Source organism: Wujia sp. (assembly GCF_056872695.1).
Map to the genome: position 1 here is coordinate 57,672 of NZ_DBMFCD010000006.1, position 57,671 is coordinate 115,342.

Genomic DNA, 57,671 nt, shown 5'->3' on the forward strand with positions numbered 1-57,671 from the left:
TGTCCCTCTGTCATGCAAAATTTTATCACATATTTGACATTTGCTCTACATATTTTAATATGACAGGAGGACTTTTATCCATCTCCAACGTAAAAAGCCCGAAAGTATCTACTTCCGAGCCCTACCCTTTCATATGTTTTACCAATTTTTTTCTACAAATGCTTCCGCTTCTTCCTTCGTCATGTGGCAGTTGTCCATCAATTTCCCATCTGACTGCCTCTGATCATCTTTATTAAACAATCCGTCGCTTCGCCTATGGATACCTTCATCTTCATGAATCAACAGTTGCTCGTTCGTATACTGATGTACATTCACAAGCCTGTATGTAAAGCTTGGGATATACGATGCAAATATCTCATTCATAAAAATCCGTTCACTCACATTCATCGCCGCCGTCCACATTCCGGTTCCCTCATAATACACGACCGGAAATATCGGTGGATATCGAAAATCCCTGCTTGAACATGTGATACCGGTCGGTCACATCCTCAATGTCCTCCGGCTGCACATTTGCCAGGATATCCAATCCTGCATAATCCCGCAGAAACTTGGCACAAAGTACATGATTCTTAAACACCTCTTTGTTGTTCACATCCCGTACCTGCCCAATGTGAATCTCTTCCGTCTGGTTATTCAATTTTTCTGCCATAACGTCTCCTGTTTTCAAATGTCCTGCACCATCCACACGACTCATCAGCAACATGGTTGTGCCTTGTTATTCTCTCCGGGATCTTCATATTGATATTTCAGAATTTTGTAATAGTATACAGGAGGGACGTTTCTTTTGTCTCGATATTGGAGGCAGCGCTCTAATATCGTGACAGATACTACGTCCCTACTTGTTATTACAACCAGCCGTGTGCTCGTAAATATTTATCCGGGATACGAAATTCTAACTCTTTTTGTAATTCTTTAAAAAAAACACCAAAATCTGCTTCATCCCACCATTCTTGTGAATTATTCAATGCAATCATTCTATCGCCAGATATAATATTACACCCGAATCTTCCTTGGTCATAGTTTAATCTTATAACGAAGTAATTATAAGCTTCAAAATCTATACTAAATGCTCTATGATTAACATCATCATTTACATTAAAAATACGAAATTTATCCACTTTGTCTCCCATTTTTTCCCTTGCAATTTTATTAAATCGAATTGCCATCTGATCTGTATCATTTAATTGAAATTGCATACCAATATCCTCCCTTTTCTATCAATTTCCTGTATCCATGATTCTGTTGTAAATAACTCCACTCATCGCCCAATACAGTTCCACTCCAATCTAATGGATTTTGCGAATGAGTTTCTCTATTCAATCTTTAAAGTTACTTTCTGCGTACTCATACAATGGTGTCTTTATGTAGAAATATAATTAAGATTACAACCAGCCGTGCGCTTGTAAATATTTAGCTGGGATACGCAATTCTAACTCTTTTTGTAATTCTATTAAAAAAACGTCAAAATCTGCTTCATCCCACCATCCTTGTGAATTATTCAATGCAATCATTCTTTCGCCAGATATAATATTACACCCGAATCTTCCTTGGTCATAGTTTAATCTTATAACGAAGTAATTATAAGCTTCAAAATCTATACTAAATGCTCTATGATTAACATCATCATTTACATTAAAAATACGAAATTTATCCACTTTGTCTCCCATTTTTTCCTCTACAATTGTACTAAATCGAATTGCCATCTGATCTGTGTCATTTAATTGTAATTGCATACCAATATCCTCCCTTTTCTATCAAATTCCTGTATCCATGATTCTGTTGTAAATAACTCCACTCATCGCCCAATGCAGTTCCACTCCAATCTAATGGATTTTGCGAATGAGTTTCTCTATTCAATCTTTAAAGTTACTTTCTGCTTACTCATACAATGGTGTCTTTATGTAGAAATATAATTAAGATTACAACCAGCCGTGTGCTCGTAAATATTCATCCGGGATACGCAATTCTAACTCTTTTTGTAATTCTTTAAAAAATACGTCAAAATCTGCTTCATCCCACCATTCTTGTGAATTATTCAATGCAATCATTCTATCGCCAGCTATAATATTACACCCGAATCCTCCTTGGTCATAGTTCAATCTTATAGTGAAGTAATTATAAGCTTCAAAATCTATACTAAATGCTCTATGATTAACATCATCATATACATTAAAAATACAAAATTTATCCACTTTGTCTCCCATTTTTTCCCTTGCAATCGTATTAAATCGAATTGCCATCTGATGTGTATCATTTAATTTCTTACCAATATCCTCCCCATTTCTATCAAATTCCTGTGTCCGTGATTCTGTATATGAACCCGATTCAATTGTTCCATCAAAATATTTATCCAATGTCATATTTTTACTGTTCTTTACTGTTTTTTTCTTCCACATAAGTTTCATGTGGATCTCATTTCCCAAAAGCGCACCTGATACCAGAACAATCACACCTCCAATCATAAAGAACTTAAATGGATCCCACTCCATATCCTCTGCCACATAAATCTTCGCCGGATTCTTCGGATCATATGTAACTGTCACCTTTGCTCCTACGCCCTGATTTGTAGCAGTTGTTCCATTATAGCCTTCATACCACACACCATCAACCTGATATTTCACATGCACATCATAATATCCCTGTGCATACCTTTTCCCCTGCAGTCTTGCAGTTGTATAACTGGTCACTTCACCCTCGGTTGAAACCACTCTTTGTGCAAGATTCTTCTTGTACTGCACGCGCCAGAAACCGATTCCTAACAGCACGATACCGATCAGAAATACCCCACTCAAGATCACAGTTGCATTTACACCACGACGTTCCCCACGGATATTTCCGAACTCCTTCCGCTGCTTCTGCAATCTCTCTACCCATGCTGATATTTTTTCCTCCGGGTTTATTATATCTATGAAATTCTCTTTCTGCAATCTGATTGTCTTTCCACGCATGGCACTTTTGAATTCGCGTTCGGAAATATAATATCCCTCATATTGTTTTGCATTCCGATCGTTCTTGAAATACAAATATACCTCTTTTACTCCAATCATCAGATGATATATCTTGTCCTCACCTAGATGTTTTTCCTCTTGTACTTTAACCACAATCTTACCCATTTAATAACCTCCTTATGTCTTTAACCCTTACATAGGGGACGCTTCTTCCGTCTCGAAGAGTGTCCCTCTGTCTTATTAGCAGGACGCAGGGACGCTCCTCATGACAGATGCTACGTCCCTACTCACTTCTGAGCAGCTATTTCCGTAAGTGTTATTCCTGTTATACTTTCTTCCTCCATTAGGCTCTTAAATTTTTCAGAAACAAACAATGGTACCTGTTGTCTGTTTCCTAATTTGAACACATCCGAATTCTCCGTTTTGTCAGAATATATACCATACTTGCTTACTGTATACACTGTTCCAATACCCGAAATTTCGGTCTCAAAATACTTTGATTTTTCTAAACAGAGTGCATCTACGACCCGTAATACATTTGCGAAGTAATATTTTCGGGATAATCGTAAACCATTATATTCTTCAACAGTAACTTTCAAGAACTGAATATCTGTATCTACGGATTCAAGGATTTTTTTCAATTTCTCGGACACCAAAAACCATCCTTTGTCATTTGCCAAATAATCGGTCCAAACACTTCCTTCCTCGATTGAAAAACGAATAACCGTTTTATCATCCCATTGATTAAAGTACTTACCCATAGTCAATGCGTTCTGCGGAATTGTAAACTTGTCATCAAAATGACAGATTATATCATTTTTCCTATTCATATCCATTGACAATTTATAATATTTCATTTTGCTATTCTCTCCAATAATCCTTATACAGCATATTAGGATTATTTCTGGTCATACAGTAGGGACGCTTACATCTACACTGCCTCTATCTCTATTGGTAATCCTAACTCCTGACTATCCTCTAAGGCATGTTTGAAGACTGTTAAGAAATTGTCTCCATCATCCAACATAGCATTGTATTTCAATTCCATACTGAGCAACCTGACTTTGAACTGCCTGCAAAAAATTTTCCGCATTATCCGTTAAATTGTGTTGGAAATGAATTTCTATAATTCCATACGTAATTGTCTCTTCTTTATACATTTCTTCATACTGCTTTTCTTCTAGAAACCCGAGATATGTATTAATTTTCTCCTGTAGAATCATTAAATGCTGATACTTCACATGCCATATTAGCCAGCGACTTTATTCCTTCCATCCCACATTTTTTATCATTGTATTCTCAAATTCTATAATATTATCTAATTGTTCCTTTGTATATGGCGCTTCTTAATCGCTTTCTACCATTTTACTTATCCTGTTCTTCTATTCTATCCAGATTTACAAAAAATGAAATTTCACTTATTTTTCCAGAAGTGTCTTCAAAGCCAAAAATTATTTTATCGATATAATAGGAATCTTCAAATTCCCCATCACAATAAATAATTGACCTATTTCCACTGAAGCTTGGTTCCCCCCACATTTCCTGAATTTTCTCTCTAGTCATATCTTCAGTTACCCCAGATATGTCAACAGAAAATGATTGTTCCTTTGCCATAGAATATTCATCTACATTTATTGCATAAATATAATCCGTATCATGCACCTTTCCTTCTTCACAATAAACAAAGATAACACCCGCCGGCTCTCCGTCAATTAAATAGGAACAACAAATTGTATTAGGCAAATCAGGCATAGGGAAACTATATTCTAATTCAAAATGCTCTATGAAATCACCTATTGTACAGGGTAAGCCCATTTCATAGCCATCTACCGAAAAAGCATCCATTCTAACTGCTATTTCATTATTAGATATGTCTGTTTTTACACTATCTTCCTCTACTGTTCTGCTATCAGCCTGTTTGTCACAAGCTGTTATACTACATACTAGTATCAACGATGCCAACGCCAACAATAATTTTTTCATAAAACCCCTCCTACTATTAATCAAGTTTTTTTATTGAAAATTCAAGTTTTTTCAACCTTTTATATCTCAGTGAATAAGCCGAAGCTATCATACAGTAGGGACGCTTACCTGCTCGCTTATTTATTTTTCTCCCTTTCCTTTTTTTCTTTGATTTTCTGCAATATTTCTAGATATCTTTCTTGAGATAAGATAGGTTTATCATCCATTAATTTTATTATTTCCTTAAGAACACATGCAAAATCATTAATCTCCGTTGTTTTCCCTTCAAATACCCGTACAAAAATGCCTTCATTCTTTGAAAAGCACACCACTTCTCCATCACCATTAATTTCCCCAATTACAACCAATCCTTCTGGTACATATTCAGAATGGAATTCATTTGGTCCCCAAAATGTTGCTGTGTTACCTGCTATACGACATTTTCCCGAAAATCTAAGCCACTCCTTATATGTTTCTGGTATTTTCGCGCTGTTTCTCTCCTCCCAATTTATCATCTCTTCTTCAGTAATAGGGGCATTGAAATAATTTCTTTTCTCTCCATTATCTTTTTCATCTTTTTTACATAATTCTAATAGTTTCCTAATTTCCTTTTTTAAACTATTGTTTTCTGGTACTTTTCTCATTCCGACTTCCTTTCCGTGCTGTTAAATTCAATCCTCCACTGGCTTACAGATTGGTAATCCCCGTACGCATACGCCGATCTTATACTTTCTTAAACTTCTATTCTTTTCCCAGAAAACAACTGTATAGCTATACTCCGGACCATCATTTGTGAGCAACTCTCGAAGATAGCCAAGCCCCTTGCTTCTTGATTCTATGGAGATTAGGCCATCTTTTTCCATTTCAAGTAAGTTCTCATATATAGAATTATACAATCTACAATATCTGTCGTAGCTAGTATAATTATAATTCGCGCGTAAATCTATCCTGTTCAGTTGTTCTATTTCTTTCTCGAGAGTATTAAAATCCATTTTTCTTCTCCATAAAACACATCATCCCGACAAATAGAAGTTATCAGTCTGTTTCATCTTTTTTATATATTACGCCGTCCCATGCATAATATCCCGCGATATATTCATAATCAGGATATTCTTCTATCTCATATAATTTTCTCCCACTGTCAGATGTACAAATTACCGCATTTGATATTTTATAATTTTCCAGTTTCGATGTTTGAGAATATCTTACTCCATTAAGATATATATAATCTCCTTTTTCAATTGCCTCATTTTTATAACTTTTATTGTGTGCAAAATAATATCGACCACAAATAAAAATAACAACAATTGTAAGTAAAATAATAATTAATGCTATTGATTTCTTTTTTTCTACCATCATTCTCATTAGCTTCCTCTTAACATTTCATGAAATCCCGATTTGTCCCACCCCCATTTCATTCATGCGGAATTTCCAGCATATCAAGTAATTTCACAAAAGTGTCCTGCCCATCCAGACACGTATCCACAAGCCAGCCATTTTCCCTTCTCCACTCGGAAAGTCCTCTGTAATAAAAACTTTTTTTGCTATCCTCAATAATAAAAGGAATGACGTTATTTTTTAGGCATTCCTTTAGGGCTATCAGCCTCCCGACTCTTCCGTTCCCGTCTTGAAAAGGATGAATGTATTCAAATTCTGCGTGAAATTCAATAATATCGTCTATCGTAACATTATCCTTGGCATTATATCTTTCCAGAAGTGCCCGCATATCTCTGGCAACTTCTGAAGGTTTTGAGGTTTCTCTTCCCCCAACTACATTCGCACGTTTTTTATAATCTCCTACTGCAAACCAGGGAAGTGCTGCGTCCTTTGTATCATGCTTAAGCATGAAATGCAGTTTTTTTATGATTTCTTCTGTCAGTTTCTTCTCTGCAATATCAATGCAATAATCAATCGCTCTGAAATGATGAACCGTTTCCAGAATATCATCCACGAGGATACCGTCTCCCATGTTAATCGTGTTCGTTTCAAAAATAAGTCTGGTCTGATCCTCCGAAAGTTTACTGCCTTCCATATGATTGGAATTGTAGGTCATTCTAACTTGAAGTTCATGATACAGACCTCCGGAAAGCTGTATTTCTTTTTCGTCCCTTAATAACTGAAGAATTTTGTTGTCGGATTCCTGGCGGCAAAGAAGCTCGGGCGCAACATTTAAATACCCGGCAATTCTGTTTAGGCTGCGCGTGGATAATTTCTCACCTTTTGCAATTTTGGCAACGGTACGCGTGGATAAACCCGCTTCCGTACTGAGTTTTGTTTTTCCAATTCCTTTTTCTTTTAGAATTTTTTCAAGTCCGGCATATGAAATCACTTCCGTAACCTCCTTTTATATCTTTACTTATTATATCATTATTTTACCCAAAAAGTAAAGATTTTAGTCGGCATCAGAATAAAAAGGTAAAGATCACCCCGTAAGTTTCCTTTACATTCCGCACTTTTCTTTCAAAAAAGCAAAACTCCGGCAATATCTGACAGCATGCCCTTTTGCAGGGATGCAAACATTACGGAGAACAACAGTCCCAGGGAAATGCCCCATCCCAGCCAGCATTGTTTTTCATAATGGTCTCCAATCTTTTCATGATTACCGGTCGAAAGCATCATAAGGTGCTTTATCATCAAATGGCTTTCTTTTACTAAATTGCGCTGATTCATCAATGTGTGCAAATATAACGTCTGAATATTTTCTGATACCACTATGCCCTGTGCAGACATATTCCAATTGAATGTGTTGGGTATTATCAATCAATGCCTTCAATTTCACCAGAGACTTTTTGTTCATATCCGGATATTGCTTCCTCCTTACGTGGGCCAACTCTACGTCCTTACCAGATTCCTGCCAAATCCTACAACGAAATTCTCATATTATGATACTTGGTTGCAACATCTTCAAACCCAACAGATTGGTATAAGGAATATCCATCCTCTGTTGCCTTTAATTCAATATTGCTCACGTTTTCTGCTTTTGCGTCCTCCAACATCATGTTCATTAATTTCTTAGCATATCCTTTTTTCCTATACTCTGGCTTCGTATAAACATTCAAAACAGTCCCCGTCTTCCCGGTAATAAATGATGGACTCATAGGTTTTTCCACGATCAGCAAGAATGCACAGGAAACGATATTCCTCTCATTACGTGCAACATAGACCATTAGATCCTTATTAAGGTGTTTTTCATAATAACCTGGCAATAATGACTCTATCAATTTTAAATCCGCAGCCTCAATTTCTCCTAAATCCTCTTGCAAATATGCGATTCTAAGTTCTGTCAACATACCTGTATCTTGAGCAGTTGCTTTTTCAAATGTCATTGTCATTCCTCCGAATGCTTTTCTCTTTCCTCAGCATTTTTCATAAATTTCATAAATAAGTCTTCCGCTTCTTTTGAAATTTTGCTTTCTTCTTTAAGCATTCGAATTATTTCTTTCAACATATCTCCGAAATTTTCAAACTCATCATTTACTTCTCCCTCAAACCATCGTATAAAATTCCCATTTTCTTTTGAAAAACAAAGTAATTCTCCATCCCCAATCAACCATCCGATAATAACCAAATCTGACGGAACAATTTCCGAAAATCGCGGAAAATAAAAACCTGCCAAATTCTGTCTTATTTGACAATCAGCGGAAAACCTTAACCACTCTTTATAAGACTCAGGTATCCTTATTTGATTATTTTCTTCCCATTGTTTCATTTCTTCTTCTGATGCACCTGCATTAAAAAACGATGCTTTTTCACCATATTCAGGTATCGCTTTCTCACATAACTTTACAATTTCTTCAATTTCCTTTTTGTAACTATTGTTTTCTGGTACTTTTCTCACTTTGTATCCTCCTTCATACAACATAGCATTCGCTTCTCATACATTACAGGAAACGATATTTTCCTTTTCCATGCCCTTGAACTTTCTCGATTATATTATTTCTTAGCAGGAGTTGCAGCACTTCTGAAGCCCGTGTTGACTTTAATCCTGTAACCAATTCTACAACTGTACGTCCAAAAAATGTTTCTTTTCCACAATACTGATATAATGCTAAAATATTACTGCGCGTTTTGCTATTTATCGCTTCATCAATATTCGCTATCTTTATTGCAATGTCCGCTTTTTCTTCCCCAATGTCCCCTTTTTCTTCCCCAATGTCCGCTTTTTGCAAATTATTAAATTTACCACTCACGTGCATCGTTCTGTTATGCAGCTCATTTTTTTCATCCAGCAACAAATTTTTAAGGAACAATTCCAAATATTCTGTTGTTTCATGCACCCCATTTTTCAAATCTGTATAATTTGCCCGCACCAGTGCATTTCTAAAATACCATGCATGTTCCGCGAAAATATCATTCGCAGCATCAAACCCAAGTGTTCTTAAATACTTTATAAAATTTTCCTTATAATAGCTATTTAATAATTCTCCTGCTTCATCAATCGAGATATCACCTTCAATATTCTTGATTGCTGTGTCAATCAGGTATTTGGATGGTCGAAGCCCATCTACAGCTTGCAGTCCTATTGCGGTATGCCACGCATATCCCTTATCTCTTTTTTCAGGCTCTGTTTCCTTTATATATTCCTTGAATGGATCCTGTTCCATACAATACTTCTCCTTTTCCCAAAATCATAACTTCCTAAAAACACTTATCCAGAATATCCGCATCCAATCCTTTGCGTCCGGTGATTGCACCGATCACGAAATACAATACCGCACCGACAAGCAGTCCCCACACAACTGCATTGATGCCTCCGATATGGATCTTGTACGTGGCGAAAATATACATGCCAACGGCACCGATACTGCTGCATACCGCAGCCTGTTTGGTTCCTTTTCTCCAGAACAGTCCACCGACGAGCGGCCAGAAGAAGGTACATTCCAAACCACCAAATGCGAACATATTCAAAAGGAAAATAATATCCGGCGGATCGATTGTCAGAACCATCACGACGACACCAAGCACCATCGTAAGGATCGTGCTGACAAGCTTTACATGCTTCTGGTAAGATTCATTTTTTACCGGATCATCCTTCACCACATAGTTCTTCCATAAATCCTTGACAATCGCAGCCGTCGCGAGAATGAGAAGGGAATCCGCAGTCGACATAACAGCAGCCATCGGCGCTGCCAGGAAGATTGCTGCAACTCCCGGCGGCATGATCTTCTGCACGATATATGGGATAAAATAATCGGACGTCGGAAGGTTGTCTGTATCGACCAGCGCGCCTGCCCATGTTCCAGCCAGATGCATGCCAATGATTACGAAGCTGCAGGTCAGTACACCGATCCACATCGCTTTGTGCATGCTCTTTGTATCCTTAAAGCCCATCGCGCGCACCGCCGTCTGCGGCAGTCCCAGCGTTCCAAATCCAACTAAAATCCAATAGCTGAGCAGACCGCCCGGCGTATATTTCGAGAAGATATCGTCATACACATCCGGCAGATTTGCCGCAAGTCCCGCATCGATTGACGCAAGTCCGCCTCCCGCTCTTAGAACAAAGAGAATAAACAGGAACGTTCCGATGCACATCACGATTCCCTGAATCGTATCTGTGATTACAACCGCGCTGAATCCACCGATTGCCGTATACAGGATTACGACGGTTCCGAAAATCAACAACGATGTCACATGATCAAGTCCCGTTATAGATGCAATCAGCGTCGCACCACCTGTAAACTGGCTGATCATCTGTGCGATAAAAAATGCGATCAGTCCGAGACTGGTAAAGATCACAAGCACATCACTTTTGTATCTCGCTTTGAAATAACCAACGACCGTCACAGCACCGGTTCTGCGTGAAACGAGCGCCAGCTTATTTCCAAGCACACCGAGCACCAGAAATGTAACCGGCACCTGAATCGCAGCGATCCATGCCTGCGCATATCCATAGGTAAGTCCTGCCGCACCCGGTCCGGAGATAAAGGAACTGGCAGACGTATAGGTTGCCATGATCGTCATTGCCAGCACGATACCGTTCATATTTCTGCCGCCGATAAAATATTTGTTCTCCGCAGATGTATGCAAACTTTTCTCTGCTTTTTTGCTGTACGCAAAACTCACTACAACATTGAATAAAAGATATCCTAGAAACACGGATAAAATGATAATCTGATTACTGCTCATCCTCTGCATCCTCCTCATACGAAAAATCTACAAACACGAATCTGAGCAACCAGAATACCCCTATGATTGCAATCACAACTGTCCCTAACACAGAAACCACAAACCACGCCGGCATATGGAACAATGTCCAATCCACCGAGTTCAGCAAGAGCGCTGTCAGCACATGCCACAGAAAGCAGATTCCGACAACGATCAGTGTGGCTCTGATCTCTTTCACACACTGCTTATGCTTCTCTTCCTTCGTTAATTTCTTCATTCTCCACGCTCCCTCTCTTCCGATCTCATATATAAAAGCGGGTACGGATTTCCTTCCTCATCCAGATCCGTTCTTTTATACGTCGCAAATCCCAGATGCTCGTAAAATCCTACCGCGTCCGGATTTTGTTCATTAACCGTAACCTCTCGTACACCATACAGCTCCAATCCATATTGTACGAGTTTCCAGCCGAACATTTTCCACTCCCATAAATGCCACGATCTGACCTGTTTCTTTTTCGGCTACGATCAGATGCGCCACCTCTCTCACATTCGACGTTGAACTTATAATGCTTCGGTTTGTATTCATATTCCAGTCCAAACACACACATCTGTACCGGACCATAATACAATACCAGCTTCACGCTTCGTCCAAATGTGCTCCGCATGATTGAATTGAAAATATACATTCCCGGGAATTTTTGTGCTTCACCTTTTAATTTCATCATTTTCCCTTTCGCTTTTGCCCTTTTTCAGATGTTCTTTCAACAAAAATACCGGCAAGTATGTAAGGCTAAAATCAAGCAGTGCAATAAGCATCAACCATTTATCCGGTGAGAAAAAACCTGCCAGCAAAAAGAATACGAACGCAACTCCCGGCACTCCGGAAACATGATATCCCCGCTTCTTGCTTTCGAGCGGTGCCCCAATATAAGTAGCGATCCAGCACAACAAACCAATCGCCCAGAGAACTCCGTCGATTATCCACATTGCTATTGGATAATGTTCATACAAACTGCTCATGTACTCCTCCCATTCTATTACCGAACCCCATAGGAATCTGTCCACAATAATTTGTATCCACTTCGAACCGCAACACTCTGTGATGCCAGATTCGTGACAGATGCACTGTAAAACGGAATTTTATTACGTTTCAATATTTCTACAGATAAATTATGAACAAGTAATTTCGCCAAACCTTGCCCACGATATGATTTCTTTACGTCAATCCCAACTTCCATAATCTCATTTGTCTCACGTGCTGCTCCAGCAACCGCAATGATTTCTCCATCTTTTTCGGCATATAAAACAATACCTGTGTTCGTATTTCCTTCTTCATCAAAAAATAACGAATTATCAAACCCCTTAAGCCCCCGAATTTTTTTTATATCCAAGCTTTCCAATATTTCAAACGCATATTCCTTGGGGTAGGTAAATGGAATCATCTGTTTTATATCTGGGACATACCGCAACGTTTGTCCATAAATCAGTTCACTTTCAAACAGCTCATCCCGATTTTTCCCTGCAAGCAATTTTTTCACATGCGCACACACATCTTCTGATAATGATATAATATTTGCATCGCCAATCCCCAATATTTTAATATATTTTTCTTTTTTAATCGGATTCATCACAAAGATTGTTTCGTCAGACTTTAATTGGCTAACCGTACATCCAACCGTCTCTGCAATATATTCATAAACGCAAGTTAATAGTTTATTCTGGCTAATCATTTTCATTCCTACATCCATCCCCCTATCGGCAATATATCTCAACGATATCGACCTTGTTTTTCAATTATATTTTGCCGATAATTCCTCTGCATTTTTCCGCAACCACTTATAATCCGATTGCTTCGCCCGCTCCAGATACGCTTCTAATCTCGGTGAGTTGAGCTTCGCCAATACATGCAACGCCATGATTTTTTGATATTCATCTTCCGAAGAACCTGCCGGATATTTCCCACGATCCCAAAATTCAAACGCATAGCGTTCCGCACATTCCGGCTTTAATTCTGCTATCGTCTGAAGTGCCATTCTAGAAGTATATTCATACTCCGATTTAATAAATGAAAATATAAGTTCCGGATCACAACCCTCGCAATCTCCAAGATGCTTCGCAAACTGCCACTCTGCATTCACATATTTTGATCCAATGCTCTTTTTTGCAAGCAATTCAAACCAGTCCCTGCGCAACACCAGTTTCTCTTCTACAAGCTCCTCACACTCATTATCTCTGGCTATAACAAACAGCAATGCATGGATCAGTGTCTCGTCGGCTTCACTGCATGGATATTCATTTACAACGTCCTCCGCTGCACCACATAATTCTTCAAAATGCGGATACCCAAGCTCCCATTCTCCATTATCGCGTTCCTCCGACCATGTTGGTTGACATTGATCCGCCCATTTTGTGAACTTTTTAATTTCTCGATATAGTTTTTCTTTATGATTCATAATTTCCTAATTCCACCATATTATCCGCCATTTTTAATTCAGACGCAGCCACTTGTGCATTCTCCCTCTGCACCTTATCCATATATTTTGTTGTCGTCACCGCCTGAATACATGCAACTGCACAGACGATCGCCCAGAAGATTGCGAATACAATAATATTCTCAAGATTCAGGCGCTCTTTGCGCGTTTTATCACATTCCACATCATCCCGGTACTTCTCTGTATTTCTCTGCCGCCACATAATTACCGCAAGAATAAGCCAAACGCTGTCCAGAACCAGACACACGGTGAACAGAAATGTACAGATATCCTTCATAAAATGCCATTTGATCAGATACATCACATCCACCACCAGAAACAGGACAAAGCATGCGAAATACATCCACATCCCAATCCGGCTGTGCTTTGCAAAAAGCGAGCTTCCTGCCCCGCGCGTCTTCGGAAGATTGTTCAGATTATTCCCATATGTTTTTTTATTTTCCGGAATTTCGTAACCATATGCCTGCAGACGGGCAAAATACAGCTTTGCAGCGAAAAGCACAACATAACACGGAAGTCCTACAAGCACACCTGTATAAACAGCCATGATATAGAACACCTCTGTACCGGGGATTTCGAGAAATGAAAAAACCAGACCGATAAGCAAAAGCACTGTAAATATAAGTGCACAATATTTCGCAGTTTTTGCAGTTACGTTGTCGAATTTTATTTTCATAGATCCGCACCTCTCTTCCTTGACACGATTATATGATTTCCCCCATTATTCAAGATCATTCGCGTCTTCCTTTTCTCGTTCCCACATCTCCCGCTCGACCTTTCCACTCCGGGCATTCATTACGCACACGCAAAGCTTCTTCTCATCCTTCCATGTCGCATATACACCGATTGGCTCATGGCAGCCCGCTTCCATCTCCCGGACAACCGCACGCTCGGCACGCAGGCAGCCCTCTGTCTCCACATCGCTGATTGTCTCTGCCATATGATACGGAAGAGTCCCCTCACACGCTTCCATCGCAATAATCCCCTGTCCGGCTGCCGGAAGCATCACATCCACATCGAGATATTCATAGACGAGATCCGGTTCCTTCTCGATACCTAACCGTTCGATTCCCGCCGCCGCAAGGATGATTGCATCGTACATACCATCCCGCAATTTCTGTATCCGCGTCGTGACATTTCCACGAAGCTCCATACACTCTGCCTGTGGATATATCTCTTTAATCTGGCAACGTCTGCGCAGACTTCCGGTTCCCACGGTAAATGCATCCTTCGACCGGATATCCGTATCCACACGATAGATCAGCACATCCTGCACGCAGGCACGCGGTAGAACGCCCGCGATGCCAAGTCCCTTCTTGCATGGATTCGGCATATCCTTCGCACTGTGAACCGCCAGATCAATCGTACCAGAAAGCAGCGCTTCCTCGATTTCCTCTACGAACACCGCCTTGCCACCAAAGGAGCTGATTGCCGCGTCTTTCTGCTTGTCCCCCTTCGTTGTCATGATTACTTTTTCAAACCGCACATCCGGGTAATTCTTCTTTAATTGTTCGATTACCATATCTGTCTGAACCTGCGCAAGTCTGCTCCCCCGCGTCCCAATCCGGATTCTCTGTTCCTGCATTTTTGCCTCCACGATTGCTGCAAATTTTTGTTTTCTTGCCTGTTCATCCGGCTCCTTCATCAAAATTTCTTCCCGGATAGCTCCAAGCTCTTCCGCAATCTGACCATAATCTGTCCGTAAATTCTGCCGGATCTCCTTTTTGATCTTCGAAGCAAGCATCGGACTACTGCCACCGGTCGACACCGAAACAACGACCTCGCCCTGCTTGATGATCGCCGGAAAATAAAAATCACAGTCTTTCTTCACATCCACGACATTGACCAGTATATGATTGTTTCTGCAAAGCATGGCATACCGAGAATTAAGCTCCGCATCATCGGTTGCCATGATCACAACATCCATGCCGGAAATGTCAGACTCTGCGACATTCCGCTGCAAAAGCCGTATTTTTTCCAGCTTCTCCAAACAGTCACCTTCCGTTTTTTCTACCATAGCTGCTTTATCACTCGATTTCCCACCAGCCATCGTCCGCAATTCCTCACAGATTTCCGGTGCCACCACAGTCACACATGCGCCAAACTCATGCATCTGCGCCGCCTTCCGCGCTGCGACCGCACCGCCGCCCACGATCAGGCACTGCTTATCATCCAGTTGTATCATAAATGGAAAATACGCCATCGTTTCTTCCTTTCATCCGTGCTTGGATTCCATGTTATTTTACTTATCTAAATTCCTTTATCCATTATAATTGACTATTCGTATTCATTCAACCTTACAATGCAGATTTTCGTGTAAGCACGAATCTGCGCTCGGCTCATTGTATACACAAACCGGGCAGATGCACTTTCATGCACCTGCCCGGTTTGTCTCTCATCTATTTCATTTTATTTATGCATTACTTCTTTACGTTGAATGCCTTCATTCCCGGATAGACGGCTGCAGCACCAAGTTCCTCTTCGATACGAAGTAACTGGTTGTACTTTGCAACACGCTCAGATCTTGAAGGTGCACCTGTCTTGATCTGGCAGGTATTCAATGCAACTGCAAGGTCTGCAATCGTTGTATCGGCAGTCTCACCGGAACGATGGGAAGAAATCGCTGTATATCCAGCCTTATGTGCCATCTTGATTGCTTCGAGCGTCTCGGAAACAGATCCTATCTGATTCAGCTTAATCAGGATTGAATTTGCTGCACCCATGGCAATTCCCTTGGAAAGTCTCTCTGTATTTGTTACGAACAGGTCATCTCCAACAAGCTGAACCTTGTGTCCGATCTTTGCAGTCATCTTCTTCCAGCCTTCCCAGTCCTCTTCATCGAGACCATCCTCGATAGAAATGATTGGGTACTTGTCAACCAATGACTCCCAATGTGCGATCAGCTCATCGGATGTATATTCTTTGCCGGACTTTGGCTGCTTGTAATATCCGATTCCCTTCTCAGACTTCCACTCAGACGATGCGGCATCCATAGCAATCATGAAATCCTTACCCGGCTCATAACCGGCTGCACGGATTGCCTCGAGAATCTTCTCGATTGCTTCCTCATCAGACGTAAGCTTATTCGGCGCGAATCCGCCCTCATCGCCAACGGCTGTTACATCTCCCATATCCTTGATGAGACCTCTCAATGCATGGAACACTTCGGCACACCAGCGAAGAGCTTCCTTGAAGGAAGGAGCGCCAACCGGCATGATCATGAATTCCTGTGTATCAACAGCAGAATCTGCATGTGCACCACCATTTAAAATATTCATCATTGGAACCGGCAGTGTTGTGCCCTGAATACCGCCAAGGAACTTATAAAGCGGAATATCAAGTGCGATAGATGCGGCTCTTGCTGTTGCAATCGATACGGCAAGAATTGCATTTGCACCAAGATTAGACTTATCCTTTGTGCCATCGAGTGTAAGCATCGCTGCATCTACTGCATAAATATCAGAAGCATCCATACCTACAAGCACATCTGCAATCTTTGTATTGATATTATCCACTGCCTTTGTGGTTCCCTTGCCAAGATATCTTGACTTGTCACCGTCACGAAGCTCCAACGCTTCAAATTCACCGGTCGATGCACCGGATGGAGCTGTACCACGTCCGACGGTTCCGTCGATCAATGTTACCTCTGCTTCTACGGTTGGATTTCCTCTGGAATCCAGAATCTCTCTTCCATATACTTTTTCAATTTCCAAATACATGTTACTACTTCCTTTCATACTTGTTTCTGTCTGATAAATAATCCCCACATACGCCATATAGATTCACTCATTTCCCTATAATAATGGGCGGATGCACATTCTCAATTTTATGCACTGACCGTCATGTCATATATGTTTCTGCCATCCTCGTATACCCGCGCATACACATCCTTGCACTTCTTCAATTTGCAGAAGAATGACACTGCAGCCGGGACGTCGTGATAGACTTTCCATTCGCCGCAATATGCACAGCCCTCGCCCTTCCGCTCGATAAACTCCCGCACGTCGTCAATCGGATATCCGAGAAATACGCCGATTTCATGTGGGAAGCACGGTTCCGTATTGATCCGCTCTTTCAGCCGGACTATGTAAGACCAGACATCCGTTGCGTCGTCATAGCCATATTCGAGCAAAAAAGTTCGAACTTTTGGATCTGTGATCGTTTCTTTCAGCTTCGATTTGCGGTAGACGTAAAGCAGATAGAAATCCTTCACATTTTTCATCAAATGAATATACAACCCTTTCTTGTTGAGCTGTCTGTTCATGCGGTCAATGGATTCCTGACATTCCCGCAGATTCCGAAACCGGAAATTATACAGATTTGCTATTTTGATGCCCGCCAGCGTCGGTGCGGCGTTCCGGATCAAACTCTCTTCAAATCCCATACCATCACGCTCTAGATTACTGCAAGTTTCTTTCCGAGTTCGTTGCAGGCTGCGACTGCTTCCTCATCCGGTGCTTCATGTGCGATCAGGCCTTCCCCGTCAATGATCGTAGCACCGGCTGCTGTCATACGGTCTGCCCAGTCACGCATCCATTCGCCATCGCCCCATCCATAAGAACCAAAAAGAGCGATCTGCTTGCCGGATACGATACCTTCTACTTCTGCAACAAATGGTTCCATCTCCGTCTCTTCGAGCACCTCAGCTCCCATAGCCGGGCATCCCATTGCAAAGCCCGGAAGCTCCTTTAACTCGTTAATATCTGCCTCCGAAGGAGAAAGGAACACCGGCTCCTTGCCTGCTGCCTGTACGCCATCGCCGATTGCCTGCGCCATGGCTCCCGTATTGCCGCCCTGTGTCCAGAAAATGATATAAACCTTATCCATTCGATATACCTCCATTTTTTATTGCTCCTTCGAAATATGGGAGATAGCCAGCCTTCCATTTGCAATATTTCAAAGGAGCTCCTAATGATTTACACATGGTTAGTTTTTCCTAACCTTATGTATAAGTTAGTATATCCTAACTATTTTGTCAAGTGTTTTTTCCTGTTAATTTTTAACAAGATTTAAAACGGTCTTCTATCCCCTTTAGTACATGCTCTAAGTCCTGCGCATCCAAAGCATCCTTCAATTGGTACAAAAACCACATCGCGGATTTCCCTTCCAGCTTCTCCGTGATATCCTTCCGCGTCGTGGCAAATGCGCGGAAAGCAAGCAGCTTCTGCATCTCATCTACATGCTCCTCGATAAGCAGTTCGATTTTCTTCGCCTCGGACAGCTTCTTCCGATTGTTCTCTGTCGCAAGCGACTTGATGTAATCCAGATCTTTCACTTCGCAGCCGGAAAGTGTCCCGATCTCTGCATCGATATCCCGTGGAATCGCAAGATCTAAGAACAACTGCGGTTTCGATTCTTTTCGTACTTCTGTTACCCTGTCTGCAAGAAATGTATAATGCGGGCTATCCGTCACACTGATGATCACGTCCGCCCAATCCAGATATTCGTAACGTCTGTCGTAATGTACCCACTGTACCCGTTCATGCGAAAGGATCTTCGTAAGTGCCTGCTTATGCTTCCGGCTTGTTCCAACGATCTGTACTGTTTCGTCCGCGTCAAGCAGGTCCCTCATCACGATGCTTCCCATCTGCCCTGCCGCTCCGATGATGAGGACATGTTTTTCTTCTGAATCTTCACGTTGCCGATTACTATCTGCTATCGTATCCATTTCATTTGAAGTTATGTTTTCCGTCGCATCTGTATCTTCATTCATATTCGTGTCTGCACGAAACTCCAACGCTGCCGTACATGCAAGCGTGCCAACCGATACCGGCAGATGCGTCATCTGCGATGTCTCTGCAACCTCCTTTGCAAGCCGAAGTGCCCCCTGAAAAACCATATTCATCTCCGCGTCGGTCTGCCCGCGTTCTTTCGCTGCAAGATATGCCTGCTTGACCTGCCGGATGATTTCAACCTCTCCGAGCACAGCAGAATCCAGCCCGCAGACTACGCGGCACAGATGTGTCAGGCAGCTTCTTCCTTCATACCGCATAGCGGCACCTTTCAACTCCTCTACCGGAAATTTCTTTGTATCCGCAAACTGCTGTTCCAGCCATACAAAATCCGTGTCTGTGCCACTCATATAGATCTCGCTTCGATTACATGTCATAAGTAAAACCAACCCGGATTCCGGATATGCCTTTGCCACGGTGTCTACCAGTTTTATCTGTTCCTCATCATTGCAGGCAAAGCACTCCCGCTTCGCCGCTGTTAAATTCTTATGTGTGATACTGATGCATATCATAGGTGCTTCTTCCTGTTAACTGTTTTTATTCATATACATAATGCATATTATAATTGACATTCTTCATTCATTCAACCTTAGAAATTGCTCTTGCTTCCGGTTCTGGGTCTTCTGCTTGGTTTTCTGTCTCCGAAACCCACGTCGTGGGTTTTTCATCCCGTTTCCCGCTCGCTACGCCCACATCCTGTCAGCTTACCACGCAGAAACGACAGGAATCATCTTCCTGCCGTTTTCTGCATCTGTCTTATTTGATAACCAGTTCTTCCTTGGTTACATTTTTTTCTTCGCCGATATTAAATGCATTCAATACCGGGTTTTCTAAATCCATCAAAGAAAGGATCAGATAATTCACCTTGGAATCATATGCCAGACGCTTGTCCTCCTCGGACGGGCGTGATGGGGATTCCGGATGAGAATGGAAGTTGCCAAGCAGCTGGTATCCATTTGCACGCATATCCTTGACTGCGGCAAGTTGCTCCTTCGGATCCATAGAGAAATGCTCGTTGCTCGCATCGATATTCGTGAGCAGATACACCTTCTTGATATATCTCTTTCCATCTTCAACGACACCGCCGATCAATCCACAGGATTCATTTGGCAGCCCCTTCTTGCAATGCTCCAGAATCTTCTCATAATCTGCTTTTGTCATCACTAACATGGCTCTACCTACTTTCCGTCACACTCGACCTGTTCATAATCAATCAGCTTGTGAATCGTCGGATGGTCGCCACAGATTGCACATGTCTTATGGTTATCCGGAAGCTTGATCGTATGGAATTCCATCTTCAATGCATCAAAAGTCAGAAGCTTGCCTGTGAGCAGATCGCCGACGCCGATCAGGTACTTGATTGCTTCCATCGCCTGTAAGCTTCCGATGACACCGCCCATCGCACCGATGACGCCAGCCTGCTTGCAGGTTGGAACCGCATCCTTTGGTGGCGGATTCTTGAATACACAACGATAGCAAGGACCTTCTCCCGGCACATACGTCATAAGCTGACCCTTGAAACGGATGATACCTGCATGGGAAAATGGCTTCTTCGCCATAACACAGGCATCGTTTATAAGGAACTTCGCCGGGAAGTTATCGGTTCCATCAATGATGAAATCGTAATCCTTGATCAGATCCATGATATTTTCTGAGGTTACAAATTCACGGTATGTATTGACTGTGACGTCCGGGTTCATCGCATTCATTGTCTCTTTTGCGGATTTTACCTTCGCTTTGCCTACATCTGCAGTTCCATGAATGATCTGTCTCTGCAGATTTGAAAGGTCAACCTCATCGGCATCGACAATACCGATCGTACCAACGCCGGCTGCTGCCAGATACATTGCTGCAGGTGCGCCGAGACCTCCGGCACCGATGATTAAAACCTTGCCGTTCATCAGCTTCTTCTGTCCCTTTACACCGACTTCCTGCAGAATGATATGACGGCTGTAACGTTCCATCTGTTCATTCGTAAATGCCATTAAAATGCGCCTCCTCCCATGAAGTACAGGAACTCTACCGTATCTCCGTCCTTCAGTTCTGTCTTGTCAAATGCGTCGCTGTCAACGAAGTCATCGTTGACGGTAACTGTTACATAATCCGGATTCTCCACCTTCTCATCTACGATGAGCTTTGCGATGGTTGTTCCTGCTTCTACTTCCTTCTTAACGCCTGCCACTACAACTGTCATTTATTTATCCTCCTTTGTTCCAAACAATTATGAAACATATACTTATTTAATGAGTTACACATAATTACTATTTCTACGCAGACGCGCTCTCGCTCACTTCATCACGCAATGGTACTAAACTCACGTCAAACAAGTTTGCCGTTCGTTAAGTGCCAGCGTGCTTCAATGGTCTGCTTTAGAATTAGTAATTATGTGCAACTCTATTCAGTTAAGTCCAGTTTCATAATTGTTTGTAATTAACTGTTCTACCTTATTCCAGTATACTCTTGACCTTACTTTCCAGCTCCGGACGCTTTACCAGTCCGCGGATACGGTCAACTTCCCTGCCATCCTTGAAGAAGAGTATCGTTGGGGATGCCATTACCTGATATTCCCCGGCAAGGTCTGCGTCGAAATTCACATTGACCTTGACAACCTTGACCTGATCCTCGTAATCATCCTCGATCCCGCCAAGAATCGGTGATAACTGCTTACACGGGATGCAACTGTCAGAATAAAACTCTACGATCACCGGAAGCTTCTCTTTCAGCACTTCCACTTCAAACTCTGCGGTTCCTACTCGTTTTGCCATCGCTGCCTCCTACTCTTCGATCTTCTTCACGATCAGATCGTATGTGCCGTTCTCGTTGTCAATCAGCTTTAAGATCTGCTGTCCTTCTTCCTTGAAGCTTCGTGGTACATTCTGCACCGGTTCACCGTCGTTCATGGTAACTGCAAGCACCTGACCGATTTCCAGCTCTTCCATTGCTACCTTTGCCTTTACAAATGTCATCGGGCAGACAACATCTGTGATATCAACTCTCTCATCAATCTCAAAATCACCCATTATAAGCCTCCTTTATAACTTCCTTAAATTTATCGATTCCAACACGCTCCAGTGTAAAACGGAAACGCTCACTTGAATTTGCGTAATCATCAAAAAACTGAATGGCTGCATCTGTCACACGGAATAACTGTTCTTCCGATGTGATAACCGGAAGGAAAGATTCTCCCTTGCAGATCTGATTTCCAAACAATCCACCGAAGGATACGAGATATCCGCTCTCACCCTTCCATGCATCTGTCGGACACGCCTTGGCACATCTGCCACAGTAGTTACATTTGCTTGTATCGAGTGTCAGCTTGCCGTCTTCGATCGTGATCGCATTCTCACGGCATGCCTTCACACAGACACCACACATGATACAGCTTGGCTCATCGTAGGAAACGATACATGCGCCCTTGATTCCGACATCATTTTCCTCTGCCTTTAAGCAGTTGTTCTGACATCCGGTCACACCGAACTTGAACTTGTGCGGCAATTCTCTCGCATAATACCGTGCGTCTAATTTCTTCGCGATATCATAAGTATCGATGTTTCCGCTTGGACAGATCTGATTACCCTGACACGCCGTTACGGTACGAACACGTGGTCCACACACACCCGGTTTACAGCCGCCCTTTGCAAGCTCTGCCTTTACTTCCTCCACATCATCAAGCTTGACAAATGGAATCTCCACACTTTGTCTCGATGTCAGATGGACATGTCCATCCCCATATTTTTCTGCTACCTCGGCGATCTTCTTCAGATTTTCCGCCGTCAGATTTCCTCCGACTACCTGTAAACGAAGCGAGAAGTTGTTCTTCTGCTTCTGTCTCATAAATCCACCTTTTTTTAATGCTGCATAATCAACTGCCATCTCTTTTCATCCTCCTGTTGGTAATGCATGCCCTAACGTCTAAGCGAGTGCCGCTTTGAAATCTTCGATCAGATCCTCGATATCCTCTATGCCCACACTGATTCGGATCAGATCGTCGAAGACGCCTGCATCTTCTTTTTCTTTCTCTGTACTATGTGCATTCAGCGTTGACTCCGGATGAATGATCAACGTCTTCGTATCTCCGATATTCGATACGATCTTTGGAATACTCAGGTTGTTGATAACGGAAAATGCACGTTCCTTTGATCCTACACGGATCGTTAAGATTGCACCATATCCATTTGCAAGCACCTTATCTGCCACATCATGCCAAGGACTACAGGCTAACCCCGGATAGTTCACCGTGATATCCGGGTATGTATTCAAAAACTCTGCAAGCACCTTTGCATTACTGCAGGCACGCTCCATCCTAAGTCCCAGCGTCTCCATTCCAATCAGATTGTAAAATGCCGTCTGCGGTGCCATGCAGGCTCCCGTATTACGGAACAACCCATTCCGAAGCTTTGCCGTATAAGCCATTTTACCAAATCGCGCGTATTCTGCAACCCCCGGATATTTCTCTTTGTTCCATTTGAACCGTCCGCTTTCTGTGATCACACCGCTGATCGCGTTGCTGTTACCATTGATATATTTTGATGTGGAATTGACAACGATGTCTGCGCCCTTCTCAATCGGCTTTACCAGATATGCCGTTGCCACAGTATTATCCATTACAAGCGGCAAATCGTGCTGATGTGCCAGTTCGGCAAGTGCCTCGATATCCACGACATCGAGCTTCGGATTGCCGATCGTCTCTGCGAATATCACACGTGTATTCTCGTTGATGGCTGCCTCGACCGCATTCACATCGCTGATATCCACGAACACCGTCTTGATTCCAAATGCTTCGAAATCATGGAACACATCAATCGAACCGCCATACAGACTGGTCGATGCAACGATTTCCTGTCCGCATGTCACGATATTCAAAAGGGCATTCGTGATGGCTGCCATACCGGATGCACAGGCAACCGATGCAATCCCGCCTTCGAGTGCCGTCATGCGTTCCTCAAAGGCAAAGATCGTCGGGTTGTTGATCCGCGTATACGAAAATCCGGTTGCCTTATTGTGAAACAGCTTCTCGTGCTGTTCCGCAGATGGCTGGTAAAAGGCACTTGACTGATACACAGGTGTGAGTGTCGCGCCGGTATTGGCATCGCCCATTTTATTTCCATGTAAAAGTTTTGTATTAAACTTCATGATGTGGCGCCTCCTAAATATAATCTCTTCCTGCAACGATCGTACCCTCATATGCGGATGCGGATCTTATCTGCCGGCTTACCTCTTCCTCATTTGCATCGCCTGTAAATACGAGATCATAGGTTCCGGTAAGTGTCTTGTCCTGCTTTTCCGTCACAAGCAGCAATACGACAAGTCCGGCACGGTGCAGATGCTTCACAACGGTTTCAATCGCCTCGCCATCGGCCGGTGCGTACAGGTATGTATGACGTCCTTCGATGCTCAGTGCCTTCTCCACTTCCTCGACATACGCACGGTTGATCGTCTTTCCTTCCACGAACTTCACAGTAATTGCCTTCTGGCTCTTTAATGCGGCTCTTGTATTTCTGTCGACTCTGCCCTCGTACAATCCGGTTTCTTCGGTATGTACCTGCTCTACGACACCACAGGCAGAAGTCATATTTGTAACACGGTCGATCAGGATGAACTCGCCCAGTGTCTTATGATTCTTAAATTCGTCGACCACGATCTTATCTGCCAAAGAGATCTTGCAGACCGCAATCTCATTTTTGCTTAAGCTGTTAACCTTCTTTTTCTCGCCGGTGTTGACATCGATCGCATATTCGATATCGGTCACGGCTCCAAGGATCATCTTCGTGCCAAGCTTGAAGAAGAAGTTCTTGCCGTTTTGCAGTTCCTCATCATCCATCCAAAGCAGTGTTGCTGTGATCGAAGAAGCAACCTTCGCGCCGGATGCAACGGACAAAACGCATCCTCTTGATACGTCCACCTCTCGATCAAGCTGGATGGTAACCGGCTGTCCCTTCGCTGCGGATTCGCTGTCCTTGTCACCGATGTAAATGCTCTTTACCTTCGCTGTCTCGTTGCTTGGAAGCGTTGTGATCTCGTCACCCACATGAATGCTTCCATGCTCGATCTGTCCCTGGAATCCACGGAACGTATGATCCGGACGGCACACACGCTGTACCGGCATATAAAAGCCCTGCTCACTGTCGTCCTCCGCAATATCGATATCCTCGAGATATGCAAGCAATGCCTTGCCTGTGTACCATGGAATATTTTCTGACTTTGTTGTAACGTTGTCGCCCTCGGTTGCGGAAACCGGAATGATCGTTACATTTGGAAGTGACAGCTCTTTTGTAAGCTCCGCAATCTGCTTCTCAATCTCACGGAAACGTGTCTCATCGTAACCGACAAGATCCATCTTATTGACTGCAAAGACGAAGTACCGGATACCCATCAATGCACAGATTCTTGCATGCCGTCTTGTCTGGACGAGCACGCCCTGCTTGGCATCCACCAAGATTACGGCAAGATCTGCAAAGGATGCTCCGACTGCCATGTTTCTTGTGTACTCCTCATGTCCCGGTGTATCTGCCACGATAAAGCTTCGCTTGTCTGTTGTAAAATACCGGTAGGCAACGTCGATCGTGATACCCTGCTCACGCTCTGCCATCAGTCCATCTAACAGAAGGGAGTAATCGATTGCTCCGCCGCGGCTTCCGACCTTACTGTCTAATTCAAGTGCCTTTTCCTGATCTGCGTAAAGCAGCTTGGAATCATATAAGATATGTCCGATCAATGTGGATTTTCCATCGTCCACACTACCGCAAGTGATAAATTTTAATAATCCGCTCATCTTAGAAATATCCCTCCCGTTTTCTTCGTTCCATGCTTCCGGCTGCCTCGTTGTCGATAACACGCGTTGTACGCTCGGAAGAGACTGCTGAAAGTGTTTCCTCTATAATTGCATCCAGTGTATCTGCGGTTGACTCGCATCCACCGGTCAGTGGGTAACATCCAAGGGTACGGAAACGCACGCTCTTGTATTCAATCTTCTCGCCAGGCAAAAGCTTCATACGGTCATCATCTACCATGATAATATTTCCATCCCGGTATACGACCTGTCTTACCTTTGCAAAATACAGCGATGGGATCTCGATGTTCTCACGTTTGATATACTGCCAGATGTCTTTCTCTGTCCAGTTCGAAAGCGGAAATACCCGGACTTCCTCTTTCTTCTTGATCTTGGAATTGTAAAGCTTCCACATCTCCGGTCTCTGGTTCTTCGGATCCCATGCGTGATGCTCATTTCTAAAGGAGAAGATACGCTCTTTCGCTCTCGATTTCTCCTCGTCTCTTCTGCCACCACCAAATGCTGCGGTAAATCCATATTTGTCGAGTGCCTGCTTCAATGCCTGTGTCTTCATAATGTCTGTATATGCACTACCGTGGTCAAATGGATTGATGCCCTGCTTTACGCCTTCCTCGTTGATATACTCAATCATCTCAATGCCAAGCTTCTTTGCCATGTAATCACGGAACTCGATCATCTCCTTGAACTTCCATGTCGTGTTGACATGTAGGAACGGAAATGGCGGTTTCTCCGGGTAAAATGCTTTCATCGCCAGATGCAGCATAACGGAGCTGTCCTTTCCGATGGAATAAAGCATAACCGGCTTCTCACACTCGGCTGCCACTTCTCTGATAATGTAAATCGCTTCTGCTTCCAATTCATCCAGATGTGATAACTGTCCCATCCTCTTGTACCTTCCTTTCGATCTAATACTTGTTCGATTCTTTCTGGTTGATCACAACCTGTTCGGTCGTGCCGTCCCGTTTCTCGATGTTCCAATAAAGCTTGCCGTCCTCTGCATTCACGGTCATCTTACTTCCCATGCCGCCGATGTCTGCGCCAAGGTATAAGGCGATCGCACCGAACTTGCATTCCTTGATGCACGAAGAACAGCCCCAGCAGTCTTTCGGGTAACGCATGCATGCGGTTCCATCCGGATTTTTGCCGATCAGGCTGCCCGGACAGACGACTGCACATTTGCCACATTTCTTACATTTTTCTTTATCAATGAAGATGCTCATAGACGTCCTCCCTTCCCACGAGATCCCGGAAGATAATTTTAATCTCGCCGTCCTCGTATCTGGAGTTTACATATTTTAACCACGCATCGCTCTTCTCCGGATAATCCAGATTCTCTGCGAAGCTGTGCCAGCGTGTCTCTTTTCTTGCCTCAAGATGCGCGATTACGGATAAGCATACAACCAATCGCTCCCGCAGTTCATAGACAAACATCAGCTCGTGCATGTCGTCCGCCTTCACATCGGATAAAAGCTCCTGCAGCTGCTTGATCTTCTGCTTTGCCAGCTCTAACTGCTTCGCGTTGAACTGGTAATGGGTGGAGATTCCGCCTGCGTAATTATCCATGACCTTCTGCATTGCTTCCTCAAGTGCCTCTGCCACAAACATCCCGGATGGATTGTTCAGGTAATGGCTGTATTCGGTGATCTTATCATCCACAACCGTCTGAAGCTCTGCATCGAGTGCCACATCTGCAAATCTCTCATCCAATGTAGCCGCCTGCGCATCAAGCATCTGCACGATATGCTTCGCCGCGATCTCGCCCTCGACCATCGCGCCTGTCACATATTTCTGTGGACAGCCACCTGCCACATCCCCGGCTGCATATAATCCGGAGATCGTCGTCTGACGATTCGTGTCCACCCAGTAACCACTCGCAGTATGTCCGCCTACGATATACGGCTCGGTTCCTTCGATCTCGACATTCTGCTCACTCGGCTTCCTGCCGGATTCGAGCCATTTCAATGTCTGGCTCGGCGCCATGTTCAGATATGCCTTCTTGAGTGATTCGTTCTGTTCCTCGGAGATTCCTTCCGTACGGAGATAGCAAGGACCTCTGCCCTGTAAGTTCTCCATCACCGTGCCATACACACGCTCGGAAGTTGTCAGTCCGTATTTTGTCTCATAGACCTCGCCAAGGGAATTTACCTGTTTCGCGCCAACGCCCTGGGCGATCGTTCCGGTTGGTGCGATCGTATCCTTACAACGAAGGGCGATAAACCGCATCTCGAACGTTGTCATCTCGGCACCGCCGAGGATCCCCATTGCGAATCCCGCTCCGGTATTAAATGGCGGATACCACATCTTATGTCTCGAAAAGCCCGGATTGTTCGGTCGGTACAGACCAGCCGCACCTCCGGTTGCACAAAGCACTTTCTTCGCCCGGATCACATAGACTTTCTGTTCCTCGATGGAAAAACCGATTGCACCCTTGATCTCATTATCTTCGATCAGATAATCGGTGATATTCACCCGGTTTAAGATCGTGACATCCGGAAGTGCTTCCACCGCCGACGCGAGAAGCGGTTTCATATTCTCGCCGTTGATCTTGATGTTCCGGTTGCCTCTGGCGACATACTCTCCATTCTCATCCTTTAAGATGACCAGCCCAAGCTGTTCCATCTTCGCTGTCACACGGTTCAAGCCCTCGGACATTGTGAGAAGCAGATCCTCCCGCACGATATTGTCCGCGTCCTTCTTCGCGTAGTCCACATAATCTTCCGGCTTTCTGCCCTTCACGATATAAGCATTGATTGCATTGACACCGGCAGCTAAGCAACCGCTCCGCTTGATGTTCGCCTTTTCCGCTATGATGATCTTGTAATCGGAATTCTCCCTTACGGTAAGTGCCGCATAGCATCCGGCGGTTCCGCCACCGATGATCAGCACGTCCGTATGAAGAATCTCTTTGTTCTCGATATTCATAAGCGACTCCCTTCCAGTTTTCCTTTGCACTAGATGTAGAATACATCCTGCTCCTGCATCTCTTTATTCTCTAACAAATACGTCTTTTCTTCATCAAATACATATAACCGGTAGATCAGCACATGTACCGTCTCTCCGACCGATACAAGATCTTTTTCGAGCGACCGCTCGCCGGTTAACTCAATTCCGTTGATATCGACAACGACATCCATGCGGTTTCCTTTGAAGATCACTTCCTTGACCGTTCCAAGCTCGGCAGCACTGATATACCGGTCAAGCTTTCCGCTTTTCGAGATCTTCACGAATTCCGGCCGGATCACCGCCTTGTCTGCATGTGGGATTCGTTCAAATCCTTTCAGCCGGTCGTAATCTTCCACCACCGACGACCGTCCGATAAACTGTGCCACAAACGGGGTATCCGGAGATTTGTAGATTGCAAGCGGTGTTCCCATCTGCTCGACCACGCCGTGGTTCGTGATGATAATCTCATCCGCAACCTCGACCGCCTCATCCTGATCGTGCGTGACGAAGATACTTGTGATACCAAGCTTTGTGACCATCTCTTTTAACCATGTCCGAAGCTCGGTCCGCACCTTCGCGTCAATCGCTGCAAATGGTTCGTCCAACAGCAGTACCTGCGGATTCGGAGCTAACGCTCTGGCGAATGCCACACGCTGCCGCTGTCCACCGGATAACTGATTCGGATACCGCTTCTCCATGCCGGAAAGTCCGGTCAGCGATAACAGCTCGGTCACACGTTCCTTGATCTGTTTCTTCGACATCTTCTGAAGCTCCAATCCAAATGCGACATTCTCATACACTGTCATATACCGGAACAGTGCGTAGCTTTGAAATACGAATCCGATTCCACGTTTTGATGCCGGGATATCATTGACGCGTTTGCCGTCAATAAATATATCTCCCTCATTTGGATTTTCCAGTCCTGCGATCATCCGAAGAAGTGTTGTCTTTCCGCTTCCGGATGGTCCAAGCAGAGCGACCAGCTTTCCTTTCTCGACGCCGAAGCTCACATTGTCCGATGCAAGGAAATCACCATATTTTTTATAGATATTTTTCATCTCCACATACATAGTCTCTACCTTGTTCCTTTCGGCTCCTTCTCTTTTCCTCTATGCTCGATAATATTTCTTGCAATCAGTAAGATGATCGCTAAGATCACAAGAATCGAAGATACCGCAAATGCCGCGGTGATTGAGGTCTTCGTGCCCGACATATACAGGGCATCGATCTCAAGCGGCAAGGTGAATGTCTCGCCTCGCGTCTTCGAGAGCGCATTCACCGCACCGAACTCTCCCAGTGCCCGCGCCGTACAGAGGATGATGCCGTAGATCAGTCCCCATTTCATATGTGGGAATGTGATCTTCCGAAATATCGTGAATCCCTTTGCACCCATCAGCGCAGCGGCTTCTTCCTCATCCTTTCCCTGTACATTTAATACCGGGATGATCTCTCTTGAGACAAACGGAAATGTGACAAACACCGTAGCAAGCACTACGCCCGGAATCGCAAATGCGATTCGCACATCCGTTCCAAAATGCTGGTTAAACGCCCGGATCACCGGGTAGAACCATCCGAGTCTGCCGAATGTCATCAGGTAGGCAAGTCCTACGATGACAGGCGAGATTGAAAATGGTATATCAATCAACGTTGCAAGAATCTGCTTGCCACGGAAAGAAAACTTCGTGAGCAGCCATGCGGCGCAGATTCCAAATATCGTATTCACAACAACTGCGATACCGGTTGCAAGCAGCGTCACAAGCAGCGAGTGTCGCACATACTCCGTCGAGATCGACTCGATGTAAAATGCGAATCCCTCCCGCAGGGAATTGACGATCACAGAGAGTAGTGGCACGACCAGCATCAACACGATAAACAGTACCGTAATCGTGATTAATATAATTTTTGTCCGGCGTCTGCTTCGCTCTAATTTCTCATTTTCACTCATACCGACGCCTCCTAAAGCAGATTCGTTCTGGCAGATTGTCTCGCCTGAACGATATTGATAAATAACAACAATACAAACGATATAATTAACATCAGCAGTGCAATCGCTGTGGCGCTCTCATAATCGATCATTCCAAGCTTCTGCATGATCACATACGAGATGACCTGCGTCTTGTCCTTCGCGCTGTTTCCCGATATGTAGATGACACTTCCGTACTCTCCGATGCCTCTGGCGAATGCCAGCCCGAATCCGGTCAACAGTGCCGGTCGTAACTCCGGAAGGATCACGGCAAGAAATGTTTTCCTGCGGCTTGCGCCAAGCATGAACGCCGCTTCCTCATACTGTCCATCCATCTTCTCTAATACCGGCTGTACCGCCCGCACAACAAACGGGATTCCGACAAAGATCAGTGCGATCACAAGTCCGGTCTTCGTGTAAGCAATCTGGATTCCAAGCTTCGCGAATATCTTCCCGTAAAATCCACTGTCCGAAAAAAGCTTTGAAAGCGTGATACCTGCAACCGCAGTCGGAAGCGCAAACGGCAGCTCGATGAATCCATCTAACAGCTTCTTCCCCGGAAACTCATATTTGATAAGTGTCCATGCAAGAATCAGTCCAAACACGGTATTGATCACAGCTGCCAGGAAGGAACATCCGATACTTGTCAGAAATGCATTTCTCACATTTTCCTTCATAATAAGCCGGAACCACTCCCCCGGCGAAAGCTTCAGTGCATAGACAAGCACCGATGCAAGCGGGATCAGTACGATCAGGGATAATAATGTAATTACGATTCCAAATGTCAGATGATATCCCGGAATCACACGCGTCTTTTTTGCTTTCTTCATCACTTTGTACTCTTTCCTCTACGAATGGTTATAGATCTGATCGAACAATGCACCATCATCGAAATACGTTTCATAGGCGTTGTCCCATCCTCCAAAATCATCGATACTCCACAAATCGATAGTCAGATCAAATTTATCTGCATATTCTTTCAGGATTTCTGCATCGGCCGGACGATATCCATAGGTTCCGATCAACCGTTGTGCCTCGTCACTGTACAGATATTCAAGATACTGCCTGCTTACTTCCTGGGTGCCGTTGGCATCCGCGTTATCATCGACGATTGCCACACTCGGCTGTGCCAGTATACTGACGGAAGGATTGATAATCTCATATTCACCGGCATAAGAATTCTGGATTGTGATTGCCTCATTCTCCCATGCCACAAGCACATCGCCCTTTTTGTTCTCTACAAAGGTCGTTGTAGCGCCTCTGGCACCGGAATCCATCACAGAAACCCGGCTGTATAACTTCCGCATGAAATCCTCCTGCCCGGATTCTTCCTTATATACCGTCTTCGCATAGCTTAAAGCGGCTAAGAAATTCCAACAGGCGCCACCACTGCTTTTCGGATCCGGTGTAATAACCTCCACATCCTCGCGGATCAGATCATCCCAATCCTGAATCTGCTTCGGATTTCCCTTTCTTACAAGAAATACAATCGTCGATGTATATGGGGATGAATCATCGGCAAACTCAGCCTTCCATCCCACATCAATCAGACCGGTATTCTGAATCAGTGTAATATCATGTTCGAGTGCGAGCGTTACGACATCCGCATTACAGCCCTCCACCACAGATCGTGCCTGTGCCCCGGAACCGCCATGTGACTGGATCACCTCTACAGTCTCACCATATGTATCCTGATAATGTTCCTCGAACATCTGATTATACGCTTCATAGAATTCCCGAGTCGGATCATACGATACATTTGTAATTTGGATTGTCCCATCCGCCTGCTTTCCGCATCCGGTAAGAAGCAGCGCAAATGCAAGTAGAACGGGAATTGTCTTTTTTTTCATAATGTTCCTTTTATTTATACAAACAGAGAAGTCGATAAGTATCTCTCCCCGGTATCCGGAAGCAATACAACAATCATCTTACCCTCATTCTCCGGGCGTTTTGCAAGCTCTGTTGCAGCGGAAAGTGCAGCTCCGGAAGAAATACCAACAAGCACGCCATCCGTTCTTGCCACATCTCTGGATGTCTCAAATGCTGCATCGTTTTCTACCGGGATGATCTCATCTAAGATATCCATACGAAGCACATCCGGCACGAACCCGGCACCGATCCCCTGAATCTTATGTGGACCAGGCTTTCCTCCGGAAAGAACCGGAGAACTTGCAGGCTCTACCGCAACCACCTTGACATCCGGATTTTTCTCTTTCAAGCCAAGTCCGGTTCCTGTTACCGTTCCGCCTGTACCTACAGCCGATACGAAGATGTCGACCTGTCCGTCTGTATCATTCCAGATCTCCTGTGCTGTCGTTGCCTTATGGATGGCTGGATTTGCAGCATTCTCAAACTGCTGTGGAATAAATGCATTTCCATATTCCTCCTTCAGATTCTCTGCCTTGGCGATCGCGCCCTTCATGCCATCACGTCCAGGTGTCAGGACGATTTCTGCGCCAAGTGCACCTACGATCTTCCGACGCTCCACACTCATCGTATCCGGCATCGTCAGAATCAGATGCAGTCCCTTTGCCGCACATACAAATGCAAGACCGATTCCGGTGTTACCGCTTGTCGGCTCAATGATGATCGTATCCTGATTGATCTTGCCATCCTTGATCCCCTGCTCGATCATCGCATTTGCGACACGATCCTTCACACTTCCAAGTGGGTTGAAGTACTCAAGCTTGACTACGATCTTTGCCTTTAAGTCCTGCTCCTTCTCGTAATTCGTGAGCTCCAGAAGTGGAGTATTTCCAATCAATTCAGTTAACTGTTTTACAATCTTCATCTTTGTTTTCTCCTTTTCTTTTTCATTTATATGTTTCTATTTCCTACATTTCATACCTATTTAATAGGAATAGTATGTATTCATTGAGAAGATATTACTACTCAATTCCTACAAAGTCAATAGGTTTTCAAATAAATTTGGAAAAAAATAGAAAAAAGACGCGCAATTACATGCACGCCTATTTTCTGTTTGCCCACCATAGCTTCTTCAGATACCCTTGCGTCTTTTTATAGACAGATTCGTCTACAGACTGATTTGAAAATCCAGCAATATTTAAAATTTTAATTATCTGCCCTGCTTGCGATTCAAGCTCCTCCCTTGCCTGCTCTCGTTCCATATGAGCAATGATATACTTTATCTGATCCTCATAATTTTTACATATCATAAATTCTGCGTGCCGCTTCCCGTACCATTGAACCATCCGGCTGTAAAACAAAATCAGTTTATCATTATAAGAAGCTTTTACAAACCGGATATAAAATAACAGCCACAGAAAAAACCGGCGACCGAACAAAAATACAACAACGCCTGCCACTATTATGATCAAGCCATATAAAACCGCACGAAGCACAGAATCAGATATCGTAAATGCATTTGTCTGCTGCGTGGTCACATCACCCTGTTCTTCGCCGCCATCCATAAAATCAGCAAACTCATCCCAGAAATTCGTGACATCTTCCGTTTCTGTCGATGAAGGTGTCACATCCACCGGATACCAGCCAATCACAGGATCATACACTTCCACCCATGCATGTGCATCTGCATCTGTTACATTTACACATACATACGCAGTTTCACCTATTTCAGAGTATCCATCATAATAATCGGCATAGTCTGCGCCCTCGACCAGCTCACCGCCTAGGATCTGATCGTAATCGATTGCATACCCTTCCACATATCTCGCAGGAATTCCCATATATCGGAAAATAAGCACTGCCGCACTTGCAAAATAAGAACAATATCCCTTCTTATTCTCCATCAGGAAATAATTCACAAAATCTTTTCGTTTCGGGGTTTTTCCCGGGCGAACTGTATATGGATAATTCTCCTGATAATAGTTCTTCAGTTCCTCGATCACATGATCTGTCGTTCCGATCGTTCCAATCTCGGATGCGACCTGTGACACCGCTTCCATATTCTCCTCCGGCACATATAAATCCATATCATTATACGCCAGCGACTTTGGTGTTACCGGAGCACGATTGCCTGCCACACGTGGATAATAGGTAATTGTATATCCATTCCGTATCATTTCCGCGTCTTCTGTGTAATAAGGCTGATACAACTGAGGATATACACCTACACATTGAATCTCCATCGTTGCTTTGGCACTGCCCTCACATTTCCCATCGTATTGCTCTTTCAGTGATCTCGCCTCTGCATCGACATCCATGCCATCATAAGTTTTGATCTCTCTCATTGGTGTCCATTCATTCGCATAGGGGTTATAACGGACACCGGTAAAAGATTTCAGATAAATGCGATCCGTCGTATATGGTGCCATCTTCACAACAAGATCGGTTTGATTATCCAGATAAACGGTAGAAACATCCCCCAGTTTGCCACCACCGACACCTCCGTTCGTGCCGGTTCTATGATACAATCCCTCAAAACCGTCGACCAGCAGGGTTGACATAGCTGTCATTGTCAAATTCTTATATTTATTACCCGTATACCCCAGATTAAACGATTCTTTTGGTTTCACGGCTCCCGCAAAAACCACTACCAGCACAGTCGTTACAACTGCTAACATCCCTGCCTGAAGCATCGCCTTTACATCATAGACATAAGCAACCTCTTTTTTCTTTTTCCCCTGAACCTGAAACCGTGCACTACTCCGCCTGACGGATACCTGCGGGCTATAATGTTTTCCAGCCTTAAATATAACCGCCATCGAAACACCGGCAAGCATCATAAGTACATACAAAAGATCCGGTTCCATCGTCAGATACAGCGGAATAAGGTTCAAACTCATAATAATCACAATTGCTGTCACATACTGCATCCGTCGTGAGATATAGACATTTAATAAAATATCAAGCACAATACCGATAAAAAGTGCCACAAACGTAACCGTCACATACCGGTTTCCAATTTTCTCCTGATATAACTTCTGGATATCTACATTGAAATACTGTGCCGCATTGTCCACAGTGATATTCACAATTGCATAAAATCCACTGTTGATATAATCACGGAATGTAAATACCAGAAAGGCAAAGGCGACAAACAGGAACAGATAACCAAGATTTTCCACCAGCAGGCGGTAATACAACATCGCACAACCAAGTGATGTCAGCAAAATCAAAGCATGACAAAGTCCGACATGAAACGAAATGTCAAATGCCGTCAGATAAAAGCCAATACTTCCCATTGAAAGAAGATAGACAATGAACCCTTTCAACAGCAGGGTAAGTACCCGGTTTTCTTTCTTCTCAAAGAATTCCTCCTGCAGGTACACACCCTCACACAGTTCTATTGGTTTAATTGTATTCATATGTTTCTTTTTCGCCATGCAGAAACTCCCTGTTCATACCTTGTATCTACAGATAATGCCTATTTATCATGCATTTTCCCGCACTATCATCTGCGCTCCCTGTCCCTCCGTAAATACGTGCAGATACGCATGCATCTCCGGGTGAACGAGTGCCATATGCCCAGCCGCCTCGTTTGGATTCTTATACGCTTTCTCATAATACATGCGGGTAAATGCTGCATCCAATTCTTCCTTATAATCAATTCTCACATCTTCATACTCATACCGGTTCATACTCCAATACAAAAGCCGCACCGTCGTCTGCTCCTGTATTAATTCCAGAATAACCGAATACGTCATTGTCAGAATCGCAGCCAGATTGACCGGCTGATCAACAAAAAGCTCCGGCACGATTACAAGCTGATGATCTGACATACTCACACGATCCTTCACCATCAGGATATCCCTCTTTGCCGACAGCTTCCAGTGAATACTCATCAGCTTATCGCCCGGAATATACTCCCGGACTTCCTGCACATCTGAAAAATCATTGCCCCGTTTCGAGCTCTCCTCGCTCTCTAACATGCCCTGTTCAAGTGCTGTCTTTTCATACGCGATATCCGTCACTGCACGTGGCAGGATACTAAGCTCCGCTGTCTGCTCCACGTTTTTCTTCAATCGGAAAAATCCCATCAGGTCTTTGATATATATGCGGAACACGCTGATTTTTAACAATCCCGGATACGCCGCTACTACCGGCAATGTGAGTGCATATCCCTTTGCCGCATGTATGGGAATCGAAAAGACCTGCTGCCCGATTGTCTCCATCAATGTATTTTCCACATTCACAACCAGCTTTGTATCAAGAGATACAAACCATGTCGGATTTTTAATCCGTATTGTAAAATACGCAGTCTCCCCCTGTACTCCATAGGAATCCTGCGCATGATAGATTTCCACCTGCAAATAGCGGCGTAAAACCATAGCCGATATTGCTGAGATCACTGGTCCTGCAAGCATCAACACAAGTACCAGAAAATAAAAATGACTGTGCAAAAAGAAATAAAACAGCCATGAAACCGCCAACAATATCCCATATCCAATTATCCTGACAATATATTCTACCAATCTTTATACCCTCGGTGCTGCAACATTTGCGATTACCATTCCGATTGCCTGCTGCATTGTGATTCCCTGTGCTTTTCCACGTGCCGACAGTTTTACCCGATGTCCTAACACATCGCGTGCCACATCCTGCACATCCTTCGCACATACATAATCTCTGCCGTCAATCACCGCCATCGCCTTAGCCATACGCAGCAGTGCTATCGTACCTCGCGGGCTGGCTCCCATCGAGAAGATATCCATCGTCCGGGTTGCCTCCACCAGATTTACAATATACTCATAAATATCGTCTTTTACATAGAGATCATTTGTCATTGCCCGCAATGCAAGCACCTCTTCCACGGAAATAACTTCCTTCACCTTCGAGAGCGGTTTCCCCGCATTTCCTTTCAGGATTGCCACTGCATCTGCATGACTTGGATATCCCATCGACAGACAGACCATGAATCGATCCAGCTGGGATTCCGGCAGCATCTGCGTACCGGAGGATCCATAAGGGTTCTCCGTCGCAATGACAACAAACGGATCCGGCAACGGTCTGGTCACGCCGTCTACCGTTGCCGTCTTCTCTTCCATTACCTCAAGCAATGCGGACTGTGTCTTCGGCGAGGTCCGGTTGATTTCATCTGCTAAGAAGAGATTCGTAAAAACCGCGCCCTCCCGGTATTCAAATTCCTTGGTGGCAGAATTATACATGGAAAATCCCAGGATATCACTCGGCAGTACATCCGGCGTAAACTGTACACGCTTATAAAGCATCGACATACTCTTTGCAAATGTTGTAGCAAGCGTCGTCTTGCCCACACCCGGAATATCCTCCATCAGGATATGTCCGCCTGCAATTACGGCAGCGAGAACCTTCTTTACGACGTTCTCCTTGCCTTTAATCACTTTATTGACTTCCGCCTGCACCTGTTCCAGCTTCCGGCTCGTTCCTTCCATGCAAATTCCTCCTGCTCTTGCTGACACAACAATTTATTTCATCCATTCTTGTACTATTTTATAGTAGTCCGTTATCCTACCAATGTCGAGCATTTTTTCTCTATTTTACGATTCCGAGTTTCTTTGCTTCATCCGATACTGCCCGGGCAACCACCTTTGCCACTCTTTCATCAAAAGCCCCCGGAATAATATACTCCTCATTTAATTCCTCATCCGTTACGATTGATGCAATCGCCTTCGCCGCTGCGATTTTCATCTCCTCTGTAATTGCCTTTGCCTTCGCATCCAGTGCCCCACGGAAGATACCAGGAAATACAAGCACGTTATTGATCTGGTTCGGATAATCTGAACGTCCGGTTGCCATGACTCTCACGCCACCCTTCTTTGCCTCCTCCGGCATAATCTCCGGTGTTGGATTTGCCATTGCAAATACAATCGGATCTTTTGCCATCGACGCAACCATCTCTGCGGTTACAATATTCGGTGCTGATACACCGATAAAGACATCCTTGCCCTTCATGATCTCAGCAAGCGCACCACGCTGCTTCTCTTTGTTTGTCACTTCAGCCATCGCTGCCTGTGCCGGATTCATCCAGTCCTCACCCGGACAAAGTGCACCCTTCTTATCAACCAGCACAACATTACCAATCCCAAGTGCGAGCAGCAGCTTGCAGATGGAGATACCGGCGGAACCAGCACCATTGATCACAACGTTTGCCTTGTCAAATGGCTTTCTAACCAGCTTCAGCGCATTGATCAGACCCGCTGATACGACGATGGCGGTTCCATGCTGATCGTCATGGAATACCGGGATATCCAATTCTTCTTTCAGACGTCTCTCAATCTCAAAGCAGCGCGGAGCAGAGATATCCTCCAGATTGATACCACCAAATACCGGTGCGATCCGCTTTACTGTCTCAACGATCTCATCGACATCCTTTGTATCCAGGCAGATTGGAAATGCATCCACGCCTGCAAACCGCTTGAATAAAACAGATTTTCCCTCCATAACCGGGATTGCTGCCTCCGGTCCGATATCACCAAGTCCAAGCACAGCTGTTCCATCCGATACGACAGCAACCGTGTTTGCCTTGCAGGTATATTTGTATACATCTGCCGGATTTGCATGAATCTTGCGACACGGTTCTGCAACACCCGGTGTATAAGCAGTACTTAAGTCATCCCGGTCATTGATTGCAACCTTGGAGACAACCTCCAGCTTCCCATGGTTTTCTTCATGCATCTTCAAGCTCATCTGATTATAGTCCATCTTTATTATCCTCTGCTTTCCTATTGATTTATTTTAGTTCATCTTTACATGGTCAATCTCATCATTACAGTTCTTGATTGACTCTTTTGCTGCGTCAATCTTATCTACAAGTGGTGCGAATTCCGGATCCATCTGCGCGCCCTCTTTTACCTTATTGTAGAAGATTTCACCAATCGCCTCATACATCTCCTTGATGTTCGCCTTTTCCTTGCTGATCTTTGCTTTCAGCTTTGTAACCTCCACTGCATCTCCAGCCTCACTCTTTACCGTTTTCACAAAATCCTTAAATGCCATTTTCATACCCTCCTACACTTTTTCTATCTTATTAACAGGTACGTCCTGTTTTTTTATACAATTTCAAACCATACATCTGTCCAAACAGATTCACGACTGCGCACACCAGATTTGCGATCAACACATACAGATAGATCGTATAAAGCCCCATATGCTTATGCGTTTCTATTCTGGAAAACATATTTACAATGCCTTCTGTCTTGGAATTTCCAACCAGATACAATGCCAGTGTGGCTACTGCCAACACCGTCATCACTACGGATATTGGAAAGAGCGGTTTCTTCTTCGGATTGATTGCAGTCACTGTGCCAACCAGAGATAAAAAAACCTGCATCGCCATCAACAATCCCATCACATACAAAAATATACGCAATGACGGACTGAAATTTACCGCAAGTAAATTATCACTTAAAAGTACAATATCTGTCTGTGTCTCATCATATAACGTCTGCAAAATATAGTAAAACCCTCTTGCCGCTACAATCATTGCTACCACTGCCGAAGTTGCTGCCATAATCGTCATGACCATAGACATACCCGAATAGAAATTCATCTTCACATCTGTAGCATCCTCCGGCTGCGTTTTCTTTGCTTCATCCGGTTTCGACGCTTCCTTTTTCTCTGCCACCGGCTGTTTTGATTGTGTCTTCTCCTGCGCCTGTCTCTGCTCTTTTTTATCCTGTTGTCTTTCTTTTTTGCTCTTGCTCATCGTCTACATCTCCTCATATATTACCATCGTCTACATCATATCAAACAAACTGAGCTGTGTTCCGATCGTCTTATTCTTATACTCCCTTGTAAACCGGAGCAGTTCTTCCTTATCATACTGGATTCCATGTGCCGCACAGGTCTCCCGGATACACGCCATAATTGCAGTATAATTGTTTGTCTTCAACGTTTTCTCATCTGCGTAAGCTTTCTCGTACTGATCATAAATATCTGGGAAATACTTATAAAGCTGCTGGTAAAACCGCTCCCGGTTTCCCTCTCTTAAAACCGGACACATTTTGTCAGTCAGGATTCCATATACATTCGCTTTCACGCAATATGATAACAGCCCCTGTATGTTTTCCGGGTCATCATTGATAAATGGCAGGATCGGTGCCAGATTCACAATCACGGTAATGCCCCGCTCCGTGAGCTGCTGCATCAGCGAAAAACGTTCCGATGGAAGTGAAGTTCCCGGTTCTAATCTTTCCGCGAGCGCATCATCATAAGTACTCATACGCACGATCACGATACATTTTGTCTTTCGATTGATCTTATCTAAGATATCAATATCCCGCAGTGCAAGCATCGAATGTGTATGTAATACTAATCCAAAATCAAACCTCTCAATCTGATTCAGGCAACGCCGCACCAATTGTAATTCTTCTTCAATCGGAATATATGGTTCCGACGAAGAACCAATCTGTATCATGCTTTTTGTCCGCTTTTTTTTCAATGCATACTCCAGCATATCCACAGCATGGGCTTTTACCTCAATATCTTCAAATTCATGATCCATCCGGTGGCAGGTGCTCCGTGCATCACAGAACACACACGAATAACTGCATCCCCGATAGATATTCAAACCATTCTGCGGAGATAAAATTGCTTTTACTTCCTTGTAATGCATAACTTATCCTCTGTCTTTCCCTGCTATATAAAGTCGAAGCTGACCTGTTCATATTCGAGATCCTGATAAACAAGCTCCTCCTGCTCGACTTTGCTTGTATAGTCGACAACCACGGTCAGCTGCTTTCCGCCAGCCATCTGCTGTCCCAAAATATAATTGACATCAAACCGTCCGGTGATTGCTGGTGTCGCGCCACGCGCCGGTACAATTAACTGCACATGATTTGCTGCAAGCAGCGCGAAGATTGGCTCCCAGATATACACATCCTTCGCAGCACCAAACGGATTATCAATAAAGATCGTCTTTGTTCCCGTATCCTCATTTCCAATCCGGTACATGCCGGAAATGTAATTGATGATGGAAATCAAAAACTGGATATATATACCCTGCGACTGACCGGTGCTTCCGACTGCCTCCTCGTATTTCAGATAACGGCTCTGTTCTTTGATCCGCTCCCGCTTATATAAGCTCAGCTTGATTGCATTCATATCCGTTACGATCACACTGAACAGCTTCTTCAACGTCAGACTGTTCCGGATGAATTTCATCCGGTCGCGATCCTGCTCATAATCGTCTGCCTGTGCCACGATACGATCTACATAATCCGACATCCGCTGTTTCAAAAACTCATCCTTCACATATGGCACCTGCAAGCCTACCATCTGGATTACTTCGTCCTCCATAATGATCCGGGAAAGCTTCGGCAATTTATCCAACTCCGTCCGCACATCCAGACACCGCTGTAAACACTGCTCCTCGAAGTTTGCTTTGAGTCCTTCCATATCCGTCAGGCTTTTCTCCACGCGGTCACGCTCCAGACGTACATATCCAACCATAGACTCCAGATTGTCCACCAGCGTTTTTGCCTCTGCATAATTCTCTGGTATCCGTACATCATCCCGGATCGTTCCGGCAAGCTCATATGCATGCATCTCATCAAACGTCTGCGCGGTATTGCCCTTGAATTTGAGCAGCTCATTTTTGGCACGGTCAAGCTGTTTGCTTGTCCGGTCAAAATTCATAAGCTGAGATTCAAACAGTTCACGCAATGTCTCTTTATCCTCTAACATTGGGGTCGCATCTTCCAGGCTGATCTCGTGTGTCGTTACGATCCGCTTGACATCCTTATACAGATCCGTCATATACCGCTGCCGTTTCTCATAGGTATGGTACTCTTCGTCACACGCTTTAGCTTCCGCCTCCAGACGTGCAAGCAATGTCTGTCCGCTTTCGAGACTCGCAATAATCTCCGACTCACTGGCATCCACTTCCTCATAGTCGCCATATCCATTCTGGATATTCTCAATCGCATACTGAATGCTTCCATCCAGCTTGTCTGCTTTCGAACGAATCTCGGCAAGCTGCCGCTCTTCTTTCTTTGACTGTTCCTTCGTCTGTGCGATATTCTCCCGGCACACTGCCAGCACCGCATCATCCGACAAATAAAGTAGATTCCGGCTTTCCAGATCTACCAGTTCCTTGAAATCGACGCCTCTGCGTTCAATCGACTTTCTGGATTTCTCCATCGAAGCAAGTAATGTCGCAATCACAAGCTGTTTATCCTCCATTGCGCGCATATCACCCCGGTTTTCATCAACCATCGTCTGGAATCGTGCTCGCAGATCCTCGTCCGATATCGTCAGCACATCGTACTCCTGATCAATATTATAATACGCTTCGTAATTTTCCTTCCACTCCCGTGTGAGTGTATCTAACTGCTCCTGCATGAAACGGAGCTTCGCCTCTGTCTGTTCTGTATCCAGCCGGCTGTCTCCCCCCTGCGCCATGAACGATGTTTTCTGTTCTTCCAGACGTTCCAGTTCCTTTTGTGCCTCTGCCTGCCGCTGCTCCTGTGTGGCAATCACCGAGGTCAGCTGTTCCACCGTATATAGACGGTTCACATCCTGTAAACATGCTTCGTATTCCCGCTTACATGTTTCCTGTTTATCTTTCGATGCTGCAATCTGCTTTCGGATAGTTTCCAGCTCATCCATACAATCGGTAAGCTGTGTCTCTAATTTTGCTGCCGTCTTTCTTGCATCTGCCAGCCGTTTTCCCGCCTCCAACAGATCCCGGTCAGACAATCGGATCAAAAATGCCTGATCCTCGCGGTATGCGGAAAGCATCTCCTCCTGCATTGCGAGCTGATCACCAATCTCTGTTTCCCGCTGCCGCTCCTTTGCGACCAGTGTGCTGATCGTCTCTGCATCCAGCAGATACTCCGGTGTTGCTGACACCGCAAACACATTGTCTCCAAGGTGCATCGCCATCTCTTCCATTCGGTCACGATCATAAATATAGATTGGAACTTCGCCAGTATCGATTGTGCGGATATTCGGATCTTCTACCAACGTCTCGTAGTCCTCTGCCACAACCCCATAGACAAGCTGTGGATTTGCCGAAAGGACAACTGCCTGCTTGTCTGCCGGCAGGGCAGATACATAATCCATACCGTACATGGCTGCACTGCCATGCCGTGTCTCAATATAATCTAATACCTTTTTCGCTGCCTCCGACACTCCGATCAGTCTGCCATCTGCCAGCCGTTCCGCATTCTTGGCACATTCCACGCCTTGCTTTTTCAAGGCCTCTATCTTAAGCACCGCATCGCGGATACGATCTGACAGCACATCTGACAGTGCTTCTATCTCAGATGCCCCGTAAATTGTCTGTATCTTATGCAGCTTTTCTGCTGCTTCCTCGAATGCCTGTTCCTTCGTCAGAAGCTCCGCAAGCTGCTTCTCATTTTCTGCCTGCTGCAGGCGAAGCTGCATCAGACATTCCTTCTGTACTTCCTCCTGCTTCTTACAATCTGCAACAAACGCTTCCTCCTGTGTCTGTTGTTCCTGCAAAGATGTCAGTACCTCTTTGGACTCTGCAAGCTGCTCATCCGCTTTCGTAAACCGGATTTCATTCATCTCCATACGGATTGCAGAAAGCTGTTCGGATAACTGCCGGATCTGTGCATCGGCTTCCTGCTTGCTATGCTCATACACTGCCTGCTGCACCTGCATCTCCGCAAGCATCTTCTCATTGTATTTCTGCTTTGCGACCTCACGTTTTAATTCTTCTGCATCATTTGCAATCTGATTACGCAGATTTGTCATCTGCACATCCATACGCATCTTTATATTATAGGCATAGGTATATAACTGCGTCTCATCAAAGGCTGATGCATTCATCTGCGCCTTTACCCACGCCTCCAGTTCATCCTTTTTTTTACGGTCATCCACATATTCGAGATACTCGTTGATGCTCTCCTTTTTGGCAAGCTCTGCCCGCTCTGTCTCCAGCCGGCTCTGCTCCATAGAAAGCTGTTTTTCTGCCTGCTTGATCTGTCCGTAAAGCTGTTCAAGATGTCGTTTATCCCGTGCCACCTTCAGACATTCCATCCGTTTTCTCTGTTCATCCTTTGCTGCACGCTTCTCATTGCGTGTCTGCTCCAGCTTCTCCAGCGTCTTGGCATCATTTTTCACGAATTCTTCTCCGGTCACACAGATATCTGCCAGAAGCTTCTCCATATTCGTCTGCTCCTGATACAGACTCATAAAGGAGGCGACCTTATCCCGCAACACCTCAATCAGCTCCGCCTGATGGTCGTAGCTTGTAATATCTTTTTTCTTCCTTGCAAGAATCGTAAGCTGCTCCTTGATATCCATGAGCATCTTCGCCATCGTGTCGGAGTCCTCGCCATCACGCATCGTCTTTACCGCATACGCTTTCTCGATGATGCCCTCGATCAACAGATCTTCTACGACCTTCCGCGTCGTCTTATAATTCGTCTCGAAATATGTACGCACATGTCCCTCGGTCTTATTGATTCCGCGGATGATCTCCCACTGGCTCTCATGCAGACCATATCCACTGATAAACCGCTGGTACTCACCCTTCCGGTCAAAGATACAGACCTTCAGCGACATATCACGGTGTTCCAGCTCTTTCAGATAATTCCGCAGTCCCTGAAAGGTAATACGTTCTTTGTCTTTCGACAACGGCAGGTTGATAATATCGTTTTTATTGTATTCCCGGTAGAAGATACAGTAATTAAAATACTCTATCGCTGCCACATCTTTCTTGGTCGTCTCGCCCTCGACGTCCTTCGCTTTGCGCGCGCAGAATCCTGTCGTCATATAGCGATAGCCTTCCTTGCGATCCTGCTCATCCAGCTTCCATTCGACAAGGGAATGGATCGTTGTATTTCCATTTCCGGTACGGAACAGCTTCTCGATCGGCTGTTTCTCATCGAGCGTACAGTTCGGGATCATGTTCTGCATCAAAAGCAGCATCAGTACACTCTTTCCGCCACCGTTGGCCAGATCGTACAGGGTGTTCTTTCCATACATCCGCATGGTAAAATCATCGTAGTACTGCGTTCCGAAATTATATTTTACATTGTTGACACGAATACGGTTGATACTAGGCATTTGTCTCTCCTCCCAGTACTTTGTAGATTTTTCCCTTGTATTCCTCGAAATAGTTCTCCACAATTGCATGGAAACGATTGGTAGGATAATAGCGGTCCTCCACCGCAATAAATAATTTCTGTTCCTGCAGGAAGTTAAACGTCAGCTTCACATATCCGGTCCGCGACGCACGGCTGGCACGGTTCTTGTCCTTCTCATCCGAAGTCACAAGTGGAAGCTCATCCCACAAAAGCGCCAGCGACTTGAAGCTGTCCGCCTCCACATCACTCATCGAATACACCGACAGGTCCTTCGTGATCGACGCGAGATATGCCGTCACCTGCTCTAAAATATCTTCAAGCCGCACATATTCCTTCACCTGATACGATGCAGAATCCTGATAGAACAATAACAGGAAATTATACATGATAAAATACACCATATACAGCTCCCGGTTTAACCGCAAACCAAGCAGCCGCTTCATATCATCGTTTGTATATCCAAACACGCGGTTGCCCTCTCCGGCAGTCAGATAAACCGCATCCTGATATTCATATAAATTCAGATTCAGTTTTTTCATCATCTTGGTTACAATGTCATACACAACAGCATTTGCATAAAACTCTTCATACAGATCCCGTGTGTCCGGATTGCTTCTGGAGATTTCCTGTCCGGTAATCAACGCGGCATATACATCCAATGCTTTTTCCAGATTTCGCTGTTCCATTACTCGGCTGCCTCCCTTTCAAAATTCATATCCGTTACCACAAACGGCACGACACCTTCTGCATCCCGCATCTGTGGTTTGATCTCTACTTCATCCGTTCCAAATGTGATTGTGAATCGAATATCCCGGATGCGCTCCTTCTCCTCTTCCGTCAGATGTTCAACCACCATCTCTTCCAGCATTGTCTCCTGCTTTTCCAGCATCCTGTCTACCTGATACATCCGCTTCCCGGATAAATGTACTAAAAACGCATAATAATCGCGGTTCGCATAGATTTCCTCACCAAATTTAATCTCAAGGATTCCATTGTATTCCTTCAATGTAACATGGTTCCATTTCTTCAGCTGATCGCAAAGCTCATAGAACAGATGGGCGAAGTTTCGTCCGATCTTTTCCTCCAGAATCTCATCCTCATACTTGAAATCCGGTGTCAGTTCGCGCTTCTCAATCTTCTCTGTCTCCTGCTTCTCATCACTTCGTAGTGTCAGGATATTGTCGATGTTCCGCATCGTGAAATATTTCTCCACCCGCGGTGCAAACAACGGTTCCAGCACATGTGCCAGCAGATCCGGCTGATCCTGCTTCATGATCGTATTTAATGCCTGCTTGAAATCAAAGACCGGTCTTAATTTTCGTAATTTTGCCCGGTTGATGATCTGATCGGATAACTGCGACAGCTCGGTTGTCTCTCCGATCAGGCGGCTATGATTATAAATCGTTTTCTTTAACTCTGTCTCCAACTGACTAATCTCTGCGAGTGCCTTCGAATGCAGGGTCGGCGAACTGCCATCGGTATCGCGTTCAAACTCTGCCTTTTCAATCGCCTTATCGACCAGTGCCTTGTTCTTCACAAATAATTTCTGTTCTTCGGTAAACCACTTTGCCGTCGTATCCATAAAATGCTCATATGCTTTAGCGCCCTCAAACACATCGACGCCAAGCAGTTTCACGACCTGTTCCTTCTGCTCGAGCAGGGATATTACCTGGCTGTTAATCCGGCGCACGACATCAATACCACCCTTGAAATTATTGGCATTGATCATCTTTTCGAGCAACAGCTGGGACACATTGATCTTGCTCTCGTCCTTAATCTCCTTAGTATCCAGATAGAATTCAATGCCCTCTGGCGTAATCGTATAATAAACCGTCCCCTGTGTGATATGGCTGTCGATCAGCTTCACACGAGCAACCTTATTTTCCCGCACCTCCGGATCATAGAAATGAAACTCAAATGCGCGTCCGTCATTTTTAATCTTGTCAAAAATATAGGAGATCAGTTCCCGCAGTTCTGACGGTTCCTCTTCCAGCTTAAAATCCCGCACCAGAAGCTCCCGCAGGAAATCCTCATATTCTTCATACGTGACGTCTTTCTCATGGAAATTGTTTTCATTGATAAAAAAACGCAGAGACGCCATCGTGATATATCCCATATCTAAAAACGCATACCTTCCTTCCTTGTACTGTGCAAAGGTCGTTTCATTCAACACAAAAAACGGATAGTACTTTTTCAGATTCTGCATCCGCGCACTGTGTTCTGCAATTATATCGTTGATCATCACGTGTTTTAAAGCCATGCGTTTTCTCCTGCTTCGGCAGTAGTTTACATAAAAGGGCATACTGCCGCATAATTATAATAATTATAATACATGCAGGCACAGGAAACAAGAGAAATACAGAAGAAAAACATCGAAAAAAGTCGCCCTACATGATGTAGAGCGACTCGTATCTAGTCTTTTTAAAGAAGTTACTGATTAAGCCTTACCAACAGATCCGAAAAGTTCCATCTTCTCTTTTACTGTTGCCTTGATAGCCTCTGCACCAGGTGCAAGGAGCTTACGTGGATCAAATCCCTTACCTTCGAGATCCTTTCCAGCTTCAATGTACTTTCTTGTAGCTTCCTGGAATGAAAGCTGACACTCTGTATTTACGTTGATCTTAGATACACCAAGTGTAATTGCCTTCTTGATCATATCAGCAGGAATACCTGTACCACCGTGAAGTACGAGAGGCATAACACCTGTCTTCTGCTGGATAGCATCCAATGTCTCGAAAGAAAGTCCCTTCCAGTTTGCTGGATACTTACCATGGATATTACCAATACCTGCAGCAAGCATGTCTACGCCAAGATCAGCGATTGTCTTACATTCTTCAGGATCTGCACACTCACCCATACCTACAACGCCATCTTCTTCTCCACCGATGGAACCAACTTCACACTCGATAGAAAGACCAAGCTGATGAGCTACGTTTACGAGCTCTGTAGACTTTGCAAGGTTCTCTTCGAATGGATAGTGAGAACCATCAAACATGATAGATGTGAAGCCAGCCTTGATACACTTATAACATCCTTCGTATGTTCCATGATCCAAATGAAGTGCTACTGGAACTGTGATTCCGAGTTCCTCGTCCATAGCCTTAACCATAGCTGCAACTGTCTTGAATCCTGTCATATACTTTCCGGCACCCTCAGATACACCAAGGATAACTGGGGAGTTTAATTCCTGTGCTGTTAAAAGAATTGACTTTGTCCACTCAAGGTTATTGATGTTGAACTGACCAACTGCGTAATGACCAGCTTTAGCCTTTTTCAACATTTCTGTAGCTGAAACTAACATTTGTAATTCCTCCATTTTCTTTAATTTTATCCTAGATAGGTATATTATACTATACTATCTGAAAAAATAAAAGACTATTGCTTACAATAATCTAAAAATTTCTCTTTGATCTCTTCCCTGTCTTTTCCCATGACCAACGCCAGTTCACTATACAATCCATCTTCTGCAAGCTTCATATACCGCTCATCCGTCACGGTTACCTTTTTCCCAATTGCCGCGCGCTCTTCCTTTCGGATCAACAGCGCCTTAATGACCTTTACACACTGACGAAGATCACAGCTCTTCATCGCCTTTTTGTAGCTGTCATCCCGCATACGCTCACTTTCGACCTGCAACGGTTCAATCTCTTTGACCTCATCCATTAATGCAGATGCCTCCTCCGCTGTAATCACACTACGAAGCACCACCCGGTTATTGTCCGTTGGGCAGAACAACCGGCTGTCTCTTGTCTTTTCCGGCACCAGCACATAATACAATTTGTCCTCATCAATTCCCGCTATATCCGGGTGTGTAATCTCTTCCACACGGCATATGCCATTGCTTCCATATACGATATAATCTCCTACATGAAACACTCTCTCGCCTCCATCTTTCTGTTCAACCCCTCTGATATCTTTCCTATTTATGATATCACTTTTGCCACCAATTCGTAAGTCGGTTTTTCTGAATCTCATTATTTTCAGCACTTTTACAAAGATGGTTTGCTGCTTTTTTGTGTTTTTTCACAATAACATGCTACAATTTTTACATTTTAAGAAAATAAAGTTGAATTTTCGTGTAAAATGTCGATAATGAAGTTATAAGGTTTACGTTTTTTATGGAACAAGGGGTGAGTTTTCTTTGAGAAAAAATATAGGATTGTTAATCAATGATTTGAATACTCCTTTTACATCAGAGGCAGTCAAAGGTGCTGAACTTGGCGCACGTGCTATCGATGCAAATATGTATATTTTCCCGGGTATGTATCTTGATAATACCCTTATTTCTGATGACCATTTACAATACGAATATCAGTATAATACCCTGTTCCAGTTTGCAAATGATAATCACCTGGATATCCTATATATTATGATGGGATTGATTGGTTGTCGTGTCGACCTCGATGCACGTCGCAGATTCCTTGCACAGTTTCTTGGAATTCCGGTTGTCATTCTCTACACCGATATGCCTGGATATCCTTCTATGATTTTTGATAATCAGGGAGCCTTCATGCAGGGCATCCGGCATCTGATCATCGATCACGGTGCAAAGAACATTGGCTATGTCAGCGGACCAAAAACCAATATTGATGCGATGGAACGTCTGAATGCCTACAAAAAGGTTCTGGAAGAACAGAATATTCCGTATAACAAAAACTACGTTGTTTACGGCAATTTCGAGGATAGCAGTGAAAAGCTGATTGGAGCTTTCGTCTCTACTCATCCGGAATTAGATGCCATCGTATTTGCAAATGATGAGATGGCAAAGGGCGGATATCGTGTATTCGCCAAGCTTGGTTTGAAGGCCGGCAAAGATATCTTGGCAATCGGCTTCGATAATGCGCCTTTCGCCTCCACATTGAACCCTCCACTCACAACGGTAGAAGCAAATGCAGCCGAGCTTGCATACAAGGCTATCATCCATACAGCGGATTTCTTAGACGAAAATGCAGCACCTGTCGCACAGCGTGTTGCAACCCATTATATTCACCGCTGTTCCTGCGGCTGTGCAAACTATGATTATGATTCTCTGGCAGCCAAGCTTCAATTGGCTGGGCTTCTCGACGAGAAAAAACGCCCGGAGATTTTGAAACATATTATGAACTATCTGTTCAGTACTTATGCGGATACAAATATTATCCTTCAGTTAAAGGATGATTTGTCCGTTTTTCTCCGTCTGATCTGTGACCTTACCATATCAGACGATATTGCATCTGATCGGATGGATGTCAAAACAATTTTCACTCAAATTATTGAACAACCGATTTTTTCTTATACTTCAGTAGAGCTTTTTGTAAATCTGCTGTTCTCCTTACAGTTTGTATTAGAACGACAGATTAAAGATCCTGAGAACCGGATAGCTTTTGTCGATGTCTTTTCATCGATGTATCAGCAGCTTTCCATCTCCAATTTCCGTACCTACCAGAAGCAGTACAGCAGTATGGCGCAGATTACACATCTTGTTGATGAAATCAGTGCAAACCTGTCACAATCCAGATTGATGGAGCTTCCATTTGAATCCATCCTGAAAAATATGAGTGCAATCGGCATCCACTCTTCGTTCTTATATACGTTCAAGCAGCCGATCAATCATCCACACGATACGGTATTCCGCAAACCGGATTCCTTGCTGTTACGTGCCTACACAATTGAAAATCATTCCTTCGGTGTTCCCAAAAATGAACAGCTTGTAACGGTTAACAGTATCTTCAACAACACGAAGATGCAGCAGGATAAACGAAGAACCTATATTCTCGCTCCGTTGTTTTCCCAGGAACAGTTACTTGGCCTGATTATCTGTGATACGGAGATTGATTATTTCAATATGATTCCATCACTTGGCATCCATATTTCCGCTGCATTAAAGACGATGCTTTTGTTAGAACAGCAGAAAGGAATCAGCGAACATCTGCAGCAAAACTTGGAACAGATGTCCAAGCATAACCTGATTTTAAAAGAAATCTCCAAGACCGATCAGCTGACCGGCTTATACAACCGTTGGGGATTCTTAGATTATGTCAAAACAATCATTGAGAATCCAATGAACCAGAACCGCGAGGTTCTCGTCCTCTATGCGGATATGGATAATCTAAAAATAATCAACGATAAATTTGGACATGACGAAGGCGATTTTGCTCTACGGGAAATCGGTATGATCTTAAAGGAAGCCTTCCGAAATACAGATGTCATCTCCCGTTTTGGCGGAGACGAGTTTGTAGCTTTCGCACTACTAGGTATTCCAAATTATGAAAAGATTATGAAACACCGTATTGAAGAAATCACAGAACGGCATAACCAGATGGCACAAAAACCATACCGGATTGAAATGAGTATCGGTATCTGCGAGGTTGCCTGCTCAAAAGATCTGGATATTGAAAAGGTGTTAGAACAGGCAGATAAAAAACTGTATATCGAAAAAAAAGCAAAGAAAGAAAAGCAAAAAAAGTAGAGCAAAACCGCTCTACTTTTTCTTTTTATTCTTCTACAAATCCGCGAAAGCCTTTTTCTACCACGCGTCTTGGAATCATAACCATATGCCCACAAGTCTGGCATTTCAACCGGAAATCCATGCCGACACGCTGAATCTCCCATGTGTTTCCACCACATGGATGTGGCTTCTTCATCCGAATGATCTGTCCAATCTGAAAATCCATCCGCTATAACCTCTTTCCTATATTGCATCAATCATACAAACTGACACATTCCATAGACTATCATAATTGCCTATGTTCCCGTGCATTATCGCAGGATGATCCGTACCATTTCCTCCGCATTTTCTGCAAGATATCTGCAGTCACAGGCTTCAAACTCTTCTTTACTTCCGTATCCAAACAGGACTCCGATTGTCTCAATTCCAAACACCCTGGCACCAAGCACATCAAATTTCCGGTCTCCTACCATGATAATATCGCTCACCGATGGTTTTGTCTGATCCGGCGCAATCCCTGTAAGCAGATACTCGATTACCGCGGCTTTCGTATCCCTCGATTTATCAAAGGTACTGCCGGCAATGATATCAAAATATCCATCTAACCTCAGATATTCCAGAATCTGTTTTGCATAAAGCTCCGGTTTCGACGTCGCCACATACAGATGACAACCACGCTCCTGAAGCGTCCGAAATGCATCTTTCATCCCCGGCATGATACCATTTTGATAGATGCCCTTCGTGCTGTAATATTCCCGGTAATACAACACCGCCTGTTCTGCCTCTTCTTCCGAGAGTCCATGAAATTCCCGGAACGAATCCCTAAGTGGGGGGCCAATGTAAGGATACAACGTCGTCCGATCTTCTACTGTAATTCCAAACTTCGAAAGCGCATACAACACACCATTGATGATGCCCTCTTCCGGTTCCGTAATCGTCCCATCAAGATCCAAAAATACATACTTATACATATCAGTTCTTCAGGTACAGAATGATACTCTTTCGTGTGATAATGCCGATAAAACAATCCCGGTCATCTACCACACAGAGGAAATTCCGATCCAGAATCCTTTCCATAATCTCATCTTTTTCCACGGTATTTAATACCTTGGCACCCTCGTCTTTATTGACGATATCTGCTACCTTGTACTTCGCAAGGTTTTCGCGCCCGTGTTCCATGACCGCACGCAGAAAATCACCCTCGCTCGCGATTCCGACATACCGTCCCTGGTCATCCACCACAGGGATTGCCGTATATGTGGCACCAAGCAGAAAAGCAACTGCCTGATCCAGAGGATCATTTGCATTTAAGTACGTCAATGTGTGCTTCGGAATCAAAATACTAAATATATTCATATGTAACCTCCTGGCTCAAAATAAGCTGCTGATTGATTCGAACCAGCAGCCTATACATAAGTCTCATTTTGCTTACAGCTGCTCTGCCATCTCCAGAAGCAGTCTCTCTGTCTTCTTCCATCCAAGGCAAGGATCTGTGATTGACTTGCCATAGCATCCACCACCGATTGGCTGATTTCCATCTTCGATATAGCTTTCTACCATCACGCCCTTAACCAGATGCTTTACCTCATCGCTATGTCTTCTGCTATGTAAAATCTCATTTACAATACGTGGCTGCTCATCCCACTTCTTACCGGAGTTGTTGTGGTTTGCATCTACAATACAGGCTGGATTTACAAGCTTGTACTTGCCATAAGCTTCTGCCAGATACTTCAGATCCTCGTAATGATAATTTGGAATGGAACGTCCGCTCTTACTCAAAGATCCACGCAGGATACAGTGTGCCAATGGATTTCCATCTGTCTTTGCCTCATAACCGGAGAACAGGAATGTGTGTTTTGCCTGTGCGGCCACACAGGAATTGAGCATGACAGCGAAATCACCGCTTGTCGGATTCTTCATTCCAACCGGAACGTCAATACCGCTGGATGTCAGACGATGTGCCTGATTCTCCACACTTCTTGCACCGATTGCCACATAAGATAAAATATCCTCGAGATATGGCCAGTTATCTGTATACAGCATCTCATCAGCCGCAGTCAGTCCTGTCTCACGGATTGCCTTGATGTGCATCTTACGGATTGCCTTCACACCCTCGATGAAATCCGGCTTATCCTCCGGATTCGGCTGATGCAGCATGCCCTTATATCCGGAACCGTTTGTACGCGGTTTATTCGTATAGATTCTTGGAATTACAAAAACCTTATCTTTGATCTTCTCAGCAACGGCTGCCAGCCTGCACAGATAATCAAGCACAGAATTCTCATAATCCGCAGAGCAGGGACCAATGATTGCGATAAACTTATCGGATTCCCCGGTAAATATCTTCTTGATCTCAGCATCTCTTTTTGCCTTGATCTCCTGTAACTCTTTGTCCATTGGATGCGCTGCACGAATCTCTTCCGGCGTTGGAACCGCCTTTACCATATGTAAACCCATTTCTTTTTCCTCCAAATATTACTTATGCGTCTTTGTCAATATTCGCAAATACATATCTAAGCTGTTTTTTTGAATACACAGTCTGACTTGCACATACAGACACAATTTATATTATAACATACCTACTCGATAGACTTCAATGATTCCGCCATATCTATTTTATCAATTTTCCGGCGCATCACCAGATCCACAATAATCAGAAATGCCAGTACAATCAGAACACTGTACAGATAACTGATATTCATGATTCTCGTTGCAAACGCCACCATATCGACCTGAATCTGGGACATAACAAACCGATGCAGCAGGCATCCGAGCGGTAGTCCGACCACAATTCCCATCAGCGTCAGTACGAAATTCTCGCGGAAAACATATGATCCTGTCTCTCGCGGATAAAAACCAAGTACCTTGATTGTTGCGATCTCCCGCACACGCTCCGTAATATTGATGTTGCTTAAGTTGAATAACACGATAAATGCAAGTGCACCCGCACTGCCGATAACCAGTCCGACAACCGCATCCATCATCTTCATCATATTCTCCACACGGTCTTTGATGTCTGCAACAACTGAGACACTCATCACATTTGAGAGTGCAGATAATTTTCCGCCTGCCTCATAAGCGGTACTGTCTGTATCGACATGCAAATACATTGTATTTGCCTCGCATGCTTTGTCAAAATACTGCTCGTAGCATTCCGGTGTGATATATGCGTAGTGCCATACATAGTTTTCGAAGATTCCCGATACCGTAAGCGTCACATCTCCCACATCCGTATCATGCAAGGTAATCGAATCGCCAACCGTCACATCCGCAATCTCCGCAATCTTCTTTGACAACATCACCTCACCGTTTCCCGGATAAGCGCCATTCTTGGTTGTCATGTCAAACTTCACAAAGCTTTCTAAATCTTCCGGCTCTGCAGCAATCAGATACACTGTTTTAATTGCGGAAGCTGCATGATATTCTACCGTGCTTTTCAGGACTGCTGTGGAATCCTCAAAGCCATCACCGACAGCATCCTCCACCTCCTGCTGTATATCCTTGTTATATGTGCCATTCAAGGTTACTTCCATATCGTAAGTATCGATATCACCATACTGAAACTCGGCCAGATTTGATACTGAATCCTTCACTCCAAGCCCTGTCAGAACAAGTGCCGTACATCCGGCGATACCAAGCAGCATCATGAACATACGCTTCTTGAATCGGAATACATTTCGTGCGGTTACCTTATGTAAGAATTTCATCGGCTTCCAGATAAATGGAATCCGCTCCAGTAAGATACGCTTCCCTGCTGCCGGTGCTTTCGGCCGAATCAGCTCTGCCGGCATACACCGAAGCTCATTGATGCAGGCAAGGAACGCTGTTCCCATCGAACAAATCAACGACACACACAGACAGATTACAAAAAGTCCCGGTGAAAAATAAAATTCAATGCCTGTTCCAAAATCGTACAACATCCTATACGCCTCAGATATTACATATGGGAACAGATAACTTCCTCCGAAAAATCCGATCACGCATCCAAGAAATGCTGAGCTTCCGGAATAAATCAGATACTTCGCCATAATGCTTCCATTCGTATAGCCAAGTGCCCGGTATGTTCCGATCTGTCCACGCTCATCATCCACCATACGTGTCATCGTCGTCGAACAGACAAGTGCCGCAATCAGGAAGAAGAAAATCGGGAATACCTTTGCTACGCCATCGACGATGTTCGTATCATTGTCATAGCACATATAACCGACATTGGTTGAACGATCCAGCACGTAAGTCTTTACTTCACCAAATGCTTCCTTCGCCGCCTGTTCTCCGTATTCCTGTACGAGCGCATCCTGCTGTTCCTGTGTAAGCGGCTGTAACTGCTCCATCTGGGCTATCTGCTCCTGCGTGAGCGCATCAATCTGTGCATCCTGCATGATTGCCTGTAATTCTTGCTGTTGTTTTTCAACCGCATCCTCCACAAGGGTTCTGCCCAGTTCTGTCACAAGCCTGTCATACCGGTTATCCGTGACCTCCTGCAACGCTGTTTCCATATCCGGGGTGACGTCGTCGATAAAATCATCATAAGCATCCGTGTAAATATCATAGCTATCCTGACTTTTCACATAGATTTCCTTATATGCATCGAAGGAAAATCCATCCTCCGGAATGAAGATAAACGCACTGACCCGACCATTTCCAAGCGTTGTCGTTCCACGTTCAATATTGATATACATCGGTGAATTCACCGTACCGACAACTTTGTATTTCTTGTGTGCAAATGCATCTTTCGTATCCTGCGTGTTGCTGTCCGCAATCTCGATTTCCTGTCCGATGATATCCTGTCCCTTAAACTGATATGCATCCACCACACATTCATTGTCCGCTTCCGGCATACGCCCATCCCGCAGCTCCAGGGTATTCACATGCTCCGTAATGGACTGCGCACGCAACACCTTCTCTTTCCCATCCGCATCTTCATAGATCATATCCTCGTAATAAGAACCATCTGCCTGAAGCACATGCTCCTGCTTCCGCATTTCTTCCACAGCCTCCGTGTCAAAACCAATGGAAGAAAGCAGCCGGAAATCATAGAAGTTATACTCCCGCAGATACTTATTGCCGGTTTCCACCATGCCGGGTTTTGTCACTTTAAGGCCCGAGAAAAATCCAACACCAAGCGCAATGATTGCCAGAATTGCCAGATACCGTCCCATACTCTGTCCAATTGTTCTACGTATATTTTTTCTATATGCCCGCATCTTCTATCACCACTCAATTTCTTCTACCGGTACAATCTGTTCATTCATCTTCACCGAAGCAATCTTACCACTCTTTACTTTAATGATCCGGTCTGCCATCGCCGTGAGTGCCTGATTGTGGGTAATGATCACAACGGTCATGCCA

General features: G+C 44.3%; 63 protein-coding genes (1 of these 63 only partly in view). 1 reads left to right on the forward strand and 62 read right to left on the reverse strand.

Annotated features, from left to right (window positions below):
* Positions 1-138 precede the first annotated feature (138 nt).
* From ACZQK9_RS07290 to ACZQK9_RS07565, 56 genes are all read right to left on the reverse strand, one after another.
* A complete protein-coding gene (locus tag ACZQK9_RS07290) occupies positions 139-402 on the reverse strand; it encodes a hypothetical protein (RefSeq protein WP_483270157.1) in 264 nt (87 codons plus the stop codon).
* A 10-nt stretch (positions 403-412) separates the two neighbouring features.
* Entirely contained in the window at positions 413-649 is a 237-nt protein-coding gene (locus ACZQK9_RS07295; protein ID WP_216508053.1) for a hypothetical protein, read from the reverse strand.
* Positions 650-845: 196 nt separating this feature from the next.
* Complete coding sequence (locus tag ACZQK9_RS07300; RefSeq protein WP_483270158.1) at positions 846-1,196, reverse strand: hypothetical protein; 351 nt, start codon at positions 1,194-1,196, stop codon at positions 846-848.
* 186 nt (positions 1,197-1,382) lie between these two features.
* On the reverse strand, positions 1,383-1,733 hold the full coding sequence (locus ACZQK9_RS07305; protein WP_483270159.1) for a hypothetical protein: 351 nt from the start codon (positions 1,731-1,733) through the stop codon (positions 1,383-1,385).
* Positions 1,734-1,919: 186 nt separating this feature from the next.
* Positions 1,920-3,113, reverse strand: a complete 1,194-nt coding sequence (locus tag ACZQK9_RS07310; protein ID WP_483270160.1) for a DUF3592 domain-containing protein — start codon at positions 3,111-3,113, stop codon at positions 1,920-1,922.
* A gap of 122 nt (positions 3,114-3,235) precedes the next feature.
* Positions 3,236-3,805 carry an imm11 family protein gene (locus ACZQK9_RS07315; protein ID WP_483270161.1) on the reverse strand — a complete coding sequence of 190 codons (570 nt, stop codon included), beginning with the start codon at positions 3,803-3,805 and terminating at the stop codon, positions 3,236-3,238.
* A 159-nt stretch (positions 3,806-3,964) separates the two neighbouring features.
* Entirely contained in the window at positions 3,965-4,189 is a 225-nt protein-coding gene (locus ACZQK9_RS07320) for a DUF6572 domain-containing protein (protein WP_483270162.1), read from the reverse strand.
* A gap of 124 nt (positions 4,190-4,313) precedes the next feature.
* Positions 4,314-4,931 carry a hypothetical protein gene (locus ACZQK9_RS07325; protein ID WP_483270163.1) on the reverse strand — a complete coding sequence of 206 codons (618 nt, stop codon included), beginning with the start codon at positions 4,929-4,931 and terminating at the stop codon, positions 4,314-4,316.
* Between the two features lie 116 nt (positions 4,932-5,047).
* Positions 5,048-5,554: an SMI1/KNR4 family protein gene (locus tag ACZQK9_RS07330; protein ID WP_483270164.1), complete on the reverse strand. Its 507-nt coding sequence runs from the start codon at positions 5,552-5,554 to the stop codon at positions 5,048-5,050.
* A 27-nt stretch (positions 5,555-5,581) separates the two neighbouring features.
* Positions 5,582-5,902, reverse strand: coding sequence for a hypothetical protein (locus tag ACZQK9_RS07335; RefSeq protein ID WP_483270165.1), 321 nt, complete (start codon positions 5,900-5,902; stop codon positions 5,582-5,584).
* A gap of 43 nt (positions 5,903-5,945) precedes the next feature.
* Positions 5,946-6,275: a hypothetical protein gene (locus ACZQK9_RS07340; RefSeq protein ID WP_238299691.1), complete on the reverse strand. Its 330-nt coding sequence runs from the start codon at positions 6,273-6,275 to the stop codon at positions 5,946-5,948.
* A 49-nt stretch (positions 6,276-6,324) separates the two neighbouring features.
* Entirely contained in the window at positions 6,325-7,239 is a 915-nt protein-coding gene (locus tag ACZQK9_RS07345) for a Fic family protein (protein WP_483270166.1), read from the reverse strand.
* Between the two features lie 270 nt (positions 7,240-7,509).
* Entirely contained in the window at positions 7,510-7,707 is a 198-nt protein-coding gene (locus tag ACZQK9_RS07350; RefSeq protein ID WP_483270167.1) for a hypothetical protein, read from the reverse strand.
* 64 nt (positions 7,708-7,771) lie between these two features.
* The gene (locus tag ACZQK9_RS07355) at positions 7,772-8,236 is read right to left on the reverse strand and encodes a GNAT family N-acetyltransferase (RefSeq protein ID WP_483270168.1); all 465 of its coding nucleotides are present in this window, start codon (positions 8,234-8,236) and stop codon (positions 7,772-7,774) included.
* A 2-nt stretch (positions 8,237-8,238) separates the two neighbouring features.
* A complete protein-coding gene (locus ACZQK9_RS07360) occupies positions 8,239-8,748 on the reverse strand; it encodes an SMI1/KNR4 family protein (protein WP_216508041.1) in 510 nt (169 codons plus the stop codon).
* Positions 8,749-8,791: 43 nt separating this feature from the next.
* Positions 8,792-9,514 carry an antitoxin VbhA family protein gene (locus ACZQK9_RS07365; RefSeq protein ID WP_483270169.1) on the reverse strand — a complete coding sequence of 241 codons (723 nt, stop codon included), beginning with the start codon at positions 9,512-9,514 and terminating at the stop codon, positions 8,792-8,794.
* Positions 9,515-9,548: 34 nt separating this feature from the next.
* The gene (gene panF / locus ACZQK9_RS07370) at positions 9,549-11,036 is read right to left on the reverse strand and encodes a sodium/pantothenate symporter (RefSeq protein WP_483270170.1); all 1,488 of its coding nucleotides are present in this window, start codon (positions 11,034-11,036) and stop codon (positions 9,549-9,551) included.
* Complete coding sequence (locus ACZQK9_RS07375) at positions 11,026-11,292, reverse strand: YhdT family protein (protein WP_483270171.1); 267 nt, start codon at positions 11,290-11,292, stop codon at positions 11,026-11,028. The genes panF and ACZQK9_RS07375 overlap by 11 nt, the downstream gene beginning before the upstream one ends.
* Positions 11,289-11,489 carry a GNAT family protein gene (locus ACZQK9_RS07380; RefSeq protein ID WP_483270172.1) on the reverse strand — a complete coding sequence of 67 codons (201 nt, stop codon included), beginning with the start codon at positions 11,487-11,489 and terminating at the stop codon, positions 11,289-11,291. The genes ACZQK9_RS07375 and ACZQK9_RS07380 overlap by 4 nt, the downstream gene beginning before the upstream one ends.
* A gap of 231 nt (positions 11,490-11,720) precedes the next feature.
* Positions 11,721-12,035: a hypothetical protein gene (locus ACZQK9_RS07385; protein ID WP_483270173.1), complete on the reverse strand. Its 315-nt coding sequence runs from the start codon at positions 12,033-12,035 to the stop codon at positions 11,721-11,723.
* 17 nt (positions 12,036-12,052) lie between these two features.
* A complete protein-coding gene (locus ACZQK9_RS07390) occupies positions 12,053-12,763 on the reverse strand; it encodes a GNAT family N-acetyltransferase (protein ID WP_483270174.1) in 711 nt (236 codons plus the stop codon).
* A gap of 42 nt (positions 12,764-12,805) precedes the next feature.
* A complete protein-coding gene (locus ACZQK9_RS07395; protein WP_483270175.1) occupies positions 12,806-13,468 on the reverse strand; it encodes a hypothetical protein in 663 nt (220 codons plus the stop codon).
* Positions 13,458-14,183 carry a hypothetical protein gene (locus ACZQK9_RS07400; RefSeq protein ID WP_483270176.1) on the reverse strand — a complete coding sequence of 242 codons (726 nt, stop codon included), beginning with the start codon at positions 14,181-14,183 and terminating at the stop codon, positions 13,458-13,460. Before ACZQK9_RS07400 ends, ACZQK9_RS07395 begins: the two co-directional genes overlap by 11 nt.
* Positions 14,184-14,228: 45 nt before the next feature.
* Complete coding sequence (hemC, locus tag ACZQK9_RS07405; RefSeq protein WP_483270177.1) at positions 14,229-15,710, reverse strand: hydroxymethylbilane synthase; 1,482 nt, start codon at positions 15,708-15,710, stop codon at positions 14,229-14,231.
* A gap of 217 nt (positions 15,711-15,927) precedes the next feature.
* Positions 15,928-17,226, reverse strand: coding sequence for a phosphopyruvate hydratase (eno, locus tag ACZQK9_RS07410; protein ID WP_483270178.1), 1,299 nt, complete (start codon positions 17,224-17,226; stop codon positions 15,928-15,930).
* A gap of 107 nt (positions 17,227-17,333) precedes the next feature.
* Positions 17,334-17,891 carry a DUF3793 family protein gene (locus ACZQK9_RS07415; RefSeq protein WP_483270179.1) on the reverse strand — a complete coding sequence of 186 codons (558 nt, stop codon included), beginning with the start codon at positions 17,889-17,891 and terminating at the stop codon, positions 17,334-17,336.
* Between the two features lie 11 nt (positions 17,892-17,902).
* Positions 17,903-18,334, reverse strand: a complete 432-nt coding sequence (locus ACZQK9_RS07420) for a flavodoxin (protein WP_216508034.1) — start codon at positions 18,332-18,334, stop codon at positions 17,903-17,905.
* Between the two features lie 172 nt (positions 18,335-18,506).
* Positions 18,507-19,751 (reverse strand): glutamyl-tRNA reductase, encoded by a 1,245-nt coding sequence (locus ACZQK9_RS07425; protein ID WP_483270180.1) that lies wholly within the window; start codon positions 19,749-19,751, stop codon positions 18,507-18,509.
* 244 nt (positions 19,752-19,995) lie between these two features.
* Complete coding sequence (locus tag ACZQK9_RS07430; protein ID WP_483270181.1) at positions 19,996-20,409, reverse strand: M67 family metallopeptidase; 414 nt, start codon at positions 20,407-20,409, stop codon at positions 19,996-19,998.
* 8 nt (positions 20,410-20,417) lie between these two features.
* Positions 20,418-21,224: a thiazole biosynthesis adenylyltransferase ThiF gene (gene thiF / locus ACZQK9_RS07435; protein WP_021984374.1), complete on the reverse strand. Its 807-nt coding sequence runs from the start codon at positions 21,222-21,224 to the stop codon at positions 20,418-20,420.
* Positions 21,224-21,433, reverse strand: a complete 210-nt coding sequence (gene thiS / locus ACZQK9_RS07440) for a sulfur carrier protein ThiS (RefSeq protein ID WP_021984375.1) — start codon at positions 21,431-21,433, stop codon at positions 21,224-21,226. The genes thiF and thiS overlap by 1 nt, the downstream gene beginning before the upstream one ends.
* A 250-nt stretch (positions 21,434-21,683) precedes the next feature.
* Positions 21,684-22,004 (reverse strand): thioredoxin family protein, encoded by a 321-nt coding sequence (locus ACZQK9_RS07445; protein WP_483270182.1) that lies wholly within the window; start codon positions 22,002-22,004, stop codon positions 21,684-21,686.
* A 9-nt stretch (positions 22,005-22,013) separates the two neighbouring features.
* Positions 22,014-22,259 carry a sulfurtransferase TusA family protein gene (locus ACZQK9_RS07450; protein WP_118734973.1) on the reverse strand — a complete coding sequence of 82 codons (246 nt, stop codon included), beginning with the start codon at positions 22,257-22,259 and terminating at the stop codon, positions 22,014-22,016.
* Positions 22,252-23,112 carry a ferredoxin-like domain-containing protein gene (locus ACZQK9_RS07455; RefSeq protein ID WP_483270183.1) on the reverse strand — a complete coding sequence of 287 codons (861 nt, stop codon included), beginning with the start codon at positions 23,110-23,112 and terminating at the stop codon, positions 22,252-22,254. The genes ACZQK9_RS07450 and ACZQK9_RS07455 overlap by 8 nt, the downstream gene beginning before the upstream one ends.
* Before the next feature lie 39 nt (positions 23,113-23,151).
* Entirely contained in the window at positions 23,152-24,372 is a 1,221-nt protein-coding gene (locus tag ACZQK9_RS07460) for an O-acetylhomoserine aminocarboxypropyltransferase/cysteine synthase family protein (RefSeq protein WP_483270184.1), read from the reverse strand.
* Positions 24,373-24,385: 13 nt separating this feature from the next.
* A complete protein-coding gene (locus ACZQK9_RS07465) occupies positions 24,386-26,011 on the reverse strand; it encodes a sulfate adenylyltransferase subunit 1 (RefSeq protein ID WP_483270185.1) in 1,626 nt (541 codons plus the stop codon).
* A gap of 1 nt (position 26,012) precedes the next feature.
* Entirely contained in the window at positions 26,013-26,912 is a 900-nt protein-coding gene (gene cysD, locus ACZQK9_RS07470; protein ID WP_483270186.1) for a sulfate adenylyltransferase subunit CysD, read from the reverse strand.
* 22 nt (positions 26,913-26,934) lie between these two features.
* Positions 26,935-27,249: a 4Fe-4S dicluster domain-containing protein gene (locus ACZQK9_RS07475; RefSeq protein ID WP_483270187.1), complete on the reverse strand. Its 315-nt coding sequence runs from the start codon at positions 27,247-27,249 to the stop codon at positions 26,935-26,937.
* Positions 27,233-28,951, reverse strand: a complete 1,719-nt coding sequence (locus tag ACZQK9_RS07480) for an adenylyl-sulfate reductase subunit alpha (RefSeq protein ID WP_483270188.1) — start codon at positions 28,949-28,951, stop codon at positions 27,233-27,235. The genes ACZQK9_RS07475 and ACZQK9_RS07480 overlap by 17 nt, the downstream gene beginning before the upstream one ends.
* 29 nt (positions 28,952-28,980) lie before the next feature.
* A complete protein-coding gene (locus ACZQK9_RS07485; protein WP_483270189.1) occupies positions 28,981-30,042 on the reverse strand; it encodes an ABC transporter ATP-binding protein in 1,062 nt (353 codons plus the stop codon).
* 5 nt (positions 30,043-30,047) lie between these two features.
* Positions 30,048-30,917, reverse strand: a complete 870-nt coding sequence (locus tag ACZQK9_RS07490; RefSeq protein WP_216508025.1) for a sulfate ABC transporter permease — start codon at positions 30,915-30,917, stop codon at positions 30,048-30,050.
* Between the two features lie 11 nt (positions 30,918-30,928).
* Positions 30,929-31,765 (reverse strand): sulfate ABC transporter permease subunit CysT, encoded by an 837-nt coding sequence (gene cysT, locus ACZQK9_RS07495; protein WP_483270190.1) that lies wholly within the window; start codon positions 31,763-31,765, stop codon positions 30,929-30,931.
* A gap of 18 nt (positions 31,766-31,783) precedes the next feature.
* Positions 31,784-32,785, reverse strand: coding sequence for a sulfate ABC transporter substrate-binding protein (locus ACZQK9_RS07500; RefSeq protein WP_483270191.1), 1,002 nt, complete (start codon positions 32,783-32,785; stop codon positions 31,784-31,786).
* A 14-nt stretch (positions 32,786-32,799) separates the two neighbouring features.
* A complete protein-coding gene (cysK, locus tag ACZQK9_RS07505) occupies positions 32,800-33,726 on the reverse strand; it encodes a cysteine synthase A (protein WP_483270192.1) in 927 nt (308 codons plus the stop codon).
* A gap of 178 nt (positions 33,727-33,904) precedes the next feature.
* Positions 33,905-36,241, reverse strand: a complete 2,337-nt coding sequence (locus tag ACZQK9_RS07510) for a transglutaminase-like domain-containing protein (protein ID WP_483270193.1) — start codon at positions 36,239-36,241, stop codon at positions 33,905-33,907.
* Between the two features lie 48 nt (positions 36,242-36,289).
* Positions 36,290-37,330 carry a DUF58 domain-containing protein gene (locus ACZQK9_RS07515; protein ID WP_483270194.1) on the reverse strand — a complete coding sequence of 347 codons (1,041 nt, stop codon included), beginning with the start codon at positions 37,328-37,330 and terminating at the stop codon, positions 36,290-36,292.
* 3 nt (positions 37,331-37,333) lie between these two features.
* Positions 37,334-38,269, reverse strand: coding sequence for an AAA family ATPase (locus ACZQK9_RS07520; RefSeq protein ID WP_216508020.1), 936 nt, complete (start codon positions 38,267-38,269; stop codon positions 37,334-37,336).
* Positions 38,270-38,369: 100 nt separating this feature from the next.
* Positions 38,370-39,539, reverse strand: a complete 1,170-nt coding sequence (locus ACZQK9_RS07525; protein WP_178017121.1) for an NAD(P)-dependent malic enzyme — start codon at positions 39,537-39,539, stop codon at positions 38,370-38,372.
* Positions 39,540-39,572: 33 nt separating this feature from the next.
* Positions 39,573-39,833, reverse strand: a complete 261-nt coding sequence (locus ACZQK9_RS07530) for a hypothetical protein (protein WP_178017122.1) — start codon at positions 39,831-39,833, stop codon at positions 39,573-39,575.
* A gap of 31 nt (positions 39,834-39,864) precedes the next feature.
* Positions 39,865-40,542, reverse strand: a complete 678-nt coding sequence (locus tag ACZQK9_RS07535; RefSeq protein ID WP_483270195.1) for a hypothetical protein — start codon at positions 40,540-40,542, stop codon at positions 39,865-39,867.
* A gap of 30 nt (positions 40,543-40,572) precedes the next feature.
* Complete coding sequence (locus ACZQK9_RS07540) at positions 40,573-41,451, reverse strand: SPL family radical SAM protein (protein WP_178017124.1); 879 nt, start codon at positions 41,449-41,451, stop codon at positions 40,573-40,575.
* Positions 41,452-41,474: 23 nt separating this feature from the next.
* Positions 41,475-45,875 carry a coiled-coil domain-containing protein gene (locus tag ACZQK9_RS07545; RefSeq protein ID WP_483270196.1) on the reverse strand — a complete coding sequence of 1,467 codons (4,401 nt, stop codon included), beginning with the start codon at positions 45,873-45,875 and terminating at the stop codon, positions 41,475-41,477.
* Positions 45,868-46,581: a DUF6063 family protein gene (locus tag ACZQK9_RS07550; protein ID WP_178017126.1), complete on the reverse strand. Its 714-nt coding sequence runs from the start codon at positions 46,579-46,581 to the stop codon at positions 45,868-45,870. The genes ACZQK9_RS07545 and ACZQK9_RS07550 overlap by 8 nt, the downstream gene beginning before the upstream one ends.
* The gene (locus ACZQK9_RS07555; protein ID WP_483270197.1) at positions 46,581-48,155 is read right to left on the reverse strand and encodes a hypothetical protein; all 1,575 of its coding nucleotides are present in this window, start codon (positions 48,153-48,155) and stop codon (positions 46,581-46,583) included. The genes ACZQK9_RS07550 and ACZQK9_RS07555 overlap by 1 nt, the downstream gene beginning before the upstream one ends.
* A 177-nt stretch (positions 48,156-48,332) precedes the next feature.
* A complete protein-coding gene (gene fba / locus ACZQK9_RS07560; protein ID WP_177984246.1) occupies positions 48,333-49,196 on the reverse strand; it encodes a class II fructose-1,6-bisphosphate aldolase in 864 nt (287 codons plus the stop codon).
* 74 nt (positions 49,197-49,270) lie between these two features.
* A complete protein-coding gene (locus ACZQK9_RS07565) occupies positions 49,271-49,771 on the reverse strand; it encodes a CarD family transcriptional regulator (RefSeq protein WP_178017128.1) in 501 nt (166 codons plus the stop codon).
* Positions 49,772-50,036: 265 nt separating this feature from the next.
* Between ACZQK9_RS07565 and ACZQK9_RS07570 the strand changes: the two genes are divergently transcribed.
* On the forward strand, positions 50,037-52,343 hold the full coding sequence (locus ACZQK9_RS07570) for a GGDEF domain-containing protein (protein WP_483270198.1): 2,307 nt from the start codon (positions 50,037-50,039) through the stop codon (positions 52,341-52,343).
* A 25-nt stretch (positions 52,344-52,368) separates the two neighbouring features.
* Here ACZQK9_RS07570 and ACZQK9_RS07575 read toward each other — a convergent pair whose 3' ends face one another.
* The 6 genes from ACZQK9_RS07575 to ACZQK9_RS07600 all read right to left on the reverse strand — a co-directional run.
* The gene (locus ACZQK9_RS07575) at positions 52,369-52,548 is read right to left on the reverse strand and encodes a DUF951 domain-containing protein (RefSeq protein ID WP_117780289.1); all 180 of its coding nucleotides are present in this window, start codon (positions 52,546-52,548) and stop codon (positions 52,369-52,371) included.
* A gap of 85 nt (positions 52,549-52,633) precedes the next feature.
* Entirely contained in the window at positions 52,634-53,293 is a 660-nt protein-coding gene (locus ACZQK9_RS07580; RefSeq protein ID WP_483270199.1) for an HAD hydrolase-like protein, read from the reverse strand.
* 1 nt (position 53,294) lies between these two features.
* On the reverse strand, positions 53,295-53,678 hold the full coding sequence (locus tag ACZQK9_RS07585) for a CBS domain-containing protein (RefSeq protein WP_117780288.1): 384 nt from the start codon (positions 53,676-53,678) through the stop codon (positions 53,295-53,297).
* A gap of 72 nt (positions 53,679-53,750) precedes the next feature.
* On the reverse strand, positions 53,751-54,779 hold the full coding sequence (locus ACZQK9_RS07590; RefSeq protein WP_021984405.1) for a 3-deoxy-7-phosphoheptulonate synthase: 1,029 nt from the start codon (positions 54,777-54,779) through the stop codon (positions 53,751-53,753).
* A gap of 122 nt (positions 54,780-54,901) precedes the next feature.
* Positions 54,902-57,526 (reverse strand): FtsX-like permease family protein, encoded by a 2,625-nt coding sequence (locus tag ACZQK9_RS07595; RefSeq protein ID WP_483270200.1) that lies wholly within the window; start codon positions 57,524-57,526, stop codon positions 54,902-54,904.
* 6 nt (positions 57,527-57,532) lie between these two features.
* Positions 57,533-57,671, reverse strand: the final stretch of a protein-coding gene (locus tag ACZQK9_RS07600) for an ABC transporter ATP-binding protein (protein ID WP_483270201.1). Its footprint extends 563 nt past the window's final position; the window shows 139 of its 702 coding nt (coding positions 564-702); its start codon lies beyond the right edge, outside the window — the gene reads right to left on this strand; it ends in the stop codon at positions 57,533-57,535.

Coding starts and splice junctions, on each gene's coding strand:
- ACZQK9_RS07290 (WP_483270157.1), bottom strand. CDS start 402: ATGTGGACGGCGGCGATGAATGTGAGTGAACGGATTTTTATGAATGAG.
- ACZQK9_RS07295 (WP_216508053.1), bottom strand. CDS start 649: ATGGCAGAAAAATTGAATAACCAGACGGAAGAGATTCACATTGGGCAG.
- ACZQK9_RS07300 (WP_483270158.1), bottom strand. CDS start 1,196: ATGCAATTTCAATTAAATGATACAGATCAGATGGCAATTCGATTTAAT.
- ACZQK9_RS07305 (WP_483270159.1), bottom strand. CDS start 1,733: ATGCAATTACAATTAAATGACACAGATCAGATGGCAATTCGATTTAGT.
- ACZQK9_RS07310 (WP_483270160.1), bottom strand. CDS start 3,113: ATGGGTAAGATTGTGGTTAAAGTACAAGAGGAAAAACATCTAGGTGAG.
- ACZQK9_RS07315 (WP_483270161.1), bottom strand. CDS start 3,805: ATGAAATATTATAAATTGTCAATGGATATGAATAGGAAAAATGATATA.
- ACZQK9_RS07325 (WP_483270163.1), bottom strand. CDS start 4,931: ATGAAAAAATTATTGTTGGCGTTGGCATCGTTGATACTAGTATGTAGT.
- ACZQK9_RS07330 (WP_483270164.1), bottom strand. CDS start 5,554: ATGAGAAAAGTACCAGAAAACAATAGTTTAAAAAAGGAAATTAGGAAA.
- ACZQK9_RS07335 (WP_483270165.1), bottom strand. CDS start 5,902: ATGGATTTTAATACTCTCGAGAAAGAAATAGAACAACTGAACAGGATA.
- ACZQK9_RS07340 (WP_238299691.1), bottom strand. CDS start 6,275: ATGAGAATGATGGTAGAAAAAAAGAAATCAATAGCATTAATTATTATT.
- ACZQK9_RS07350 (WP_483270167.1), bottom strand. CDS start 7,707: ATGAACAAAAAGTCTCTGGTGAAATTGAAGGCATTGATTGATAATACC.
- ACZQK9_RS07355 (WP_483270168.1), bottom strand. CDS start 8,236: ATGACATTTGAAAAAGCAACTGCTCAAGATACAGGTATGTTGACAGAA.
- ACZQK9_RS07365 (WP_483270169.1), bottom strand. CDS start 9,514: ATGGAACAGGATCCATTCAAGGAATATATAAAGGAAACAGAGCCTGAA.
- panF (WP_483270170.1), bottom strand. CDS start 11,036: ATGAGCAGTAATCAGATTATCATTTTATCCGTGTTTCTAGGATATCTT.
- ACZQK9_RS07375 (WP_483270171.1), bottom strand. CDS start 11,292: ATGAAGAAATTAACGAAGGAAGAGAAGCATAAGCAGTGTGTGAAAGAG.
- ACZQK9_RS07380 (WP_483270172.1), bottom strand. CDS start 11,489: ATGTTCGGCTGGAAACTCGTACAATATGGATTGGAGCTGTATGGTGTA.
- ACZQK9_RS07385 (WP_483270173.1), bottom strand. CDS start 12,035: ATGAGCAGTTTGTATGAACATTATCCAATAGCAATGTGGATAATCGAC.
- ACZQK9_RS07390 (WP_483270174.1), bottom strand. CDS start 12,763: ATGGATGTAGGAATGAAAATGATTAGCCAGAATAAACTATTAACTTGC.
- ACZQK9_RS07395 (WP_483270175.1), bottom strand. CDS start 13,468: ATGAATCATAAAGAAAAACTATATCGAGAAATTAAAAAGTTCACAAAA.
- ACZQK9_RS07400 (WP_483270176.1), bottom strand. CDS start 14,183: ATGAAAATAAAATTCGACAACGTAACTGCAAAAACTGCGAAATATTGT.
- hemC (WP_483270177.1), bottom strand. CDS start 15,710: ATGGCGTATTTTCCATTTATGATACAACTGGATGATAAGCAGTGCCTG.
- eno (WP_483270178.1), bottom strand. CDS start 17,226: ATGTATTTGGAAATTGAAAAAGTATATGGAAGAGAGATTCTGGATTCC.
- ACZQK9_RS07415 (WP_483270179.1), bottom strand. CDS start 17,891: ATGGGATTTGAAGAGAGTTTGATCCGGAACGCCGCACCGACGCTGGCG.
- ACZQK9_RS07420 (WP_216508034.1), bottom strand. CDS start 18,334: ATGGATAAGGTTTATATCATTTTCTGGACACAGGGCGGCAATACGGGA.
- ACZQK9_RS07425 (WP_483270180.1), bottom strand. CDS start 19,751: ATGATATGCATCAGTATCACACATAAGAATTTAACAGCGGCGAAGCGG.
- ACZQK9_RS07430 (WP_483270181.1), bottom strand. CDS start 20,409: ATGTTAGTGATGACAAAAGCAGATTATGAGAAGATTCTGGAGCATTGC.
- thiF (WP_021984374.1), bottom strand. CDS start 21,224: ATGGCATTTACGAATGAACAGATGGAACGTTACAGCCGTCATATCATT.
- thiS (WP_021984375.1), bottom strand. CDS start 21,433: ATGACAGTTGTAGTGGCAGGCGTTAAGAAGGAAGTAGAAGCAGGAACA.
- ACZQK9_RS07445 (WP_483270182.1), bottom strand. CDS start 22,004: ATGGCAAAACGAGTAGGAACCGCAGAGTTTGAAGTGGAAGTGCTGAAA.
- ACZQK9_RS07450 (WP_118734973.1), bottom strand. CDS start 22,259: ATGGGTGATTTTGAGATTGATGAGAGAGTTGATATCACAGATGTTGTC.
- ACZQK9_RS07455 (WP_483270183.1), bottom strand. CDS start 23,112: ATGGCAGTTGATTATGCAGCATTAAAAAAAGGTGGATTTATGAGACAG.
- ACZQK9_RS07460 (WP_483270184.1), bottom strand. CDS start 24,372: ATGAAGTTTAATACAAAACTTTTACATGGAAATAAAATGGGCGATGCC.
- ACZQK9_RS07465 (WP_483270185.1), bottom strand. CDS start 26,011: ATGAGCGGATTATTAAAATTTATCACTTGCGGTAGTGTGGACGATGGA.
- cysD (WP_483270186.1), bottom strand. CDS start 26,912: ATGGGACAGTTATCACATCTGGATGAATTGGAAGCAGAAGCGATTTAC.
- ACZQK9_RS07475 (WP_483270187.1), bottom strand. CDS start 27,249: ATGAGCATCTTCATTGATAAAGAAAAATGTAAGAAATGTGGCAAATGT.
- ACZQK9_RS07480 (WP_483270188.1), bottom strand. CDS start 28,951: ATGAATATCGAGAACAAAGAGATTCTTCATACGGACGTGCTGATCATC.
- ACZQK9_RS07485 (WP_483270189.1), bottom strand. CDS start 30,042: ATGTATGTGGAGATGAAAAATATCTATAAAAAATATGGTGATTTCCTT.
- ACZQK9_RS07490 (WP_216508025.1), bottom strand. CDS start 30,917: ATGAGTGAAAATGAGAAATTAGAGCGAAGCAGACGCCGGACAAAAATT.
- cysT (WP_483270190.1), bottom strand. CDS start 31,765: ATGAAGAAAGCAAAAAAGACGCGTGTGATTCCGGGATATCATCTGACA.
- ACZQK9_RS07500 (WP_483270191.1), bottom strand. CDS start 32,785: ATGAAAAAAAAGACAATTCCCGTTCTACTTGCATTTGCGCTGCTTCTT.
- cysK (WP_483270192.1), bottom strand. CDS start 33,726: ATGAAGATTGTAAAACAGTTAACTGAATTGATTGGAAATACTCCACTT.
- ACZQK9_RS07510 (WP_483270193.1), bottom strand. CDS start 36,241: ATGGCGAAAAAGAAACATATGAATACAATTAAACCAATAGAACTGTGT.
- ACZQK9_RS07520 (WP_216508020.1), bottom strand. CDS start 38,269: ATGGAAGGAACGAGCCGGAAGCTGGAACAGGTGCAGGCGGAAGTCAAT.
- ACZQK9_RS07525 (WP_178017121.1), bottom strand. CDS start 39,539: ATGGACTATAATCAGATGAGCTTGAAGATGCATGAAGAAAACCATGGG.
- ACZQK9_RS07530 (WP_178017122.1), bottom strand. CDS start 39,833: ATGGCATTTAAGGATTTTGTGAAAACGGTAAAGAGTGAGGCTGGAGAT.
- ACZQK9_RS07535 (WP_483270195.1), bottom strand. CDS start 40,542: ATGAGCAAGAGCAAAAAAGAAAGACAACAGGATAAAAAAGAGCAGAGA.
- ACZQK9_RS07540 (WP_178017124.1), bottom strand. CDS start 41,451: ATGCATTACAAGGAAGTAAAAGCAATTTTATCTCCGCAGAATGGTTTG.
- ACZQK9_RS07545 (WP_483270196.1), bottom strand. CDS start 45,875: ATGCCTAGTATCAACCGTATTCGTGTCAACAATGTAAAATATAATTTC.
- ACZQK9_RS07550 (WP_178017126.1), bottom strand. CDS start 46,581: ATGGAACAGCGAAATCTGGAAAAAGCATTGGATGTATATGCCGCGTTG.
- ACZQK9_RS07555 (WP_483270197.1), bottom strand. CDS start 48,155: ATGGCTTTAAAACACGTGATGATCAACGATATAATTGCAGAACACAGT.
- fba (WP_177984246.1), bottom strand. CDS start 49,196: ATGTTAGTTTCAGCTACAGAAATGTTGAAAAAGGCTAAAGCTGGTCAT.
- ACZQK9_RS07575 (WP_117780289.1), bottom strand. CDS start 52,548: ATGGATTTTCAGATTGGACAGATCATTCGGATGAAGAAGCCACATCCA.
- ACZQK9_RS07580 (WP_483270199.1), bottom strand. CDS start 53,293: ATGTATAAGTATGTATTTTTGGATCTTGATGGGACGATTACGGAACCG.
- ACZQK9_RS07585 (WP_117780288.1), bottom strand. CDS start 53,678: ATGAATATATTTAGTATTTTGATTCCGAAGCACACATTGACGTACTTA.
- ACZQK9_RS07590 (WP_021984405.1), bottom strand. CDS start 54,779: ATGGGTTTACATATGGTAAAGGCGGTTCCAACGCCGGAAGAGATTCGT.
- ACZQK9_RS07595 (WP_483270200.1), bottom strand. CDS start 57,526: ATGCGGGCATATAGAAAAAATATACGTAGAACAATTGGACAGAGTATG.